Annotated in this window: 54 protein-coding genes, 1 tRNA gene and 1 CRISPR repeat array (1 of these 56 running past the window's edge); of the genes, 30 read left to right on the top strand and 25 right to left on the bottom strand. The window is 36.7% G+C overall.

Annotation, left to right across the window (positions count from 1 at the left end):
* From mutS to aroB, 11 genes are all read left to right on the top strand, one after another.
* A protein-coding gene (mutS, locus tag CIB29_RS03520) for a DNA mismatch repair protein MutS (RefSeq protein ID WP_094546830.1) crosses the window boundary here: on the top strand, nucleotides 1-745 show its 3' portion. 1,889 nt of this gene lie to the left of the window's left edge; the window shows 745 of its 2,634 coding nt (coding positions 1,890-2,634); its start codon lies beyond the left edge, outside the window; the stop codon is at nucleotides 743-745.
* A gap of 21 nt (nucleotides 746-766) precedes the next feature.
* A complete protein-coding gene (mutL, locus tag CIB29_RS03515) occupies nucleotides 767-2,635 on the top strand; it encodes a DNA mismatch repair endonuclease MutL (RefSeq protein WP_094546828.1) in 1,869 nt (622 codons plus the stop codon).
* Between the two features lie 11 nt (nucleotides 2,636-2,646).
* Nucleotides 2,647-3,591 carry a tRNA (adenosine(37)-N6)-dimethylallyltransferase MiaA gene (gene miaA / locus CIB29_RS03510; RefSeq protein WP_094546826.1) on the top strand — a complete coding sequence of 315 codons (945 nt, stop codon included), beginning with the start codon at nucleotides 2,647-2,649 and terminating at the stop codon, nucleotides 3,589-3,591.
* Between the two features lie 147 nt (nucleotides 3,592-3,738).
* Nucleotides 3,739-3,984 (top strand): RNA chaperone Hfq, encoded by a 246-nt coding sequence (gene hfq, locus CIB29_RS03505; RefSeq protein WP_094546824.1) that lies wholly within the window; start codon nucleotides 3,739-3,741, stop codon nucleotides 3,982-3,984.
* Between the two features lie 288 nt (nucleotides 3,985-4,272).
* Nucleotides 4,273-5,487 carry a biotin/lipoyl attachment domain-containing protein gene (locus CIB29_RS03500; protein ID WP_094546822.1) on the top strand — a complete coding sequence of 405 codons (1,215 nt, stop codon included), beginning with the start codon at nucleotides 4,273-4,275 and terminating at the stop codon, nucleotides 5,485-5,487.
* Between the two features lie 10 nt (nucleotides 5,488-5,497).
* Nucleotides 5,498-6,199 carry a YggS family pyridoxal phosphate-dependent enzyme gene (locus CIB29_RS03495; protein ID WP_094546820.1) on the top strand — a complete coding sequence of 234 codons (702 nt, stop codon included), beginning with the start codon at nucleotides 5,498-5,500 and terminating at the stop codon, nucleotides 6,197-6,199.
* Between the two features lie 33 nt (nucleotides 6,200-6,232).
* Complete coding sequence (locus tag CIB29_RS03490; RefSeq protein ID WP_094546818.1) at nucleotides 6,233-6,670, top strand: cell division protein SepF; 438 nt, start codon at nucleotides 6,233-6,235, stop codon at nucleotides 6,668-6,670.
* A gap of 12 nt (nucleotides 6,671-6,682) precedes the next feature.
* The gene (locus CIB29_RS03485) at nucleotides 6,683-6,955 is read left to right on the top strand and encodes a YggT family protein (protein WP_094546816.1); all 273 of its coding nucleotides are present in this window, start codon (nucleotides 6,683-6,685) and stop codon (nucleotides 6,953-6,955) included.
* 9 nt (nucleotides 6,956-6,964) lie between these two features.
* Nucleotides 6,965-7,750: a YlmH family RNA-binding protein gene (locus CIB29_RS03480; protein ID WP_094546814.1), complete on the top strand. Its 786-nt coding sequence runs from the start codon at nucleotides 6,965-6,967 to the stop codon at nucleotides 7,748-7,750.
* A 13-nt stretch (nucleotides 7,751-7,763) separates the two neighbouring features.
* Nucleotides 7,764-8,219, top strand: coding sequence for a DivIVA domain-containing protein (locus tag CIB29_RS03475; RefSeq protein ID WP_094546812.1), 456 nt, complete (start codon nucleotides 7,764-7,766; stop codon nucleotides 8,217-8,219).
* Nucleotides 8,220-8,246: 27 nt separating this feature from the next.
* Nucleotides 8,247-9,392, top strand: a complete 1,146-nt coding sequence (gene aroB, locus CIB29_RS03470; RefSeq protein ID WP_242965044.1) for a 3-dehydroquinate synthase — start codon at nucleotides 8,247-8,249, stop codon at nucleotides 9,390-9,392.
* Nucleotides 9,393-9,420: 28 nt separating this feature from the next.
* Here the strand turns inward: aroB and mtnA are convergent, their stop codons facing one another.
* Nucleotides 9,421-10,470: an S-methyl-5-thioribose-1-phosphate isomerase gene (gene mtnA, locus CIB29_RS03465; protein WP_094546810.1), complete on the bottom strand. Its 1,050-nt coding sequence runs from the start codon at nucleotides 10,468-10,470 to the stop codon at nucleotides 9,421-9,423.
* 3 nt (nucleotides 10,471-10,473) lie between these two features.
* Nucleotides 10,474-11,229 carry an S-methyl-5'-thioadenosine phosphorylase gene (locus CIB29_RS03460; RefSeq protein WP_094546808.1) on the bottom strand — a complete coding sequence of 252 codons (756 nt, stop codon included), beginning with the start codon at nucleotides 11,227-11,229 and terminating at the stop codon, nucleotides 10,474-10,476.
* Between the two features lie 232 nt (nucleotides 11,230-11,461).
* On the opposite strand from CIB29_RS03460, the gene CIB29_RS03455 reads away from it, so the two are divergent.
* From CIB29_RS03455 to CIB29_RS03375, 16 genes are all read left to right on the top strand, one after another.
* Nucleotides 11,462-12,103, top strand: coding sequence for a TraR/DksA C4-type zinc finger protein (locus CIB29_RS03455; protein WP_094546806.1), 642 nt, complete (start codon nucleotides 11,462-11,464; stop codon nucleotides 12,101-12,103).
* 316 nt (nucleotides 12,104-12,419) lie between these two features.
* Nucleotides 12,420-12,878 (top strand): signal peptidase II, encoded by a 459-nt coding sequence (gene lspA / locus CIB29_RS03445; RefSeq protein ID WP_094546802.1) that lies wholly within the window; start codon nucleotides 12,420-12,422, stop codon nucleotides 12,876-12,878.
* Nucleotides 12,879-13,805 (top strand): RluA family pseudouridine synthase, encoded by a 927-nt coding sequence (locus tag CIB29_RS03440; RefSeq protein ID WP_094546800.1) that lies wholly within the window; start codon nucleotides 12,879-12,881, stop codon nucleotides 13,803-13,805. It begins immediately after the preceding gene.
* A 193-nt stretch (nucleotides 13,806-13,998) separates the two neighbouring features.
* Complete coding sequence (pyrR, locus tag CIB29_RS03435; protein ID WP_463208963.1) at nucleotides 13,999-14,589, top strand: bifunctional pyr operon transcriptional regulator/uracil phosphoribosyltransferase PyrR; 591 nt, start codon at nucleotides 13,999-14,001, stop codon at nucleotides 14,587-14,589.
* Nucleotides 14,590-14,695: 106 nt separating this feature from the next.
* Nucleotides 14,696-15,916, top strand: coding sequence for a uracil-xanthine permease family protein (locus tag CIB29_RS03430; RefSeq protein WP_094546798.1), 1,221 nt, complete (start codon nucleotides 14,696-14,698; stop codon nucleotides 15,914-15,916).
* A 79-nt stretch (nucleotides 15,917-15,995) separates the two neighbouring features.
* Nucleotides 15,996-16,937, top strand: coding sequence for an aspartate carbamoyltransferase catalytic subunit (locus CIB29_RS03425; RefSeq protein ID WP_094546796.1), 942 nt, complete (start codon nucleotides 15,996-15,998; stop codon nucleotides 16,935-16,937).
* Entirely contained in the window at nucleotides 16,921-18,213 is a 1,293-nt protein-coding gene (locus CIB29_RS03420) for a dihydroorotase (RefSeq protein ID WP_094546795.1), read from the top strand. Before CIB29_RS03425 ends, CIB29_RS03420 begins: the two co-directional genes overlap by 17 nt.
* Before the next feature lie 88 nt (nucleotides 18,214-18,301).
* On the top strand, nucleotides 18,302-19,222 hold the full coding sequence (pyrF, locus tag CIB29_RS03415) for an orotidine-5'-phosphate decarboxylase (RefSeq protein ID WP_094546793.1): 921 nt from the start codon (nucleotides 18,302-18,304) through the stop codon (nucleotides 19,220-19,222).
* Between the two features lie 34 nt (nucleotides 19,223-19,256).
* The gene (locus tag CIB29_RS03410; protein WP_094546791.1) at nucleotides 19,257-20,342 is read left to right on the top strand and encodes a carbamoyl phosphate synthase small subunit; all 1,086 of its coding nucleotides are present in this window, start codon (nucleotides 19,257-19,259) and stop codon (nucleotides 20,340-20,342) included.
* Nucleotides 20,342-23,548 (top strand): carbamoyl-phosphate synthase large subunit, encoded by a 3,207-nt coding sequence (gene carB, locus CIB29_RS03405; RefSeq protein ID WP_094546789.1) that lies wholly within the window; start codon nucleotides 20,342-20,344, stop codon nucleotides 23,546-23,548. Before CIB29_RS03410 ends, carB begins: the two co-directional genes overlap by 1 nt.
* Before the next feature lie 42 nt (nucleotides 23,549-23,590).
* Entirely contained in the window at nucleotides 23,591-24,379 is a 789-nt protein-coding gene (locus tag CIB29_RS03400; protein ID WP_094546787.1) for a dihydroorotate dehydrogenase electron transfer subunit, read from the top strand.
* A 79-nt stretch (nucleotides 24,380-24,458) separates the two neighbouring features.
* Nucleotides 24,459-25,361 carry a dihydroorotate dehydrogenase gene (locus CIB29_RS03395; RefSeq protein WP_242965043.1) on the top strand — a complete coding sequence of 301 codons (903 nt, stop codon included), beginning with the start codon at nucleotides 24,459-24,461 and terminating at the stop codon, nucleotides 25,359-25,361.
* Nucleotides 25,362-25,374: 13 nt separating this feature from the next.
* A complete protein-coding gene (locus tag CIB29_RS03390) occupies nucleotides 25,375-26,031 on the top strand; it encodes a histidine phosphatase family protein (protein WP_242965042.1) in 657 nt (218 codons plus the stop codon).
* A gap of 36 nt (nucleotides 26,032-26,067) precedes the next feature.
* Complete coding sequence (gene pyrE, locus CIB29_RS03385) at nucleotides 26,068-26,646, top strand: orotate phosphoribosyltransferase (protein ID WP_094546781.1); 579 nt, start codon at nucleotides 26,068-26,070, stop codon at nucleotides 26,644-26,646.
* A 63-nt stretch (nucleotides 26,647-26,709) separates the two neighbouring features.
* Nucleotides 26,710-26,785: transfer RNA gene (locus CIB29_RS03380), tRNA-Glu, on the top strand.
* A 247-nt stretch (nucleotides 26,786-27,032) separates the two neighbouring features.
* Nucleotides 27,033-28,004: a tyrosine recombinase XerC gene (locus CIB29_RS03375; RefSeq protein ID WP_094546779.1), complete on the top strand. Its 972-nt coding sequence runs from the start codon at nucleotides 27,033-27,035 to the stop codon at nucleotides 28,002-28,004.
* A gap of 44 nt (nucleotides 28,005-28,048) precedes the next feature.
* Here the strand turns inward: CIB29_RS03375 and CIB29_RS18830 are convergent, their stop codons facing one another.
* Together CIB29_RS18830 and yneA are read right to left on the bottom strand one after the other, a co-directional pair.
* The gene (locus CIB29_RS18830; protein ID WP_198543733.1) at nucleotides 28,049-28,225 is read right to left on the bottom strand and encodes a hypothetical protein; all 177 of its coding nucleotides are present in this window, start codon (nucleotides 28,223-28,225) and stop codon (nucleotides 28,049-28,051) included.
* A 92-nt stretch (nucleotides 28,226-28,317) separates the two neighbouring features.
* A complete protein-coding gene (gene yneA, locus CIB29_RS03370) occupies nucleotides 28,318-28,629 on the bottom strand; it encodes a cell division suppressor protein YneA (RefSeq protein WP_094546777.1) in 312 nt (103 codons plus the stop codon).
* 167 nt (nucleotides 28,630-28,796) lie between these two features.
* Between yneA and lexA the strand changes: the two genes are divergently transcribed.
* Nucleotides 28,797-29,432 (top strand): transcriptional repressor LexA, encoded by a 636-nt coding sequence (gene lexA, locus CIB29_RS03365; RefSeq protein WP_094546775.1) that lies wholly within the window; start codon nucleotides 28,797-28,799, stop codon nucleotides 29,430-29,432.
* Nucleotides 29,433-29,496: 64 nt separating this feature from the next.
* Here lexA and CIB29_RS03360 read toward each other — a convergent pair whose 3' ends face one another.
* Nucleotides 29,497-30,789 carry a methionine gamma-lyase family protein gene (locus CIB29_RS03360; protein WP_094546773.1) on the bottom strand — a complete coding sequence of 431 codons (1,293 nt, stop codon included), beginning with the start codon at nucleotides 30,787-30,789 and terminating at the stop codon, nucleotides 29,497-29,499.
* Between the two features lie 165 nt (nucleotides 30,790-30,954).
* Between CIB29_RS03360 and CIB29_RS03355 the strand changes: the two genes are divergently transcribed.
* Both CIB29_RS03355 and CIB29_RS03350 read left to right on the top strand, forming a co-directional pair.
* Nucleotides 30,955-31,413 (top strand): DUF3189 family protein, encoded by a 459-nt coding sequence (locus tag CIB29_RS03355; RefSeq protein ID WP_094546771.1) that lies wholly within the window; start codon nucleotides 30,955-30,957, stop codon nucleotides 31,411-31,413.
* Nucleotides 31,414-31,628: 215 nt separating this feature from the next.
* Nucleotides 31,629-32,321 (top strand): DUF1638 domain-containing protein, encoded by a 693-nt coding sequence (locus tag CIB29_RS03350; RefSeq protein WP_094547615.1) that lies wholly within the window; start codon nucleotides 31,629-31,631, stop codon nucleotides 32,319-32,321.
* A 544-nt stretch (nucleotides 32,322-32,865) separates the two neighbouring features.
* On the opposite strand, the gene CIB29_RS19425 is transcribed toward CIB29_RS03350, so the two are convergent.
* The 20 genes from CIB29_RS19425 to CIB29_RS03255 form a co-directional block, all read right to left on the bottom strand.
* Complete coding sequence (locus CIB29_RS19425) at nucleotides 32,866-33,102, bottom strand: ATP-binding protein (protein ID WP_278335831.1); 237 nt, start codon at nucleotides 33,100-33,102, stop codon at nucleotides 32,866-32,868.
* A gap of 17 nt (nucleotides 33,103-33,119) precedes the next feature.
* The gene (locus CIB29_RS19420) at nucleotides 33,120-33,371 is read right to left on the bottom strand and encodes an ATP-binding protein (protein ID WP_278335820.1); all 252 of its coding nucleotides are present in this window, start codon (nucleotides 33,369-33,371) and stop codon (nucleotides 33,120-33,122) included.
* 3 nt (nucleotides 33,372-33,374) lie between these two features.
* Nucleotides 33,375-36,496: direct repeats of the CRISPR family, unit length 30 nt; unit sequence ATTTCAATACATCGTATGTTTCGGTTCTAC.
* 189 nt (nucleotides 36,497-36,685) lie between these two features.
* Nucleotides 36,686-36,973 carry a CRISPR-associated endonuclease Cas2 gene (gene cas2 / locus CIB29_RS03340; RefSeq protein ID WP_094546769.1) on the bottom strand — a complete coding sequence of 96 codons (288 nt, stop codon included), beginning with the start codon at nucleotides 36,971-36,973 and terminating at the stop codon, nucleotides 36,686-36,688.
* Nucleotides 36,970-37,971, bottom strand: a complete 1,002-nt coding sequence (cas1b, locus tag CIB29_RS03335; protein WP_094546767.1) for a type I-B CRISPR-associated endonuclease Cas1b — start codon at nucleotides 37,969-37,971, stop codon at nucleotides 36,970-36,972. Before cas1b ends, cas2 begins: the two co-directional genes overlap by 4 nt.
* 12 nt (nucleotides 37,972-37,983) lie before the next feature.
* Nucleotides 37,984-38,469: a CRISPR-associated protein Cas4 gene (locus tag CIB29_RS03330; protein WP_094546765.1), complete on the bottom strand. Its 486-nt coding sequence runs from the start codon at nucleotides 38,467-38,469 to the stop codon at nucleotides 37,984-37,986.
* Nucleotides 38,469-40,859 carry a CRISPR-associated helicase Cas3' gene (cas3, locus tag CIB29_RS03325; protein WP_198543732.1) on the bottom strand — a complete coding sequence of 797 codons (2,391 nt, stop codon included), beginning with the start codon at nucleotides 40,857-40,859 and terminating at the stop codon, nucleotides 38,469-38,471. Before cas3 ends, CIB29_RS03330 begins: the two co-directional genes overlap by 1 nt.
* A gap of 115 nt (nucleotides 40,860-40,974) precedes the next feature.
* Nucleotides 40,975-41,706, bottom strand: a complete 732-nt coding sequence (gene cas5b, locus CIB29_RS03320) for a type I-B CRISPR-associated protein Cas5b (RefSeq protein WP_094546761.1) — start codon at nucleotides 41,704-41,706, stop codon at nucleotides 40,975-40,977.
* 17 nt (nucleotides 41,707-41,723) lie between these two features.
* Entirely contained in the window at nucleotides 41,724-42,641 is a 918-nt protein-coding gene (locus CIB29_RS03315; protein ID WP_094546759.1) for a type I CRISPR-associated protein Cas7, read from the bottom strand.
* Nucleotides 42,625-44,361: a hypothetical protein gene (locus tag CIB29_RS03310; protein WP_094546757.1), complete on the bottom strand. Its 1,737-nt coding sequence runs from the start codon at nucleotides 44,359-44,361 to the stop codon at nucleotides 42,625-42,627. Before CIB29_RS03310 ends, CIB29_RS03315 begins: the two co-directional genes overlap by 17 nt.
* 13 nt (nucleotides 44,362-44,374) lie before the next feature.
* Nucleotides 44,375-45,061 (bottom strand): hypothetical protein, encoded by a 687-nt coding sequence (locus tag CIB29_RS03305; protein WP_094546755.1) that lies wholly within the window; start codon nucleotides 45,059-45,061, stop codon nucleotides 44,375-44,377.
* Nucleotides 45,062-45,613: 552 nt separating this feature from the next.
* On the bottom strand, nucleotides 45,614-46,045 hold the full coding sequence (locus CIB29_RS03300; protein WP_094546753.1) for an ACT domain-containing protein: 432 nt from the start codon (nucleotides 46,043-46,045) through the stop codon (nucleotides 45,614-45,616).
* Nucleotides 46,046-46,199: 154 nt separating this feature from the next.
* On the bottom strand, nucleotides 46,200-47,504 hold the full coding sequence (locus tag CIB29_RS03295) for a phenylacetate--CoA ligase family protein (protein ID WP_094546752.1): 1,305 nt from the start codon (nucleotides 47,502-47,504) through the stop codon (nucleotides 46,200-46,202).
* 13 nt (nucleotides 47,505-47,517) lie between these two features.
* A complete protein-coding gene (locus CIB29_RS03290; protein ID WP_094546750.1) occupies nucleotides 47,518-48,096 on the bottom strand; it encodes an indolepyruvate oxidoreductase subunit beta in 579 nt (192 codons plus the stop codon).
* Nucleotides 48,089-49,834: an indolepyruvate ferredoxin oxidoreductase subunit alpha gene (gene iorA, locus CIB29_RS03285; RefSeq protein WP_094546748.1), complete on the bottom strand. Its 1,746-nt coding sequence runs from the start codon at nucleotides 49,832-49,834 to the stop codon at nucleotides 48,089-48,091. The genes CIB29_RS03290 and iorA overlap by 8 nt, the downstream gene beginning before the upstream one ends.
* Nucleotides 49,835-49,991: 157 nt before the next feature.
* Complete coding sequence (locus CIB29_RS03280) at nucleotides 49,992-51,290, bottom strand: phenylacetate--CoA ligase family protein (protein WP_094546746.1); 1,299 nt, start codon at nucleotides 51,288-51,290, stop codon at nucleotides 49,992-49,994.
* 196 nt (nucleotides 51,291-51,486) lie between these two features.
* Complete coding sequence (locus CIB29_RS03275) at nucleotides 51,487-53,010, bottom strand: sodium/proline symporter (protein WP_094546744.1); 1,524 nt, start codon at nucleotides 53,008-53,010, stop codon at nucleotides 51,487-51,489.
* Between the two features lie 176 nt (nucleotides 53,011-53,186).
* Entirely contained in the window at nucleotides 53,187-54,818 is a 1,632-nt protein-coding gene (locus CIB29_RS03270) for an MBL fold metallo-hydrolase RNA specificity domain-containing protein (protein WP_094546742.1), read from the bottom strand.
* A gap of 197 nt (nucleotides 54,819-55,015) precedes the next feature.
* Complete coding sequence (locus tag CIB29_RS03265) at nucleotides 55,016-56,002, bottom strand: M42 family metallopeptidase (protein WP_094546740.1); 987 nt, start codon at nucleotides 56,000-56,002, stop codon at nucleotides 55,016-55,018.
* Entirely contained in the window at nucleotides 55,999-57,042 is a 1,044-nt protein-coding gene (locus CIB29_RS03260; RefSeq protein WP_094546738.1) for a M42 family metallopeptidase, read from the bottom strand. Before CIB29_RS03260 ends, CIB29_RS03265 begins: the two co-directional genes overlap by 4 nt.
* A gap of 173 nt (nucleotides 57,043-57,215) precedes the next feature.
* Nucleotides 57,216-57,671, bottom strand: a 456-nt coding sequence (locus tag CIB29_RS03255; protein ID WP_157910193.1) for an RNA-guided endonuclease InsQ/TnpB family protein, incomplete at its 5' end; no start/stop codon positions are given.

Here is a 57,671-nt window from a genome sequence, read left to right as displayed (position 1 = left end):
TACTTATATGAGGCAGGTTGCATTAATTGTGCTAATGTCCCAGATAGGCAGCTTTGTTCCTGCCTCATCAGCCAAAATAGGTATCGTCGATAAGATTTTTACACGGGTAGGAGCATCGGATGACCTTGCATCGGGACAGAGTACTTTTATGGTTGAAATGAGTGAGGTTGCAAATATTCTCAATAATGCTTCACAAAAAAGTTTATTAATACTGGATGAGATAGGCAGAGGTACAAGTACCTACGATGGATTAAGTATTGCATGGGCTGTGATTGAATATGTATGCGATGTAAAAAAAGTTGGGGCGAAGACTTTATTCGCTACCCATTATCATGAGCTTACCGAACTGGAAGATAAACTGCAGGGAATAAAGAATTATTGTATTGCAGTAAAAAAACGGGGTGATGATATTACTTTCCTGCGCAAAATAATCCGCGGAGGAGCAGATGACAGCTACGGAATAGAAGTTGCAAAGCTGGCCGGTGTACCAATTGAAGTAATAAATAGGGCCAAGCAGATATTAAAGACATTAGAGGACGCTGATGTAAACAGAAGTTCCCTGGTAAAAGTCAAGCAAAAATTGCATAAAAAAAATGAGAGTACATCAGAAGACCAGATGGGAATATTTGGCCTAGGCAGCAATGAAATCATCGATGCATTGAAAAGAATCGAAATTACTACCATGACACCCATTGAGGCGATGAATGTGTTGTACGAGTTGCAGCAAAAGGCAAGAAGACTGTAAAAGAAAGTTACGGAGGTCGCTATGAAGAAAATTAATATACTGGACCCGAAGGTAGCAAATATGATTGCAGCCGGGGAAGTGGTTGAACGTCCTGCATCAGTGGTAAAGGAATTAATAGAAAATTCAATAGATGCTGCAGCTCAAGCCATTACCATTGAAATTAAAAATGGCGGTATCACATATATAAGGGTTTCGGATAATGGAAATGGCATTGATAAAGATGATGCAGCGATAGCTTTTGAACGCCATGCTACAAGTAAAATACAATTTGCAGAAGATTTGGACCACATTGAAACCTTAGGGTTTAGAGGAGAAGCGTTAGCCAGTATTGGAGCTGTTTCCCAGGTAGAATTAATAACAAAAACCTCATATTCTGATGAAGGAATCCATGTAGTCGTAAAAGCAGGAAAACTTTTAAAACAGGAAGATATAGGATGCCCGCAGGGCACGACGATTATAGTTAAGAATCTCTTTTATAATACCCCTGCAAGGATGAAATTCTTAAAAAAAGATTCTACCGAAGCAGGATATATAAGTGATATTGTAAACAAAATGATATTGGGACATCCGGAAATTTCTTTTAGATATATCAATAACGGGAAAGAAATAATTTTTACCCCGGGAGATAATAATTTGATGAGCTGTGTATATAGCTTGTTTGGGAAAGACTATGTAAAATCAATGATTCCTCTTGATCATTGTGATGGTGGAATAGAGGTTGCAGGATTGGTTGGTAAAGCTGACATTGCAAGAGCAAACCGGGGATTACAAAGCTTTTTTATAAATGGAAGGTATATAAAAAGCAAAATACTAACTTATGCAGTTGAAGAGGCTTATAAAAATATATTGCTGGTCAACAGGTTTCCGGTAGTTATTCTCCATTTGAACATTAACCCGGCATTCATTGACGTAAATGTACACCCGACAAAAATGGAAGTAAAATTTTCCGATGAAAAGCAGGTTTATCAGGCAGTATACTGGGCTGTAAAAAATGCCTTATATGCCCAGAAGCACATTCCTGAAGTTACTATACCTAAAAAGAATATATTTGAATATGTCCCTGCTGCTAATGAAAAAAGCAATATTTATATCAAAGAAGATATAATACAACAGGAAATAAAGATTCCTAAAAGTACAATATCACACAATAATTATCAATACCATAGTAAACATGATGCTGCAACTGATACAAAAACAGAACAAAGTATGCCTGCTATAAATTCTGATGATTTATACCAAATGAAGAATAGCACTACTATTGAAACAAAGTCAGTAACTGCTGTCCCTCGTTCCGGACTCCAAACTCCGAGCTTATATGATTTTAAAATTATCGGACAAATTTTCAATACTTATATCATCGTACAAAAAGACGAAGAAATATTATTAATAGACCAGCATGCAGCTCACGAAAGGTTAAAATATGAACAACTGCTGGTAGAGCATAGAAATCATGTGGTTTGCGCACAGACTTTGCTTATACCTGTAGTAATTCCTCTTTCAAACATTGAAATTGAAATTATAAAAGAGAATATTGAATTTTTTAAGAATATAGGGTTTGAAGTAGAAGATTTTGGGAATAATTCAATTGTAATTAGACAGACTCCGGTTTCTATTGAAGAGCAGGAGCTAAAAGACCTTTTTATAGAAATCGTTGAATTACTTCAGCATTCTAAAAAAGAAATTATCACTGATATTGAATCTCGTGCCTTATATAGCATAGCTTGCAAGTCAGCAATAAAAGCGAATAAAACCATGCATAGCAAGGAAATAGAACGGCTGGTATCAGATATATTAAGGTTGGATAATATCAACACATGCCCGCACGGGAGGCCGATTATAATATCTATGTCTAAACATTATATAGAAAAGCAGTTTAAGCGTATAATATGAGGTTGATAACTATGAGCCAAAAGCCTTTAATTGTCATAGTAGGTCCGACAGCTGTCGGAAAAACAGGACTATCAGTTGAATTAGCATTAAAAATTAATGGTGAGATTATATCCGCTGATTCAATGCAAATATATAAATATATGGATATAGGCACAGCAAAAGCTACACCAAAAGAGCGAAAAGGTGTAAAACATTATTTGCTGGATGAGATTACTCCCGATGAAGAATTTAGCGTTGCAAGATACAAAGAATTAGCTGACCGTTATATAGATGAAATTATTTCAAAAGGTAAGCTTCCAATAATGGTTGGAGGAACAGGATTATATGTCAATGCTGTAACAGACAATATTAAATTTTCTGAAACCATATGTGATTGGGACTATAGAAATCAACTGCAAATTCTCGCAGAAACCAATGGAAATGAATATCTTCATAAGATGTTAGAAGAAGTAGACCCTGTTACAGCGCAAAGACTTCATACGAATGATACACGAAGAATTATCCGGGCCCTTGAGGTGTATAAGTACACTGGAATTCCAATTTCCAGGCACCAGGAAGAGTCGAGAAAAGAACCTTCACCCTATAAACTGGCTATGATCGGTCTTACAATGGACCGGGAATGGCTTTATCAAAGGATTAATGAAAGAGTAGAGATAATGATTGAACAAGGGCTGGTAAATGAGGTGCAGAAATTGCTGGATATGGGCTACAACAAAGAAATGACTTCAATGAAAGGATTGGGCTATAAAGAAATTATAGACTATCTCAACGGTGAGACTACGTTTGAACAGGCTATTGACATATTAAAAAGGGATACCCGCAGATATGCCAAAAGACAGCTTACGTGGTTTCGAAGAGATAAGCGGATACACTGGATACATATTCATAAAGAAGATAGTAAAAAAGAACTAATAGAAAAATGTCTAAAATATATAGCAGAAATTGGTATAATGTAGTATAATGATTGTTGAGTAATGGAACCACTGCAATAAATAAGTTTTCCATTTACTATATTTCTGAAAGTGAAACTAATGTCTTGCATTAGCATCATTTTCGGGACAATATATAAATATATAATTATACATATTTAGGGGAGGATTTTGATGAACAAAACTACAATCAACCTGCAGGACGTATTTTTAAATCAAGTGAGAAAGGAGCATATTCCTGTAACCATCTACTTAACAAATGGCTTTCAATTAAAAGGGATGGTTAAAGGATTTGATAATTTTACTGTAGTGCTGGATACGGATGGTAAGCAGCAGTTAGTATACAAACATGCTATCTCTACTATCATTCCGGCTAAACAGGTCAATTTATTGCTAAACAGCAATGAAAAAGATGAATAAGTAAAGGAAAAAATAAAAAGGTCTTTGACTTATATTTTCAAGGACCTTTTTAATTTTATATAGTTCACAGTTCACGGTTCACAGCTTTCAGTTTACAGTAATAAACGATTTAATAACTTTTGCTGTGAACCGTGAACCGTGAACTTACGATTTGACTTTATCTGCCATGTAAATCATTAGCAGTAAATATGTAAATAAAATAAATATAAAAATAATTTTTTTAAGATAAAGCAGGATTTTTAGCCTTTATGTAGAAATATACAATGTATATTTCCAGGAGGAGTATTAATGAGCAAATTTACAAAAATAGTTTTAGCTGGCGTTATCTTACTATATCTATGGTCGCTATATGTTTATTTAAATACCCCAATTAGAACTGATATTGTTAAATTTGGAATACTAGAAGATTGTGAAAGTACGACAGGATATATCATTAGAGAAGAAAAACTTTTATATTCAAATATTGCAGGAAGTTTTGATGAAATTGCTAAAGAAGGAGAAAGAATTGCAAAAGGGTCAAAAGTAGCTACAGTATATAAAAACCATGTAGACCCCAAAATTCAAGAAGCAATTAAAAGAATAAACGAAAGGATAGCTGATATTAACAATAATCAAGCAAAAAATGATATTTTTTCAGAGGATTTACAAAAGCTGGAAAAACAAATTAGTAATAAAATCAATGAAGTTATAAATATTTCCTATGATCATAAATCAGCTAAACTCTTTCAGATAAAAGAAGATATCAATAAAATACTGGATAAGAAGCTAATTATTAGCGGTGAGAAAGGTGCAAGCGGACAGAATTTAGAAGCTTTGAAAAAAGAGAAGGAAAATTATGAAAATCAGCTAAGGTCCAGCAAAGTGGACTTGATTACCGAGGTATCTGGTATATTGTCTTATAATATTGACGGAATGGAACAGATTTTAGTTCCGGAAAAAATTAATGAATTTAAACCGTCGGATTTTCAAAGTCTGGACAATATTAATTTTAACAGCAAGACAGAAGGAAAAGTTGGACAACCAGTTGCCAAGATCATTGATAATTTTGAATGGTATATTGGATTTTTAATGGACGCAAAAAAAATTTATCCGTTGAAAGTCGGAGATAAGGTAAATGTGCGATTTAAGGATATAAAAAATACAGTTGTTGATGCATCTGTTTACTATATATCTTCTGAGGAAAAAGGAAAAGCAGTAGTAGTTTTATCTTCAAATAAGTATATAGACTCAATGCATGAAATAAGAAAAGTAAATATTGATATAATAAAACAAGCGTATTCAGGTTTTAAGATTCCTGTGTCGGCGGTACGAGTGCAAAACGGGAAAACAGGCGTTTACATTATTAAGGATAGAGTTGCCAGGTTCCGTGAGATTGAAATACTTTTTAAAAATAATGATTTTGCTATTGTAAAAGAAAATAATTTAAATGATAATGGTTTGTTATTATATGATGAAGTTATTACTAAATCCAATAATATTGAAGAAGGAAAATTAATTCGATAAGGATGATAGCATGACTCAATTAAAAGATAATATTAGTAATATTAGAACCAGGATAGATCAGGCTGCTGAAAGAGCAGGTAGAAATGCTGAGGAAATAACCCTTGTTGCTGTTACTAAGACTGTAGATGCCGGTATTATAAACGAAGCCATCAAATTAGGCATAAATCATATAGGTGAGAATAAAGTTCAGGAAATTATTCAAAAATATGATTTAATTGACAGGACTCAAGGGGTAAAATGGCATCTTATAGGTCATCTTCAAACAAACAAGGTAAAATATATTGTTGATAAAGTAGACCTTATTCATTCTATCGATAGTGTTAAATTGGCTATGGAAGTCAACAAAAGGGCTGAAAAAATAAACAAGATTATGGAAGTACTTATTCAGGTAAATGTTGCTGGAGAAGAGAGCAAGTTTGGAATCAGTGTGGAACAGTGTGATGAGTTTGTAAAAGAAATTTCCAGATTACCCAATATTAGGGTAAAAGGACTGATGACCATTGCACCTTACACACAGGATCCTGAAGAAGTCAGGCCTTATTTTAGAAAATTAAAGGATTTGTCCATTGACATAAAACAAAAAAAGTATGATAATGTTGATATGGAATATTTATCTATGGGAATGACAGGAGATTTTGAAGTTGCTATAGAAGAAGGCGCAAATATTGTCAGAGTAGGTACAGCAATATTTGGACAACGCCAGTATAAGTAGTAATGTTATAATTGGCTAGGGGGGTATCATATTATGAGTAATTTAATTAATAAAGTGTTAAATTTTGTAGGCCTTGAAAACCAGGAGGAATTAGAAGAAGAAGCAGTACATAAAGAAGAAGTGGCAGAACCTGATTTTACACATCATTCAAGCAAAAAAAGTAAAATTGTGAATATTCATACCACGACCCAATTAAAAGTGGTTGTAATGCAGCCCGAGAGTTTTGATGAAGCCAAAGACATTGCTGACCACCTTAAAAGCAAAAAGCCTGTAGTCATTAATCTTGAAGAAGTAGAAAAAGATGTTGCACGAAGAATTGTAGATTTTTTGAGTGGTTCAGTTTATGCTTTAGACGGAAATATACAAAAGGTATCAAATGGAATATTTTTAATTGCGCCATATAATGTAGATATTATGGGTGACTTTAAAGATGAATTGAGAAATAAAGGGGTATTTCCCTGGAATTTGTAATTGGAGGAGCACATGTTGATAAGAAATTCTTTAATGACTCTTTTGGAGATTGTAGGCTATTTAATTTTTGCCCGTGTAATTGTTTCATGGTTGCCAATCAATAGAGATAATCCTATTCTACAGTTTATATACCAGGTAACCGAGCCTATTCTTGCCCCAATCAGGAATCTTATCAGCCGGTCATCAATAGGTGGAGGCATGATGATTGATTTTTCACCTATTGTTGCCTGGTTATTGATTCAATATTTGATTATACCATTAATAGATTCTTTAATAACATTTTAGGAGACGATAGTGTTTAATAAGCAGGAAATATTGGAAACTCTCAAAACAAGTGAGGACAAGCTGTTTGTATCAAAAGTACTGGATCAAGCAGTTATGTCTTTAAAATATCATGAAGAAAGGTTTACAAGTTTTTTAGACCCATATCAGCAAAATCTACTGATTCAGAAGCTAAAGAATATAAACGGCCTTGATATACATTGCTGGGGAGGATATGAAGAGGCTGAAAGAAAAATAATTTCAATTTTCCCTGATTATATGAGCCCTGCTGAAATATGTTATCCCATATCTATACTGGAAGCAGCGGGGAGCAATTTTAACAAGCTGAGTCACAGAGATTTTTTGGGTGCTGTTCTGGCCTTGGGTATAAAAAGGGAAAAAATTGGTGATATTTTAATCAATGATACGTTAAGTTATATTTTTACTGTATCTGATATAAGTCAATATATTTTAATGAATTTAAATAAAGTTGCAAACAGTAATGTTGTTTTAAAAGAAGTGGATATCCAAAAAGTTGCAATTCCACAGAAAAAATACAAAGAAATACATGGTACAGTTGCAACATTAAGGTTGGATTCGGTGCTTAGTGTTGCGCTGGGGGAATCCAGGAGTAAGGTTCTACCTTATATCCATTCTGAAAAAGTAAATGTTAATTGGGAATTATCCAATTCACCTTCCCAAGTTTTAAGAGAAGGGGATGTTATTTCGGTTAGAGGGCATGGAAGAATGCTTCTGGACACTGTAGGAGGTATAACCCGGAAAGGAAGAATAAATATTACGATTAAGAGATTCATTTAGGGGGCTGGTATTGGTGTTGACACCATTGGATATCGAAAATAAAAAGTTTAGAAAAAAACCTTTTGGTTATAGTGAATTGGAAGTAGAGGAGTTTCTTACAAAAATAGTTGAAGACTATGAAAAGTTATATAAGGAAAATATTGAATTAAAAGATAAAATTGCAGTGTTAAATGAGGGTATCCAACACTATAAAGCGATTGAAGAAACATTGCAAAATACTTTACTTGTTGCCCAGAGCACAGGAGAAGATATTAAGAAAAATGCTTATGCCAAAGCGGAAAATATATTAAAAGAGGCTGAAATGAAGGCAAGTCAGATGATTGCTGATGCAAATCAAGAAGTTTCAAAAATTAATTATAGATATGAAGACCTCAAACGCAGCTTTGGCGTATTTAAAGCTAAAATTGAGTCCTTGATCTATGCACAGTTGGATATGATGAAAGACATTGCTTCCAAGATAGAGGATTGAGTGGAATGTTGAAGCCGACGGCAAAACATGAAATACATGATGTTGCTCAACCAGGACAATGGATTTATTGAAATAATGATGCAGGACGGTGATACGGTGGAAAAGATAGTACTGGATTTTAAAGAAAGAAGCTATCCTATTTATTTCGAAGAAGATTTTTTTAAACTTCCCGGGATACTAAAGGAAAAAAATTTCTCCTCTAAAGTCTTGATTATTACTGATACGAATGTAGATAATCATTACGGTGAGCAGCTTCAACATTTGTTATCCGGTCAAGGATTTATATGCAATAAATTTGTTTTTCAAGCAGGAGAACAAAATAAAAACCTCGACACTATTTCTCTCATTTATGACGAATGTTTAAAACATAGATTGGATAGAAAGTCTGTAATAATTGCCTTAGGTGGAGGGGTGACGGGGGATATCGCAGGATTTGCCGCCTCTACTTTCATGCGTGGGATTAAGTTTGTGCAGGTACCTACCAGCCTGTTGGCCCAGGTGGATAGCAGTGTGGGAGGAAAAGTGGGGGTAGATTATCAAGGAAGCAAAAATATAATCGGTTCTTTTTATCAACCCTCGCTGGTATATATGAATTTAAAAGTTTTGCAGACGCTGCCTAAAAGAGAATTTATATCCGGGATGGCTGAAGTAATAAAACATGCCGTCATCTACGATTATGACTTTTTTGAATACCTGGAGCAAAACATTGACAGTATCCTTAAGCTGGATACAAATACTTTAAAGTATGTAGTATGGAAAAATTGTATCATAAAATCGCAGGTAGTGCAGCAGGACGAGACGGAACAGGAATTGAGAGCTATATTAAACTTTGGTCATACGATTGGCCATGCGCTCGAGAGCGTATTGGATTTTTCGTTGCTGCACGGAGAGTGTGTATCCGTAGGTATGGCTGCTGCAGCGTTTATTGCTTATAGCAACAATCTGTTAGCTTATAATGACTATGAACGAATATTGTCATTGTTGCAGCGATTTGGATTACCTGTAAAAGTGAAAGATATCGACTGCAATAAAGTTTATGAGGAAATGCTGCGGGATAAAAAACAAGAAAAAAATAAACTAAAGTTCATATTACCGGTTAGGATTGGTAGAGTGATTCAAACTACAGAAGTTACAAAAGAGAATATATTCAGTGCATTGGAACATGTAACATAAAGTAAAGCAGGACAATGTCCTGCTTTTTCTATTTTTCATTTTTCAATTTGAGAATATTTTCGTTGTAAGGCGGGTAAATGACACCTTTTTCAGTAATAATTGCTGTTACATATTTATTAGGTGTTACATCAAAGGCCGGGTTAGCTACTTTTATCCCTTCCGGTGCAATTTGTACTCCGGCTATATGAGTAACTTCCTGCGGATTCCTTTCCTCAATAGGAATTTGTTCACCATCTTCTAAAGAGAAATCAATTGTCGAAATAGGTGCAGCGACATAAAAAGGTATGTTATTTTCTTTAGCCAGCACTGCAACACTATATGTACCAATTTTATTTGCCACATCACCATTGGTTGTTATTCTATCGGCACCTACTATGACACAATTAATTTTCTTCTGTTTCATGAAGTGACCTGCCATATTATCAGTAATTAACGTTACAGGGATACCTTCATGCTGAAGTTCAAATGCTGTCAATCTGGCTCCTTGAAGAAACGGTCTGGTCTCATCGGCAAAAACTGAAATATTTTTTCCGGCTTCATGGGCTGCTCTAATTACTCCCAACGCTGTACCAAAATCAGCAGTTGCCAATGCGCCGGCATTACAATGGGTAAGAATTATATCTCCGGGATGAATAAGGCTGTTTCCAAACTGGCCAATGGCTCTATTAATTTCTACGTCTTCGTTATAAATGGCATTTGCCTCTTTTTCCAGGATATTGATTATGTCTGCAACTTCTTTGTTTTCATTATTTTGAAGAACAGCATACATTCTATCTATTGCCCAAAAAAGATTTACTGCTGTCGGCCTTGTATTACGCAATACATCACATACTTCATTCATTTTTTGCATAAAAACTTCTTTGCTGTTATCTCGGAATTCCCTGGCGCCCAATACAATCCCATAAGCTGCCGTAACCCCGATAGCAGGAGCTCCTCTTACAATCATATCTTTGATAGCTTTGGCTGCGCCAATATAGTCAGTGTATTCATTGATAATAAACTCGGTGGGCAGCCTTGTCTGGTCAATCAGTTTTAATACACCATTTTCCCATTGGATCGGTTTTAATTTGTTACTCATTTTTTACAACTCCATTTTTTCTATCATCGTATAAATTAATTTTTTTACATTTTCCACGTTCTCGTTAAAAACTTTCAGGACAGCTTCATGGGTAACCGGCTTTATATCGTCACGGCCTTCCAGACCCGCATCATAATCGGTAATAAGAGAAATATTTACATAAGGTATTTCCATTTCCAATGCAAGGTAGCATTCCGGATATTGGGTCATATTGATAACTTCCCAGCCCATTTTGCTGAACCATCGGCTTTCTGCCCTTGTAGAGAACCTGGGGCCCTGGATAACAACAACTGTACCGGTTTCATGGACGGGAATATTAAGTTCCCTGGCTGTTTCGATTGCCAGTTTTCTCAATTCCGGATCATACGGGTCAGCCGGGCTGACATGTTTTACCTCCGGGCCTTCAAAGAACGTATCGGCTCTGCCTGTGGTCCGGTCAACAAACTGGTCGCATATTACAAATTCTCCCGGCTTGACATGCGGTTGAAGGCTGCCGCAGGCATTTGGAGCAATAATTTTTTTAACTCCAAGCATTTTCATAGCGTAGATATTGGCCCTGTAAGGGACTAAATGAGGTGGGTATTGGTGTTTTTTCCCGTGACGGGGAAGAAATGCCACTTTTTTATTTCCAATTGTAGCAAGAGCTATTTTGTCACTTGGTTTTCCATACGGAGTATCCACTTCTATTTCTTCGACATTTTCTAAAAAGGAATAAAAGCCAGAACCTCCAAATACTCCGATATCTGCACGTTTATCCATTATGATTCCTCCTCAGGTAGTAATTATATTTTGCTCATTTTAAATTATATAGCATTATGATTATTTTTCAATCATTTTAAGGAAATTTATACTTAATTATTTAATAATAACGCATATGTTTTTAGGGAAAATTAATTTTGAGTACAAATAAGTTTGCTCATATCTGTTCACAGAAACATATCAGATAAAAGGTCTGTGGACTTGTGAATTTTATTCATTGGAGGATAAACAGATGGATAGTAAGAAATTAGATAAATTTAGAAAATTGCTTTTACAGGAAAAGCAACAACATGACCATGTACTGAACGATATGAAGAAATTTGATATGGGGGAAAGTGATAAATACTCAGCAGGTGAACTTTCAAATTACGATAATCATCCCGCAGATTTAGGCTCAGAAATGTTTGAATTAGAACATAATATGGGGCTGCAGGTAAGCGAGGAGCATCAAATTAAAGAAATACATGATGCACTCCAGAGAATTAAGAATGGTACTTATGGAAAATGTGAGTTATGCGGTAAAGAAATTGGTGAAGAGCGATTGGAAATATTACCATCCGCACGTTTATGCATTGATTGTGAAAAGAAAAAAGAAATTGATATGGAGTATTTAATGAACAACCGTCCTGTTGAGGAAAAAGTAATAGATGCACCCTTTGGAAGAAAGTATTTAAATAAACAGGAAGATGATGAATATGAAGGAATGGATCAGTTGTACGATGTTATGAAATATGGTTCTGCCGATACACCCCAGGATATGGGAGGATACCATGATTATGAAGAATATTATACAAATGAAACTGATAAGCAGGGAATGGTTGACGACATGGATCAGATAAGCAATAAGGAGTATAAAGACCAGCTGCCCGATTAATATGAAAATAGTGGGGAGTGAACAGTGGGGAGTGGGGAGTAAAATCGAAACCACAGAAAAAGTCCGGTTTAGCAGGAAGAAGGGATGCGACATGGGGACGGTTCGTCTGTCGAATGCGCTTTTCATGCGACTGAGGAACCGTCCCCATGTCGAAGCCCCATGCGACTGTGGACAGTGGGGAGTAAAAACTGCCCACCGATTCGGGTGGGTACCATCATATATGGAATGCTGAGGCCGGAAAATCGCCTCAACCATTTACAATGCCCCTGAGTAATGCTATAATTTATTAGAAAATAACCATAAGGGGTTGAGATATTTGATTTGGTTTATCATTATAGCAGTGATCATAGGATTAGACCAATACACAAAGTATTTGGCAGCTACAAAGCTCATCAATTATGAGACTATTCCCTTGATAGAAAATGTATTCCATCTTACATTTGTTAAAAATAAGGGTGCAGCTTTTGGAATACTTCAAAATCAAAAGTGGTTTTTTGTCATAGTTACTATCATTATTATGCTTGCAATCATCTACTATATAATCAAGAAAAAACCGGGAAACAAATTACTGATGGTAAGTTTGTCCATGATATTAGGTGGGGCTGTAGGCAACCTTATTGATAGGATCAGATACAGTTATGTCATAGATTTTTTTGATTTTAACCTGATTAACTGGCCTGTATTTAATGTTGCAGATTCATTTGTAGTGGTAGGAACCGTTTTGCTGTCATATTATCTTCTTTTTAAATACGAAGAAAAAAAGGATGAAGCGTAAATGACCACGCAGCAGTTGATAGTAGCAAAAGAGGACAATAATATAAGAATTGACAAATACTTAAGTGATAAAATAAAGGACCTGTCCCGTTCTTATGCACAGAAAATTATAAACGACGGACTTGTTCAAGTGAATAATAAAGCTGTGAAACAAAATTACAAGGTTAAGGCCAATGATATGGTTCATGTTGAAATACCTGAACCGGAAAAGCTTGAAATAAAAGCCGAGGACATTGAACTGGATATTGTTTACGAGGACGCAGACCTGCTTGTGGTTAATAAGCCCCAGGGGATGGTTGTTCATCCTGCTGCAGGAAATTATACCGGTACGCTGGTGAATGCACTTATGAAACACTGTGGGGATAATCTTTCTGCAATTAACGGTATTATCCGTCCTGGTATTGTCCATAGAATTGACAAAGATACCTCCGGCTTGCTGTTGGTTGCAAAAAATAATAGGGCTCACATCAAGCTGGCCAAACAGATTAAAGATCATTCTCTCAGCAGAAGATATGTAGCCATCGTATATGGTGCTTTAAAAAATGATAGCGGAATCATCGATGCACCCATAGGAAGGCATCCTGTAGATAGAAAAAAAATGAGTGTTACTACTAAAAATGGTAGAAACGCTGTAACACATTTTAAAGTACTTGAAAGATTAGGCAACTATTCATATATAGAGTGTAAGCTGGAGACAGGCAGAACTCATCAAATAAGGGTGCACATGAGTTATATCGGTCACCCTATCATTGGAGACCCTGTCTACGGGCCAAAAAAAGATAGGTTTAATTTAAACGGACAGGCTTTACATGCCAAAATAATTGGATTTATCCATCCAACAACCAATGAATATCTGGAATTTGAAGTGTCTCCGCCCCCTTATTTCGACAAATTATTAAATCTATTGCGTAAAAATTTAATAAAATAGTAGACAAAATATAATACTTGGTATATAATTAAATAAACTTGATAAAAAGTGGTTAACCTTTAAATTAGTCCTGTGAGGCTGGTAAGGTTGAGAGGGAGATGCTTGCGATAGGCTAAGCATATATTTTTGTGGAGTTTTTGTGACGTTTCAACTTCTTACCGGCCGGTAAGAAGTTTTTTATTTTGTCAAATTTATGATAAACCATGAAGGAAGGAGATGTAATTTGGAAATGGTTGAAAAAGCAGAAATTATGGATGAGCAGGCAATGCAAAGAGCCATAACAAGGATATCTCATGAGATTATTGAAAAGAATAAGGGAGTTGAAGAACTGGTTTTAATTGGAATTCAAAGACGCGGTGTGCCGTTAGCTCAAAGAATAGCTTCAAAAATAAAAGAAGTGGAAGGTACGGAAATTTCTGTTGGGATTCTTGATATTACACTCTATAGGGATGATTTAAGTTTACTTTCCGAACATCCGGTAATTAATGGTACTGAAATTGGTTTTTCAATCACAGGTAAAAAAATTGTTCTTGTAGATGATGTACTATATACAGGACGTACGGTAAGGGCTGCAATTGATGCAATCATGGATTTGGGAAGGCCTAAAATGATTCAACTGGCAATCTTGATTGACAGGGGACATAGAGAACTTCCCATTAGAGCAGATTATGTAGGAAAAAATGTACCTACGTCCAAAAATGAAGTAGTACATGTGAAAGTTAAAGAAATAGATGGAGTTAATAAAGTGGTCATTAGTAATCAAGACCAGAGCAATGTAGAATAAGATCTCAATGGCGTGGGGCTGGATTTATTACTATCCATGCAGTGATAAGTGATACTACATGGGGGTTAGTAAATATATAACAAGAAAAGTGAAAGGGGAATTTAAAATGTCCAATGGCGTAAAATCTTATATTTTAGGTTTGCAGCACTTATTTGCGATGTTTGGAGCGACTGTTTTAGTTCCAGCATTAACAGGCCTGCATCCTGCTGTTGCACTGTTCACTGCAGGTGTTGGAACGTTAGTATTTCATTATATTACCGGTAAGAAAGTACCGGTGTTTCTCGGTTCCAGTTTTGCTTTTATAGGTGCAATACAATTAGTAGTAAAAAATTATGGTATTCCAGCTGCACAGGGCGGGATTATGGCAGCCGGTTTGGTGTACGTTATCCTATCAGAGTTGGTAGCACTAATAGGTGTAGAAAAGATTAGAAGCTTTTTCCCTCCTGTCGTTACCGGTCCAATTATTATGGTAATCGGTTTAACCTTAAGTCCTGTTGCAGTAGATATGGCATCAGGTAACTGGTACATTGCGGTATTTGTCTTACTGGTAGTAATCGTTGTTACAGTCTTTGATAAAGGTTTCTTTAAATTAGTACCCATACTTATTGGTATAGCTTCTGGATATATTTTAACCCTAATCCTGGATTATCTTAAGCTCACCGGTGAAAAACCTCTTATAAATACACAGGCCATTGTTGATGCTGATTGGTTTAACTTTATTTCTATATTAAGAGGAGAATTTTTTACCCTTCCCGCGTTTAATTTGACTGCCATCTCTCTAATAGCTCCGATAGCAATTGTAACTTTCATGGAACATATCGGTGATATTACTACAAATGGTGCAGTTGTCGGGAAGGATTTCTTTAAAGACCCCGGATTGCACAGAACTCTACTGGGGGATGGGTTAGCTACCTTTGTCGCCGGCTGCTTTGGAGGTCCGGCAAACACCACGTACAGTGAGAATACCGGTGTTTTGGCAGTAACAAAGGTATATGATCCTAAAATTCTCAGAATTGCAGCAGTTTATGCAATTATTCTTAGCCTTGTTGGTAAGCTGGGGGCAATTTTACAAACCATTCCTGTTCCTGTTATGGGAGGAGTAAGCCTCATATTGTTTGGTATGATTGCAAGTATTGGGATGAGAACCATATCGGAAGCTGAATTAGATTTCACCCATAGTAGAAATTTGATTATAGTCTCTCTCATACTTGTAGTGGGACTGGGAGTGGGAGATATTGCAATTACTGAAACTTTTAAAGTGTCCGGGTTATTTTTAGCTGCGTTGGTAGGAATCATTGCGAATAAATTACTTCCTCAAAATGTTTAGGAATTAAAAAGAGTAGTAAGGCATGTCCTACTACTCTTTTTGAAAACATATGATTTATTTAATATGAGGTGATTGAAATATGCTGGGTAAAAGAAAAGATCTTCTTGGGCTTAAGGATTTATCGGCTGAAGAAATTAAATACATTTTGAACAATGCTGAAACCATGAAATATGTACTTTCACAAAAAAATAAAAAGACCCCTCATTTACAGGGGAAATCGATCATTACCCTTTTTTACGAAAATAGCACCAGAACGCGTTTATCTTTTGAACTGGCTGCAAAATATATGAGTGCCAGTGCAGCAAATATCAGCGCCTCCGGAAGCAGCGTTGCAAAAGGTGAAACTTTAATAGATACAGGAAAAACCATTGATATGATGGGAACCGACATTATCATTATCCGCCACCCTATGTCAGGGGCTCCACACCTTTTAGCAAAAAACGTAAAGGCTTCTGTCATTAATGCAGGGGATGGCATGAATGAACACCCTACACAGGCACTTCTGGATATGATGACAATAAAGGAGAAAAAAGGAAAAATAAAGGGATTAAAGGTTGCTATTATCGGCGATATTGCACATAGCAGAGTGGCACGCAGTAATATTTGGGGCTTAACAAAGCTAGGTGCAGAAGTCTGTGTAGCCGGGCCGGCAACGCTCATTCCACCGGAAATTGAAAAGACGGGGGTAAAAGTCTTTAATAGCGTCCAGGAAGCTTTACTGGATGCTGATGTTGTTATGGGGCTCCGAATACAGCTGGAGCGGCAAAAAAGAGGCCTTTTCCCAACCACGCGGGAATATGCGAGGTTTTTTGGAATTGACGATAAAAGACTTATGTTTGCCAAGGAAGATGCACTTCTTCTTCATCCTGGTCCTGTGAACCGTGGTGTAGAGCTATCATCGGATGTAATAGATGGCGAGAAATCTCTCATCAATGAGCAGGTTACGAACGGTGTTGCTGTAAGGATGGCTGTACTTTATCTATTTGCTAGAAAGGGTGGTAGCAATGAGAATATTAATTAAAAATGGACATGTAATTGATCCGAAAAATAGAAGAGATGATAAATTGGATATATATATTGAAAACGGCTTAATTGTAGAAATTGATAAAGAACTTGATTACAGTGGAGGGGATATTGAGGTTATTGACGCAGAAGGAAAACTTGTTGTACCCGGGCTGATAGACATGCATTGCCACCTCCGGGAACCTGGTTATGAATATAAAGAGGACATTGAAAGCGGGACGAGGAGTGCAGCAGTTGGAGGTTTTACTTCCATTGCATGCATGCCAAATACAAATCCTGTCATAGATAACCAAGCGATAGTAGAATACGTAAAGACAAAGGCTAAAAATGTAGGAGTGGTAAATGTATATCCCATCGGGGCTATCACGAAAGGATTGAAAGGTGAAGAGTTAGCTGAGATAGGGGAATTGAAGTTTGCAGGTGTTGTGGCTGTTTCCGATGATGGAAAACCTGTCATGAATTCTTCTCTCATGAGAAGAGCATTGCAGTATGCAAACATGTTTGATACTCCTGTAATATCCCACTGTGAAGATCTGACACTTGTAGGCGACGGTGTAATGAACGAGGGATACATGTCTACCTATCTAGGATTGAAAGGCATCACCCGAGCCGCAGAAGATGTAATGGTTGCAAGGGACATTGTCCTGTCAGAAGTAACCGGAACGCCCATACACATTGCCCATGTAAGTACAGCGGGAGCGGTTGAAATCATCCGTCATGCCAAGGCCAGAGGCGTAAAAGTGACCTGTGAAACATGTCCTCACTATTTTACATTAACGGATAAAGCTGTGGAAGGCTACAACACTGCTGCCAAAATGAACCCGCCTTTAAGGACGGAAGAAGATGTAGAAGCAGTTAAGGAGGGCTTAAAAGATGGAACCATTGACGTTATTGCAACTGACCATGCTCCGCACCATATAGATGAAAAAAATGTTGAATTTGATAAAGCAGCAAATGGAATTGTAGGTTTCGAAACAGCCCTTGCTTTAGGAATAACCTACCTGGTAGATACCGGTATCTTAACCATGAGCCAGTTACTGCAAAAAATGTGTGTAAATCCTGCTAATATCCTGGGATTGAATAAAGGATCCCTGGGGATTAACAGGCCTGCAGATGTCATAGTGATTGATAAAAATGAAGAATATATAGTGGACATCAATAAGTTCCAATCAAAAAGCAGAAATTCACCCTACCATGGTTATACGTTAAAAGGAACAGTGCACTACACCATTGTAGGGGGAAAAGTAATTGTAAGACAAAAAGTATTGTTATAGTGGGCAGTGGGCAGCGGGTAGCGGGGAGTAATTTTGCCCTCTAACCGCTAGCTTCTAGCCTCTAAATTTTCATTTGGAGGTATGGAGAATGTCTATAGATATATTAATTGATAAAATCAGGCAAAAGAATAATCCTTCGGTGGTTGGGCTGGACCCGAGGATTGAATATGTACCGGAGTTTATCAGGGAAGAGTGTTATACCCGGTGCGGAAGGAATCTCAAAGGGGTGGCGCAGGCCATTCTGGAGTTTAACAAAAAGTTAATAGATGAGCTTTGCGATATTATTCCGGCTGTCAAGCCCCAGTCAGCCTATTACGAAATGTATGGTGTTGAAGGAATCAAGACGCTTTACGAAACAATAGAGTATGCCAGAAATAAAGGGTTATATGTTATTACCGATGTCAAAAGAAATGATATTGGGTCTACTGCAGAAGCCTATTCTACCGCATACCTGGGTAAAACTCAAATCGAAGGGGATATTTACGTTGATGCCTTTGCGTCCGATAGCATTACAGTAAACCCTTACCTGGGAACAGATGGTATTCAACCTTTTATTAATGACTGCAGCAAATATAATAAAAGCATATTTATCCTGGTTAAGACATCCAATAGGTCATCGGGTGAAGTACAGGATCTGATGACAGCAGGTGAAACAGTCTATGAAAAAATTGCAGCACTGGTAAATCAATGGGGAAGTCAATGCATGGGACAAAAGGGATACAGCAATATCGGTGCAGTAGTAGGCGCGACTTACCCGGAACAGGCTGCAAAATTACGAAAAATAATGCCCAACACTTACTTCCTGGTTCCTGGATATGGGGCACAGGGTGGAACAGCGAAGGATGTTGCCAACTGTTTTAACAAGGACGGACTAGGTGCAATTGTAAATTCTTCCCGTGGAATCATGTGTGCATATATAAACAAAAAATATGAAGAAAAAGAATTTGCTGCAGCAGCAAGAGAAGAAGCCATAAGGATGAGAGATGAGATACTGAATTGTATAATATAAAAATAGTTCATTATACTGAAAGGTGGGATAAAACATGAAGGCAATATTGGCTTTAGAAGATGGCTCAATCTTTAAAGGCAATAGTTTTGGCGCAGAAGGGGAAGTAATCGGAGAAATCGTATTCAATACCGGTATGACAGGATATCAGGAAATACTTACTGACCCTTCTTATTGCGGTCAAATTGTGACAATGACATATCCGTTAATAGGTAACTATGGCGTTAATATAGATGACTTTGAATCAATAAAACCCCAGGTAAAAGGGTTTATCGTAAGAGAATTATGTAAAACACCTAGCAACTGGCGTTCTACCGAAACTTTAAATGAGTATCTTAAAAGATATAATATTATAGGAATTGAGGGAATTGATACTCGGGCACTAACCAGAATTTTAAGGGATAAGGGTACAATGAACGGTATTATTTCCACAGATCCCAATTTTGATATTCGTCAAAGGTTGGATGAAATAAAAAATTTCCGAATTAATAATCCTGTAGATGAGGTTACATGCAAGGAAATACAGAAATATCCCGGAGAAGGCTATAAGGTTGCAGTAATTGATTTAGGCGCTAAAGCAAATATCATACGTTCTCTGGTCAATAGAGGCTGCGACGTTATAGTATTCCCTGCGAGAAGTAGTGCAGATGAAATTTTAAGGCATAACCCTGATGGAATTATGCTATCCAATGGACCAGGGGACCCAAAGGATTGTTCGGAGGTTATAAAAAATATTAAAAAACTGATGGACTCGGGAAAGCCCATATTTGGCATATGTCTCGGCCATCAATTAACTGCTTTGGCCAATGGTGCGGATACTCAACGGTTAAAATACGGACATAGAGGCTGCAACCATCCAGTAAAAGATATCAAAAAGGATCTTACTTATATCACATCCCAAAATCATGGCTATACCATTGTAGAAGCTTCTTTAGATAAAACAAAAGCAGAAATCAGCCATATTAACATGAACGATGGGACTATCGAAGGTGTCCGTTATAAAGACAGGCCTGTCTTTACCGTGCAGTTTCACCCGGAAGCGTCACCCGGGCCCAAAGATACAGCATATTTATTCGATGAATTTTTAGAACTAATGAAAATATACGGAAAGGGGAAAAATTAATGCCTTTAAGAAAAGATGTAAAGAGGGTATTGGTCATCGGGTCAGGCCCAATCATCATCGGGCAGGCGGCAGAATTTGATTATGCAGGAACACAAGCCTGCCGGGCACTAAGAGAAGAAAACATCGAAGTCATACTCGTCAACAGCAATCCGGCAACCATCATGACAGACAAGAATATTGCCAACAAGGTTTATATAGAACCATTAACTCCTGAGATCATTAAAAAAATCATCATTAAAGAAAAACCTGACAGTATACTCCCTACACTTGGGGGACAAACAGGTCTTAACCTTGCAATGGAATTGGCTGAAGAGGGCTTTTTGCAGCAGCAAGGCGTAAAGCTTCTGGGAACAGCAGTAGAAGCTATTAAGATGGCAGAAGACCGTCAGGAATTTAAAGATACCATGGAGAGAATTGGTGAGCCTGTCATTGCCAGCAAAGTGGTAAGTACCTATGAGGATGCTCTTGCTTTTGCTAAGGAGATAGGATTTCCTGTTATCGTACGCCCTGCCTATACCCTGGGCGGCACAGGAGGGGGAATTGCAAATAATGAACAGGAATTGTCCGAAATTGCACCTAATGGTTTAAGACTCAGCAGGGTTCATCAGGTCCTTATTGAAAAATGTATTGCAGGCTGGAAAGAAATTGAATATGAAGTAATGAGGGACAGCAAAGGAAATTGCATCACCGTATGTAATATGGAGAATATTGACCCGGTTGGAGTGCATACCGGGGACAGTATCGTGGTAGCGCCGTCCCAAACGCTTACCGATAAAGAGTATCAAATGCTAAGAAGCGCGGCTTTGAATATTATCTCCGCTCTGGGGATAGAAGGTGGGTGTAATGTCCAGTTTGCTTTAAATCCGTATAGTTTTGAGTATGCGGTAATCGAAGTAAATCCAAGGGTAAGCCGTTCCAGTGCCCTGGCGTCAAAAGCTACCGGATATCCGATTGCAAAGGTTGCAACCAAAATTGCAATAGGATATGGTTTGGACGAAATACAAAATGCGGTTACAGGTAAAACCTATGCCTGCTTTGAACCTACCCTTGACTATGTAGTCGTAAAAATTCCAAAGTGGCCCTTTGATAAATTTGTAAAGGCAAAAAGGACGTTAGGCACACAGATGAAGGCGACAGGAGAAGTAATGGCAATAAGCTCTTCCTTTGAGGGCGGCTTGATGAAAGCTATCCGCTCCCTTGAGCTTGGATTATTTAACATAGAGCTGCCGCATCTAAAAAAATTATCAACCCAGGAAATTTATTCGAGGATTAAAAATATTGATGATGAGAGGATTTTTGTTATAGCAGAAGCTTTAAGACGTGGAATTACCGTTAAAGAAATCAATAGCATTACAAAAATAGACCTGTTTTTCCTGGAAAAAATCAATCAGCTTATACAGTTGGAAAACACATTAAAATCTAAAACCATTAAACAACTGGATAAAGAGACATTACTAAAAGCCAAAAAAATGGGGTATACCGATGCAGTAATTGCCTCATTTATCGGCAGCACCAGAGAACAGGTTAGAGATTTGAGAAAATCGCATAACATCCATCCATCGTATAAAATGGTTGATACCTGTGCTGCAGAATTTGAAGCTGTAACGCCCTACTATTATTCCACATTTGATGAACATTCAGAAGTAAAACAATCGGCTAATAAAAAGGTTCTGGTGATAGGTTCGGGACCTATCAGAATCGGACAGGGAATAGAGTTTGACTACTGTTCTGTCCATTCGGTATGGGCTTTAAAAGAGGCGGGATATGAGACCATTATAGCCAATAATAACCCCGAAACGGTTAGTACCGACTTTGATACGTCCGACCGTCTGTATTTTGAGCCTTTAACTCCGGAAGACATTGAATATGTTGTCGAAACTGAGAAGCCGTATGGTGCCATTGTGCAATTCGGAGGCCAAACAGCTATAAAGCTGACCAAAACATTAAAAGAATTAGGTGTAAAAATATTAGGAACCTCGGCTGAAAATATCGATGCTGCCGAAGATAGGGAGAAATTTGATAAAATACTGGAGAAGTGCGGCATCCCAAGACCGGCTGGCAGGACTGTCTTTACACTGGAAGAAGCTTTGGATGCAGCACAGCAGTTAGGGTATCCCGTCCTTGTAAGGCCATCCTATGTACTTGGCGGACAGGGAATGGAAATCGCTTATAATGAAAATGATATCACTGAGTTTATGGAAATTATCAATCGGGTAAAACAGGAGCACCCGATATTGATTGATAAATATATGATGGGAAAAGAAATAGAAGTAGATGCTATCTGTGATGGTGAAGACATCCTCATTCCAGGAATTATGGAACACCTGGAAAGGGCAGGAGTACATTCGGGAGATAGTATATCTGTTTACCCAACCCAAACCATTGACCGGAAATATAAAGATATAATTGTAGACTATACCTGTAAGCTGGCAAAAGCCCTGGACGTTAAAGGGCTCATCAACATACAGTTTGTCTTGTACGACAGCCAGGTATACGTGATAGAGGTTAACCCCCGTTCCAGCAGAACGGTGCCTTATATCAGCAAGGTTACCAATGTACCAATGGTGAATTTGGCGACAAAGATAGTCCTGGGTGAAAAATTAAAAGATTTAGGATATGGTACGGGCTTACATCCGGAAGGAAAATATGTAGCCGTTAAGGTGCCTGTATTCTCCTTTGAAAAACTGCATGATGTAGACATAAGCCTGGGACCGGAAATGAAGTCGACGGGAGAAGTCCTGGGAATTTCTGAGAATTTTGCGGAAGCTCTGTATAAAGGCTTGATCGGTGCAGGACTTAAGATTCCTAAAAAAGGCAATATATTAATGACTGTCAGAGATACGGATAAACAAGAACTGATTGCGATAGCACAGGATTTTGAAAAATTAGGGTTTAAATTATATGCGACAGGAAATACAGCACATAAACTTAACAGCAATTATATTGCTGCCAATGTTGTTAAAAAAATCGGTGAAGGCTCGCCGGATATACTGGAACTCATACAGGCAGGAAAATTTAGCCTGGTAATTAATACTCCTACGCGAGGAAGGCAGCCGGAAAGAGACGGTTTTAAAATCAGGAGAAAGTCTGTCGAACAATCCATCCCCTGCTTGACTTCCCTAGACACTGCAAAAGCTGTTATAGCCAGCCTTAAGTTAAATAAAGAAGAAAAGGATCTGGAGGTAATAGACATTACAAAAATATAAATATAAAAATAATATATATTTTTATAGTAGAGAGGAGAAAAAATGTTCAAACAAAACCATCTTTGCAAAATAAGTAATAAAAAAGAAATTGCTCCTGGAATTATTGATATGAGGATAATAAGTCAAGAGATTGCCCAACAGGCCAAGCCGGGACAATTTTTGAATATTAAATGTGATAACGGTTTAAATGCAATTTTAAGAAGACCTATCAGTATATGTGATGTTGATGTTGAAAAGAATGAAGTACGATTTGTTTTTCAGATAAAAGGCGAGGGTACAAAATTACTGGCAAGCAAAACGATAGGTGATTGTATAGATATCTTAGGTCCTCTTGGAACTTCATATACTTTAGAAACTAAATATGCTAAACCACTGCTTATTGGAGGAGGAATAGGCGTATTTCCGCTTCTAATGCTTGCCAAGTCAATTTCAGCTCAAAACATAACAGCATATTTGGGATTCAGAAATAAAGACATGGTAGTTCTTGAAGAAGATTTTAATAAGGTATGTTCAGAAATGCAAATAGCTACCGATGACGGAAGCTATGGATATAAAGGATATGTAACGCAATTGATGGAAGAAAAATTAAAACAGGGCAAGACTGATATTGTTTATGCCTGCGGACCACAACCAATGCTTAAGATGGTTAACAGTATCTGTAAAACATATGCCGTTCCCTGTCAAATCTCTTTGGAGCAAAGAATGGGATGTGGGATTGGTGCGTGTCTGGTGTGCGCTTGCAAGATAAAATCTGATAGTGCTTGGGAATACAAGCATGTTTGTAAGGATGGTCCTGTATTCTGGGGGAATGAGGTGATGTTTGATGAGTAATTATAAAGTTCGGAGTTCGGAGTTCGGAGCTCGGAGTTATAATTGTGAAAATGATGGTGCATCTCAACGCTCATTCAATATGAAAATTAACATTGCAGGAATCCAACTTAATAATCCCGTCATCACTGCCTCGGGAACTTTTGGCTTTGGCAGGGAATATGGAGAGTATTTTGACCTGAACCGGCTGGGGGGAATATGTGTAAAGGGATTAACCCTTACACCGCGACAGGGAAATAAACCGCCGCGGATTGCCGAAACGCCTGCAGGAATTCTCAATAGCGTTGGATTGCAAAACCCAGGTGTAAGATATTTTGTAGAACACGAAGTTCCATTTTTAAGACAATTTACTGCAAAAATTATTGCAAACATTTCCGGCAATACCGTGGAAGAATATTGCACCATGGCGGAAATTCTAAGTGATAGCGACATAGATTTGATAGAAATGAATATTTCCTGTCCAAATGTAAAGGAAGGTGGAGTAGCTTTTGGAACAAATGCCGGTACCGTGAATAACATTACACAACAGGTAAAAAAATATTGCAAAAAACCGCTCATTGTAAAACTCTCACCCAACGTTACAGATATCAAGGAGATTGCAAAGGCTGCAGAGGACGGAGGAGCAGACGCGATATCATTAATTAACACATTATTAGGCATGGCAATAGATATTAATACCCGCAAACCAATCCTGGCTAATAATGTGGGTGGTTTATCGGGACCGGCTGTAAAGCCTATAGCTGTTAGAATGGTATGGCAGGTGGCATCAGTCGTAAAAGTGCCAATTATCGGAATGGGGGGAATAATGACCGGAGAAGACGCCGTAGAATTTATGTTGGCAGGTGCTTCTGCAGTGGCTGTAGGAATTGCAAATTTTGTTGACCCTTTAGCGTGTATAAAAGTTTTGGAAGGATTAGAAAGTTATCTCCATAAGAATAACATTTATGATGTAAAGGAAATAATAGGGAAAGTGGAACCGAATTAAGGAGGTAATCCTTGTGACACGTTTGATTTTAGTTAGACATGGTGAAGCTGAAGGGAATATTATCCGCAGATTTCATGGACATACCGATTCTCATTTAACTCCAAACGGGCATTTGCAGGCACAAAAGCTAGCTGAAAGACTATCAAAAGAACATATAGATGTTTTATATTCCAGCGACCTTTCGAGGGCTTTTCAAACTGCAAAATACATTAGTGAACAAAAAGGGTTGATTATCCGTGTTGTTAAAGGTTTAAGAGAAATTAATGGCGGTGAATGGGAGGATGTACCCTGGGCCGATTTACCTCACAGGTGGCCGGAAGCTTACCATCACTGGGAAAACAAACCCTATTTGCTTCAAATGCCAAACGGAGAATCCATGGTCGAATTTCAAAACAGGGTGGTAAAAGAAATTATAAAGATTATAAAAGATAATAAAAAGAAAGATATCTGTGTAGTTACCCATGGTACGGTTATTAAAGCATTGCTCTGCTATTTTTACGGCAAGCCGCTTGAGGAATTTACAGATATTCAATGGCATGATAATGCATCCATAACAATTGTTAATATTAAAGATGATAATTACACGGTGGTAATTGAGGGAGATAATGCTCACTTGGGTGAGTTGAGCACCCTTGCCAAACAGGATTGGTGGAGGAAAAAGGACGTATAAAGTTATATAAAAAAGATATAGAAGGGGAGAATTTTTATGATTACAAGGGAAAGAGTATTAGAGATTTTAAAAGAAGCAGGTGTACTGTTAGAGGGACATTTTCTTTTGACATCGGGCCGTCATAGTAATAAATATTTACAGTGTGCAAAGATATTTCAGTATACCAAGTATAGTGAAGAGCTATGCAAGGCATTGGCTGACAAATTCAAAGATGCAGGTGTTGATGTGGTAATAGGACCGGCGATAGGTGCAATTCAGATGTCTTATGAAGTAAGCCGCTGGCTGGGGGTGAAAAACATATTTGCTGAAAGGGAAAACGGAATTATGACCCTTAGAAGAGGTTTTACTATTGAAAAAGGACAAAAAGTACTGGTAGTAGAAGATGTTGTGACTACAGGGGGCTCGGTAAGAGAAGTTATAAAAATTGTTCAGGAATCCGGTGGAGAAGTTGCAGGAGTAGGAGCAGTAGTAGACAGGACCGGAGGTAAAATTGACTTTGGAACAAGGTTTGAGGCAGTAATATCTATGGAGGTTGAATCCTATGAACCTGAAAATTGTCCTCTCTGTAAGCAAGGGATACCTTTCATCAAGCCGGGCAGCAGAAATTTAAAATAAAACTTTGGTATTTACAAGTGACAAAATGTGGTGTATAATATTACCTGCACCACATTAGAACTTGGCCCTATCGTCTAGTGGCCTAGGACGCCGCCCTCTCACGGCGGTAACAGGGGTTCGAATCCCCTTAGGGTCACCATTATATAAAATTTTTAAATGAAATAATCACCCGCAGTAGCGAGGCAGGGTGATTATTTTTTATCTCCAATATTGCTTTTATGATCGCAACAAAATAGCCTAGTCTTATTATCATAAAAACATCACCCAAATTATTTTTCCCAAATTAGAATTAAAATAGAAATCAAAATAGAAAAGTCTGGACACTGGTAAAAATTTGTGATATGATTATACAAAATAAAAATTTTGTATAATCAGGAGTGGAAGTTATGATTGATTTTAGTGAAGCGCCGCAAGTTATTCGAGACTATCTAAGTTATATGGAAACAATTAAAGGCAAATCAAAAAATACAACAAAAGAATACTTTTTTGATTTAAGGACATTTTTCAGATTTATGAAGATACATAAAGGTTATGTTGATAAAGATGCTGATTTTGAAAAAATACCAATTGATGATATAAATGTTGAGTTAATTAAAACAATAACTTTAAGCGATTTATACGAATATATGGCTTATGTTAATCGTAAACGTGGCAATAATGCAAACTCACGGGCCAGAAAGGTTGCCAGTATAAAATCATTTTTTAGTTACCTTAATACAAAAGCAAAGCTCATAGATATTAATCCTGCTAAAGAACTAGAATCTCCAAAAATTCAAAAGCGCATGCCCAGATATTTGAACCTTGAAGAAAGTAAACAATTACTATATGCAATAAATGGTGAATATAAAGAAAGAGATTACGCGATACTGACGTTATTTTTAAATTGTGGCTTACGGCTTTCTGAACTTGTAAGTATAAACTTAAATAAAATTAAAAATGATACTTTAACAGTTGTTGGCAAAGGCAATAAGGAAAGAACAATATACCTTAATAAGGCTTGTATTAATGCTATCAATAACTATTTGCGTGTACGTCCTGTCAATGGCGTTAAAGATAAAAATGCCCTTTTTCTAAGTGAGAGAAAACAAAGAATTAGCAATAAAACTGTTCAATATATTGTAAAGAAGTATATAAAACAAGCCGGGCTGGATCCTGAAAAATATTCAACTCATAAGTTGCGTCATACTGCCGCCACACTAATGTATAAACACGGTGGAGTTGACATAAGAGCATTACAGGAAATTTTGGGCCATGAAAACTTATCCACCACCGAAATTTATACGCATGTAGATAATGAACAATTGCGAAATGCCGTAGACCAAAATCCGTTGGCAAACATAATAAAGGAAGGGGAATAATAACTCCCTTTCCCCTTCCGGATACATTGTCGCTCTTCCCTTCCCTATTTATTTACTTCCAATTCTAATATGTCATCAATTCCGATAGCTCTGTAATCCGCATCATCATCAATACATTTTCCGCAGCTGGTACAAATTTTACTGCTATCTATATCACACATATTACAATCTCCGCAGTTGGTACACAATCTATCTTCTAATATACATTCCTTACGTGGCATTGCTTTCCTCCAACTCTAATCATAACATCAATAGTATTATTTTAACCATATATTTCTTTTAGTATATCATACAATCATAAAAAAGTAACTAGTTATTTAACAGGAACTCTAAGTATTTGCCCTTGAGTGAGCATTGCAGTTTCCATATTATTTTCCAGCATGATTTCATTAATAAAATTTCTAATATCCTTATGGTTTTGATTATAACGTAATGCTATATCCCATAATGTATCTCCAGTAGCAATATGTACATAAATATAATTACTTTCAGCTTGACCTCGAACGGATGTTTGGGCAAAAAACATAACAGTTAGAATGACTGAAAGGATTAAAATTGAAGTAATAAATGTTACAAAGCGCTTTTTATTAATAATCTTCAGCTTGAGCTGCGTTTTAGTTCTCATATTTCTTCCTCCCCACCAAAACGAACAGATGTTCTATGTGGTTAATTGTACCAGAACATTTGTTCTAAGTCAATAAATTTTTAAAATTTTTACGAACATTCGTTTGATATATTGTGTAACATATGTTATAATGACATTAAAATTTAATGGGAAAGGTGTCCTGATTTATGCAAAAAAAATTGACTGAAAAGCAGCAGATGATATTGGATTTTATAAATGAACAAATTGAGGAAAAAGGATATCCCCCTTCTGTCAGGGAAATATGCAGTGCTGTCGGATTGAAATCTACATCTACAGTACATGGTTATTTGGAAAGATTAGAAAAAAAGGGCTTGTTGCATAAAGATGCTTCTAAACCCAGAGCTTTGAGAATTATAGAAAACAAAGCTCGTAAAAATCCTTCATTGAGCAATATTATGCCTGCCAGGGAACTAATTCAGGTTCCGATATTAGGAAAAGTTACTGCCGGGCAACCTATTTTAGCCGTGGAAAATATTGAAGATACTTTTCCTTTACCTGTTGAATTAGCCCAGAACAGTGATGTGTTTATGCTTCGTGTAAGCGGAGAAAGCATGGTTGATGCCGGAATATTAGATGGTGATTTAGTGATTATAAGAAAACAAAATACTGCCAATAATGGTGATATTGTTGTAGCACTAATTGAAGACGAGGCAACAGTAAAAAGGTTCTATAAAGAAAACGGATATTTTAGATTGCAACCTGAAAATCAATTTATGGATCCTATCATTGTTAAGGAAGTTTCAATACTTGGAAAAGTTATTGGTGTTTTTAGAAAACTTTAGTTCAATTGCATTATATAAAGAAGGTACTGTCCGTGCAGTACCTTCTTGCAGTTATTAAGTATATTTATATTTTTAATAAACCTTTGTCCATCATATCTTGAAGTGCAATGATAATTCCCAATTTAGCATGGTTCCAGATTAGCCCTCCTTGCATATAGGCAATATAAGGAGGTTTGATTGGAGCATCTGCACTTAATTCAATTGAAGATCCCTGGATAAATGCTCCCGCAGCCATAATAACCTGAGAGTCGTAACCCGGCATATCCCATGGTTGAGGTCTTACAAAGGAATCGATGGGAGCACCCTTTTGTATTCCCTGGCAAAAGCTTATCAGCAGTTCCGGGTTATTAAATTTTATTGCCTGGATAATATCTGTCCTGATTTCATCAGATTTAGGACATACCTCAAAGCCAAGCCTTTCAAACAGCGCCGCACAGAATATGGCTGCTTTCAAACTTTGTGAAACAATATGCGGAGCCATAAAAAATCCTTGAAAGAGGTGTCGATTCATCCCCAGGGATGCCCCACACTTCTTCCCTATTCCTGGTGATGTCAGACGGTAAGCAGCTAATTTTATATACTCTTTCTTCCCCGCAATATATCCACCTGTAGGAGCCAAACCGCCACCAGGGTTTTTTATCAGCGATCCGGCAACCAGGTCAGCTCCTACTTCTGTAGGTTCAATGGTTTCAACAAATTCACCATAACAGTTGTCTACCAAACATATTGTATCAGGATTAATAGTTTTTATGGTATGAATTAACCTCTCTATTTCTTTTACCGTTAAAGAAGGTCTCCAATCATATCCCTTAGATCTCTGAATCATTGCTACTTTTGTATTTTTATCAATAGAAGCACTTATTTCATCATAGTTTATTGTTCCCATGGGTGTAAGGTCTACCTGTTGGTATTTTATACCCAGTTCTCTCAAAGATCCATTATTTTTCCCCCTTATACCTATTACTTCTTCCAAGGTGTCATAGGGTTTTCCTGTAACTGAAATCAATGTGTCTCCCGGCCTTAAAACCCCATATAAGCATAGTGCAAGAGCGTGGGTGCCGGAAACAATATGATGCCTGACTAATGCATCTTCACTTCTAAAAGTTTCTGCATAAACAGCATCTAAAGCATCTCTGCCTAAATCGTCATAACCATATCCTGTTGTTTCTACAAAATGACTGTCACTAATATGATTGTTTTGAAAAGCTTTTAATACTTTATACTGGTTGAACCGGCTTATGTAATCTATTTCGCTGAATTTATCCGCAACTTGCTCTTCTACTTCTTTTGATAAAATATAAGTCTTTTTGCTTATATTAAATTCTTGAAATAACAAATCAGCTATATCTCTTTGCATATAAATAGATCATCCTTTCTAGTGATGCGTATATTTTAACATAAGTATGCATGTTAAGCAACGTGTAAATATCTTAGGAAAAAAGCCTGAATAAATGAATATAAATCAGCAAACAATAAAGACTACTATTTTTAATAATTAAAAATCGCACTATGGAGGATTAGAATGATTATCATATATCATTGTTCAGGAGGATCGCATTCCTCTGTTCTGGCTGCCCATATTCATTTAGGAATATTGCCTTCTGACAGAATTCCCAACCCAAAAGAAATTATAGAAAAAACAAATTTTGATACCTCTTGTAAAAAAGAATGGGGTTTAATCAAGGTTGTGGGAATTGATGATCATGGAACAGTCATTTGCACTATGGGAAGGCGCTTTAGTGCAAATATCGTCATCCAGGCATTAAACAGCTTAAATGACATTTTAGGAAATAAAGGAAATTTACAATTAATTAATATTCATACTAATGTGAACCTTTTAATGAAAATTGGAGGTTTTCTATCCAGAGGGTGTGGCATGGTTGCTATTGGAAGACCAATTGTAATAAAAGGTTCATTGGATGCATATTACAATATTGTAGAAGTGGTTAAAAATGTAAAATATCGTCTTTACAAAGAATAGATGAGAAATTTTATGATTTTTTGTAAAATAATATTTTCTTTTACTATTATAAAAGGATTCTTTCAAATTATATAGAATATATTATCCAATATCTTAATCTTAATGCAGCAAAGCGAAGTGATAATGTGAGGTTAAAGGTTATTGCTTGTAAAGTATTATTTCGAGAGCTAAGTTTGATTGCAGCAAAGTCGAAGAACTTTATCGATATTACTTATATGAGGCAAGGTTTTCACGATGAGCCTAATTTATTACGGGAAAGGGTACAACATGAAATCGATAAAATAGATCGGGGTGATGATTGGTATACTTATAAATCCTGTATGAATGAAGATTTTGACGCTATTTTATTGGGCTACGCACTGTGCAGCAATGGAATTATCGGTCTTTCCTCTAAAAAATATAAAATTGTAGTCCCCAAAGCTCATGACTGTATTACACTCCTATTAGGATCTAAAGAAAGATATAAAGAATATTTCGACTCTCATAAAGGGGTGTACTGGTATTCTGCAGGCTGGCTTGAGAATACTCCTATGCCAGGAAAAGAAAGATATGATTTTATCCGAAACCAATATATTGAAAAATACGGGGAAGAAAATGCAGATTACCTCATGGAGATGGAGCAAAACTGGTTTAATGAATACCAATGGTGTACATTTATTGACTGGCCTGAATTTAACAATACCGGTCATAAAGAATATACTAAACAATGTGCCGAATTTTTAAAATGGAATTATGATGAAGTGACGGGAGATAAATCACTACTGGTTGACTTTTTAAATGGGAATTGGGATGAGTCCAGATTTTTAATTGTTCCTCCCGGAAAAACAATCCAGCCTTCTTATGATGAACAGATTATTACTGTGGCAGAATGTGTAAAACAGCCATTTAATCTATCCATGCGGAAATGATCACATTTTTTTGCTTTGTAGATAGATTAGAGCGCTTCTTCTCTATTAAAGTATCAAGGTGCAGATTATTTAATCCGCTGCAATATGCTTTATTTTCCATTCCTGCTTTAGTCCGCTTGAAAGCGGATTCGGTCAAAAACCGTGGACTTCCAGTCTAAATACGCTTTCAGCCGACTTTAGTCGGAATAGAACAACCCACCCTTTTTATAATTAAATTTTACCCCTCTTAAAGATGACATTAGTGTAAATAATTAACATTAGAATTTTCCTTTCACATAGGGAAAAAACTTTTTCAAGAATCCGGTTGACAACGAGCCTCCCCTCTATGATTAGCCAGCCGATGGGGCCAGCCCCCACCCCCTCGAAGTATGGCTATGAAGTTCGAGCATAGAGGGAGATGGGCGGCTGGCGCCTTAACAGGCTATCATACAGGAACATCTCATTGTAAACCGCACTTAAAAAACTTTTTTCTCCCGAGTTGCAGGTAGCCTTAAATAAACTTCTTAAACTATTCGCCCCCCTTCTTATGACATGGTTGTTAAAATTATTGTTTCTGCATCCATTCTCTGGTCTCTTTGAGCCTGAATGAGTTACCGTTCATATTCACTATGTAAGCTTTGTGAGTTAGTCTGTCAATCATTGCAGCTGTCATGACAGGATCCTTAAATATCTCTCCCCACCTTTCAAATGATAAATTAGTAGTTATAATTGTTGATTTTCTCCCGGCCCTTAATGATAGATTGGTAAACAGCAGTTCAGATCCTTCCTTATCAAAGGAAATGTAACCTAGTTCATCTGCTATAACCAGATCATATTTCTCAAACCTATTTTCAAAAGCCGTAAGTTCTTCTCTGAACGGCTCTCTTTAAGCTGGTTTATTAGTATAGGCACTGTCGTAAAAAGCACCTTATAGCCTTTAAGGCAAGCTTTTATGCCCAATCCTATCGCAAGATGGGTTTTACCTGTACCGGGATTCCCTGCGAGTATCACGTTTTGACCGGTAGATATAAATTCAAGAGAACTTAGCGTTTTAAGCTTCTTATTGTACATTATATTTCAATACATCGTATGTTTCGGTTCTACTAATAAATGGCAGAAAATAACCTTTTTCCTGTCTTATTTCAATACATCGTATGTTTCGGTTCTACTTATCCATTTCTTTATATATTTGCGTACTTTTCAAATTTCAATACATCGTATGTTTCGGTTCTACTTATAGCATCAGTTATAGGTGCCAACATATCAGACGATTTCAATACATCGTATGTTTCGGTTCTACAAAGTAGGGTCGAATGGTAAACCTGTTTTAAAAGTATTTCAATACATCGTATGTTTCGGTTCTACTTGAAACCAACCAAAATGCTCAAAGAGAGAAAAAAAATTTCAATACATCGTATGTTTCGGTTCTACTTTCGGTTTTATATAATTCTATTTTTTTAGCAAGAATTTCAATACATCGTATGTTTCGGTTCTACCTTTTAGCCATTCGCTGTAACCTTTTACTCCTGCAATATTTCAATACATCGTATGTTTCGGTTCTACTACCATTAGTCAATACTTCCACTTCTCCCTGTGTCGCATTTCAATACATCGTATGTTTCGGTTCTACTAATCCGCTGCAACATATTTCCATCTGTTTTCTGTTATATTTCAATACATCGTATGTTTCGGTTCTACATAAGAAGAAAACATATAGGAAAATGGCTTGCATAATTTCAATACATCGTATGTTTCGGTTCTACCTAAGCATTGCTGTGGTAAAAGCATCAAATCCGGAATTTCAATACATCGTATGTTTCGGTTCTACAAACTGCTTATAAGGATATGGATCAGGCGTCACAGAATTTCAATACATCGTATGTTTCGGTTCTACAGCCATGCTCGCAGCAGACCTTACTCTTAAATTCGAATTTCAATACATCGTATGTTTCGGTTCTACGTTTTTTAAAGAATCTGCCTTCACTGTTTGATTTTATTTCAATACATCGTATGTTTCGGTTCTACTAGGCTTGATTAATTTAAGAATGGAGGTTTTTTTTGATTTCAATACATCGTATGTTTCGGTTCTACGATTTAACAGGTGTTGATTTATCTGTGGTACTTAAATTTCAATACATCGTATGTTTCGGTTCTACCAGCACGCTATAGTTTTTATAACGTGCTGGAGCAAATTTCAATACATCGTATGTTTCGGTTCTACTGTTCACTAGGTAAATAATAAACCTTAGGGAGTTCAATTTCAATACATCGTATGTTTCGGTTCTACCAATAACAGAGGAAACGGAGTTAAAAGCAATGAAGCCATTTCAATACATCGTATGTTTCGGTTCTACTATATATTATTTCCATTTATTTACAATGTAATACAAATTTCAATACATCGTATGTTTCGGTTCTACTAATATAATTTAGGGAGGTTAAACAATGGTTAAAACATTTCAATACATCGTATGTTTCGGTTCTACTAAATTCTGCAATGATTATACAGCCAATGCAATTTTATTTCAATACATCGTATGTTTCGGTTCTACTTGTAGACTCCAATTTGTCAGTTAGTTTTGTGTTTAAATTTCAATACATCGTATGTTTCGGTTCTACTGCGCTTCCTGTTCTGATTTGCATTCTTCCATTAACATTTCAATACATCGTATGTTTCGGTTCTACAGGTAGTTAAGATCAAAGTTATATTTGATAAAAAAATTTCAATACATCGTATGTTTCGGTTCTACTAAAGTAGGGTCGAATGGTAAACCTGTTTTAAAGATATTTCAATACATCGTATGTTTCGGTTCTACAGGGGCTATAATTTACTTCAAAATACGGTAAAAAATTTCAATACATCGTATGTTTCGGTTCTACTAAGCACACCTTTGTAGTACGCCCAACGTGTTGCGGATTTCAATACATCGTATGTTTCGGTTCTACAGCTTCAATCTTTTGCAACTTCTCATGTTCAGATATATTTCAATACATCGTATGTTTCGGTTCTACGGAATCAGGTTCTAAAATTGAGATACATTTTATTTTATATTTCAATACATCGTATGTTTCGGTTCTACGCTTTTTATAATGTGGAATTGCTTTGGAGCGTGGTATTTCAATACATCGTATGTTTCGGTTCTACTCCTGATGGGCAGAAAATTGAGAGAGTATGTTTTTCATTTCAATACATCGTATGTTTCGGTTCTACAACGGATCCAGCGGCGCTTCCCGCAGTGCCGGGCGTATTTCAATACATCGTATGTTTCGGTTCTACAGGAAAATGCTTGTTGCAGCAGTCAAAAGACTCTAATTTCAATACATCGTATGTTTCGGTTCTACACGTATTATATTATCAATCAGTACTGGTCTACACTTATTTCAATACATCGTATGTTTCGGTTCTACAAAGGCAACATGCCCAGGGAACGACATACTGCTGGAATTTCAATACATCGTATGTTTCGGTTCTACCTTTATTCCTATGTCTTTAATATTTTTAGTCTTATATTTCAATACATCGTATGTTTCGGTTCTACGCGCAGCCCTTGAAATTCCGTATGAATTGCTTGTAAATTTCAATACATCGTATGTTTCGGTTCTACAATAATGGAACCATTCAAACTTAAAGAAAAGATTTAATTTCAATACATCGTATGTTTCGGTTCTACCCCCGTTCAGGAAGTCACAGCCGCGAAATTGAGGGTATTTCAATACATCGTATGTTTCGGTTCTACGTGTTAATCAACTGAACTTCCGTAACCCTTACTGTATTTCAATACATCGTATGTTTCGGTTCTACGTGATTAAGCATGATCGAGATAACAGAAAAACAGATATTTCAATACATCGTATGTTTCGGTTCTACTTACGCCCTATTTTATGAAGGCGAAAACCTTATTATATTTCAATACATCGTATGTTTCGGTTCTACCAACGGAAGTCGTCTGTTCGGAAACTTTAACTCCAATTTCAATACATCGTATGTTTCGGTTCTACTTCGACACGGCTTATTTGACCGCGTTATTCAGCTAAATTTCAATACATCGTATGTTTCGGTTCTACTATTGCTTGTTTGCTTCGATAAGCTTATTCATGTAATTTCAATACATCGTATGTTTCGGTTCTACACTGTATTACTGCATTGAATACATCTTTGATATTATATTTCAATACATCGTATGTTTCGGTTCTACCAAAATAAAATGCAGGTTTTGTACTGCAACTATAGTATATGATACCGCATGATTTCTAATTTTGCTACTATTTTTTCCAAGTGCACTTAATAAAATGCCTCTTACTTTTGTATAAACCATCTAACCTGTTTATAGTAATGGTTACACCAATATATTATATGTCAATTTTACACTTGTGGTTGGAAAAAGTCAAATGAATAACGACTCTGATTGCTTGATACATATCCCCAGTGTTTCTTCTTCAAAATCTGACGTGCTGACCAACTTGATAATGCTGATATAATCTTCATCTTTACGGATGATTTTATTTAACTCTCCTTTTAGCTTTATTAGATTTGCAGGAGTAATATGTCCACGAAACACAGACTTTTGATGATGTTTAAAGTATTTTTTGCATATTTTGAACACTTTCTGAACTCGTTTTTCACCAACATCATAGAATAAAAAAGCATAATTATAATTTTTCTGGGTACTCATAAATTTTCCTCCGCGTTAAAAGGTTTAAATGGTTTTCCTTCCATAATGAATTTTATTAGCTTATACGCATCCAGTCTTATAGCCTGTTTGTATGTAATCCTTCTTTTCAACACCGGATGTTCAAATGTTTGATTTATCCGCGTCTCAAAAGCATCAATAAATATCTTCTTCCCTGCTTCATTAAGCATTGCATAGTTGAGTTTTTTATCAAAATGTTTGGCAGCAGATATTTTTCTGTTATTGATACATTCAAATATAGTTTTAAATACAATAATTGGTTTAAAAGCCTCGCACAGGTCCAAACTTAACGAAAAACGTCTTTCTGTAGGCTCATGTAGGAAAGAAATTGTTTGATTCAAATGTGTGTGATAGATTTGTGATACCGTTTTACTATATAATAGGGAATTTCCAAACGACACCAGCGCATTTATCGGATTGTCCGGCGGACGTTTTACTCTCTTATTCATAATAAACTCTTCAGGTAAAATAAATTTGAAACTAGCATAAAATCTTGCCCAAATCTCACCTTCAATAGAAAGCAACTGCTTAATATTATTTGCTGATGATCCCAACCTGCCAACATCATGTTTAAGCCAATCTAGAAATGGCTTTAAATCTTTTTTTCCATGCCTGTAATAATGATATAAAACAAAATGAATATTATTTGCAATGCCGCAGATAATTGCATTTGCAATCTCCATCCTTTTTTCTGCATAAACCTGTGCCTGTGCAACGGTTAACCGCCCGCTCAAAAGATAGTCCTTAGGATAAAATGTACCAATATAATTTTCGTAGTACCCAAAAAAATGTACAATAATGCCCGCTTTCGATAGCAATTCCAGTAATTTTGTGCTAAGTGTAATCTCATTAAAACAGTATAGTTCTTTTGTGTCCTTTATGGGTAAATACATATTTCCTTTTTCATTTTTAAATTGTATTGAAAAATCCTTTCGGCTTAAATCACCCTTGGAAAAAATATATCTTGCTTCTTCTTTCAACAACGTTCCCTCCTAAACAAAGCAGTATTCATAATAGGCACATTTCTTACATTTGTTTTCTTTTATTGCAGCAGGAGGAGTGGGAGAAGTTAAGAAGTTCTCAATCTCTCTGCAAAGCAACTCAAACTTCTGTCTATTTTCATCAGTCAGCTCAACAATATGCACTTTCTTATCTTGCTTATTCTTTTCGATACACTCAAGCCGTCCTTTTCGCATAATTCCTTTGCTCTCCAATTTTAATAAATAAAACATAAGCTGTGCTTTTGCAGCTTCTAAATCTGCATCGGATTTTTTCATCTCAATCACATATTCAGGAGTGATTTTATCAAGTTTGACATTCTCAATAGCTGCATCCGGGGAATCTCCCAATTTTAATTCGTGCAATACCCGTCCGATATGTACATCTTCTGAATTATCTTCCATATTCAGCTTATTGTAAAACAGCCAGCACTGTCTTTTACAGTGAAAATAGTAATTTACAATAGTACCGGTAAGCATTACAAAAACATCCCTCCAAATTCCGCTGAAAAAGCCTTTCGATCAAACTTACCATCGGTAATAAACCTTTCGCCGTTTTCAATATAATAATAACCTGCAAATTCGTCATCGCATCCGAAGTTTTTATTCTCAATGTTGTATACGTTATATGTAAAATACGACATCTTTTCAGCTAGCCTTGAAAGCTCCACCTTTTTTTGAGCATATCCTTTTTCTTTATCTAAGCATAATTGCTTAAACTTACGCCAAATTTCTCGACCATCTATGATTTCCTCACCTGTATTCATCTGATATGCAAGATATAATTGTGCATTTCTTTCGATCAAGCGAAACTGTTTTGCTATTTTCTCAAAATCTGACATAAGTGCCGCTCTTAATAAAAAAGAAATGTTTTGATTATTCAATAGTTCTGTTTTATTAAAAACATCCTTTAAGACCAAATTATATATTTCTCCGAATTTCTTTTGTTTCAACATTTCAGAAATCTTTTTGTCTGTAATAGGATAATTGGTTCGAGCATCATTTCTATATACCACCTGTGGATTATCGTAGTTAAAAAAGAAAGCAATGCATCCCGTTTTTCTACAAGAACGGTTTATCCTCCCAAGAAACTGTTCCTCACTGTCCGGAATGGAAGAATCCTTAAACCCTATATCCATGTCTATATCAATTCCTGCTTCAATTACCTGGGTAGCAACGACAATAATACTCTTTTGATTCTTAATTTTTTCAATTACTTCATGGCGTTTCAGCTTATTATCATCTCCGGTTAGCTCTTCTACAGATTCGCACCTATCTTTTAAGATATTATAAAATTCCCGTGCAGTTCCCTTAGTTATAAATTCAACTAATACCTTTTTGTCTTTAAATTCCAGTACTTTGTTCGCAAGCGCATTCAAATCTATCTTCTTATCTGACAACATGGAAAAATCAAGCTTTACACGATCCTTAAACAATGGATTTTGATAATATTTATCCACATCCTTTACTAACTCTATGAAGCCTTTACTTTCTTCTCCCAAAAGCCTATCCATTTTAGGCAATGTCGCCGACATAATGATGATCTTAATATTTAATAAATGTGCATACTTATCCAGCATCATAATCACTTGCCGCCATATGCTGTTTTTATAACTTTGTATTTCATCAAGAATCACAACGCTGTTGCATAGTTTGGTAAGTGCAAAACCATTTTCCCGGTCACAGCCGAACAAGGCACCGAATAAATTAACATGAGAAGTAACTACAATAGGATAATTAAAAAACTGCCTGTTTATATAAGCCTTTTCGTAGGAGGTGCTTGTTTCATCATCCTCTTCCATAATTACTGGAGTAATGGAGTTGATTACTGCTGTTTCTTCAGGAAAGTATTGATTTAAAACACCCGCTGTCTGCTCTACAAGGGTATTAAAAGGGAAAACATAAAAAATATTGTTGATTTCTTTATTCATCTCAATCAGCTTAAGTGCCAGATTAATGGACATATTTGTCTTTCCGCTTCCGGTAGGAGCTTCAAGATAGAATATCTTCTCCGAAGCATTTTCCTCTAACCGTTTTTCTGTTTCCAAAAATATTTCACTACGAAGCGCGTTGATAGGACAATCCGCAAAAAAATCTGAATCCTGCTTATATGCTTGTATCCCTTTGTAAATCTCACCTTCTTGATATGTATTCCGCATCATATCAATATGTTCAATCACATTTATATCCATTGCTTGTCCATTAATATATTCATGGGTGGCACAGTAATCACAGGCGGTAATCATAGCAAAAAGCAGCTTATTTAATATATAGAATGGTATTTCGTTCAGCTTAAGCATTTTCTTGATTTGGCTGTAGCCCTCTTCCGTGCTTATGATATCTTCAATCCATTCTTCCGCTTGGTGCGAATAATAATTCAACCCTTCAAGGTCACTCAATTGCTGCAAAAATTCATCAGCACTTTTCAGCGAACCATGGTGCCTTGAAATGACATATGCAAAGGTAAACAAGACATATGAAAGTGTTTTGTTATATTTAATTTTAGGGTATAAAATATCAATATAAATGAAAGCAGATGCCATTGAATGTCTTGTATCACCATCATAGCTTTTCTTGAAATAAAAGTTTCCCAAAACATCTCTTTGAAACTTTGGGTTTATCTTGCCGATATCATGCATATAGATTGCGTTAACAAACATGTCATATGCAGTCTGTATTTCACTGATACCACAAGCCTTAATGGTATTTCTAATTATTTTATCCAAATCCTTTTTCCGGCAGTAAAGATCAAAATAATCCATACATTTTTGCATGTGTTCAGCAAGAAGTTCATTTGTTTTTTTCTCATGCGTATGGGCCCAATAGGGAGCCTTATCTAAAATACTGTCCATGCAACAAAGCGTGTACATTTTCATCGCTCCTTTAAGCTGAAGGGTATTTCAAAACACTCTTTTGAAATACCCCTTCCTTAATTATGTTTAAACATTAATCTTCTCTTGGCAGTCATACTTGCATATTATTAGCTTAGTAAAAAGCCAATACAAGTTCATTGTAGCGAAAAGTATCCGGAATGGTTTGTTTAATCAGACAATTTGTATATATAAAACGCTTTAACAGATAGAAATTATATTTGTCTTCCAATGCATAAGGCGCATACTCGGTAAAAATATAGGGTCTTCCATGATATGCTTGTGTATCATCCAGGAGATCCAAACTTCCGGGAAACAGTGAATCCACATGATTTTCTTGTACCGGTTCTAGTTTTATCATTTCAGCATCGGTGATTACAGCAGGATGATCATTCTTTCCAAGATAAGGAATATATACGCACTTATTATTCTGAATATAATCACAAAGCTTGTTCCACAAGTCTTGAGAAATCCCTCCGTTATATATATAAATGGTCCAGCAAGGATTTTCCAACCACTGTTCAAAGACCTGCAGATTTCCTCCTTCTTCATCGGAAGCATAGCCTGTACTGTTGTTAAAATACTGAATCTTTTTAGTAAAATATCCTCTATAGGCATTGGGAACCACTGATACTTTCAAATTGCATAAGCTTGAATAAAATTCCGGCTTTCCTTTTTTGTCGGTTGCTTCATCTTTATAATACCCGCTCAATCCTGTTACTGCACCTAACAAGCCCAGCAATGCCACCTTGTGGATATTATTATAGGTAAAATAAATTTTAGTGTTGACATCGGGCTTTTTAAAAAAAGCACTCTTTCCTGCAAGCGTAAATTTTAGAGCTTCCATTTGCATTACCACCACCATCAATACAATGGATAGGTCTTACACGTAAGTCCTGCAAGTCCTACTTCGGTATCTATGGAATTATAATATATTTCTATATCTTCAATCTCTGCCATTTTGCTTGACAAGAGCTGCGCCAGCTTTGTAAGGTCGATATAATTCTTACCATCTTTTTTACTAAATTCAATATAGGTATCAAGATTAGCCAAATACAGCAAACTGTTCTCTTTAACCTTAATAAAAATAGCAAACTCATTTTCGCAGCCACATTTGCTGTTGGTGTTATAAGCCGTTGCCGCAATCAGGCAGCCCTTTTTGAATTTTTCATAGGCTTCTACCGTATATCCTTCAAAACCTTCTATTCCCAAATTCAAGAAATCATCATAATTGTGAGGGTTCACTGAAAATGGATAAAAATAATGTGCTTCATCCGCAATGATTTTTGTACCCAAACTGGAAGCGTCCGCATCTTCCTTGGACGGATTCCTAAAAGGAGACAAAATATCCTGGGTTTCAACATTGGTTTCCTCATACTTGTTCATTCCCTGTCCCACCTGTACTGCACCGGTAATGCTGATATTCTGTCCTTGCTCAGCAAACGTCGCGCCAAAATTCATCACATCCACTGCAGAAAATAAATTTTTTAACACTTCAAGAGATGGTGTGTTTTTATCCAGCTTAGTGCCAAATACTTTAGTATATTGTTCATTTAAATCGTTGGGCTGAAGCTTATTCTTTTCTATTTTATAGCTTTTGATATATACTACTTTTTCACCCTGTGCCTGCCACATGCGTTTAATGGGATATTTGAACGCCTTGTCACTGCCGAAGATATCGCCGTTGGATATCGTCTTAGGCCTTCCCGTAAAATCAGCATTCCAATTGGACATCACGCTCTTAATTCCTACTACGCCGTACACTCTATTTTTCATTTTCATGATCATTCTCCTCCTTCACCATATACATTACATTTTTTGCAGCCAGACCTGCTAAAAACATATCATAGTCGATTTGTGCATGGTCTTCAATGTCATATCCCATCACCATACTGAGAAGATGATTGAACCGCCTACTCCGCAATTTAAGTGCATGATTATATTTTTGATAAATGCCTTTTAATTCATATTTAAACCTTTTTACCTTTGCAGCATTGAGAAAAGCATCTACCATATCATGATTCAGCTCCTTTGCTTCGCTTTGTAGCAAAATATACCGTACAAGCTGTCCCGCTGCAAAATAAAATTCACTGTCATTCTCACAGGCTGCAACATCATCACTGTCAACTTTGCCTGCAAGCCGCTCAAACATTTGCCGTACTCTATCACCCATATCCTTTTTACCTCCTATGTCAAAATATTTCAGCAATGCCAACCGGATATTGATCGCACAACCGGTATTATGAAAAAATACCGTTTCCTTTTCATTGATTTTCTCTTTTACCAGTCCTAACGTAATCCGGTCTACACAATGACTTATTGCCCGGTCATCCCCTTTGATGAAAAAATCCTCCATCGCCTTGCGCGAAAGCAGCAACAGGTTCATCAGTTTATGAGAAAGCCCTTTTATATCCTTGGGATTGGTTTTATAATACCTTTTTAGTTTGAAACCATAAAGATACTTGTCCACCATCTGCTCCATTTTTTGTCTGGATGAAGTAGCAGGAGCATCATAATACTCCAGCATAAGATAGTTAATGGGTTCGAATTTTTTAATCTCATCAGTGATTCCGGGTAAAAAATCGTAATCATCAATAACGGTATCTGTTCCTTTTTCCACATGTACATAATGCATATTCCGTTTGTTGGTAATTTTATCTTCCAGCGTAATAAGTGCTTTGTCCGTCAAAGGAATATACCCTTCATTAATAGGTTTACCGTCTTCATTCTTTTGGTTTGATAACCATTCAAACAGCTTTTTTGCTTCCATTGCATCTTCAAGGCTGATACGAAACGGAACCTTAAAATTGGTTGTTTTGTGTTCCAAAAAAGGTTTCTTTGTATTGAGCCCCATGTTTGCTGCCGATAACCCATATATGGTGCCGCCATGCGCAATATTAAAATCATTTTTATTAAAGATATAAGGATAGTAGTAACGTATGTATTCCCGCTGGTAAGCTTCCATATCCTCTTCAAAAAACAGCTTCACATAGTCATCATCTTTTAATTCAAGTTCCACTGCTTTTCTCGCGATTTCCGGCAGCTTTTCAAGAATGATATCCCTGTTATGGATAATTGCCTCCTCATTCACCGGAACTAATCCAGCCTTTTGAGAAAAATCCAACACATCTTTACTATCCAGCTTTCGTATCAGTTTATCGTAAAAAACAGGAACATGATCTATAAAATCATCTTTCAGCTTTCCTTGTTCCAGTAAGGATTTTGTTTTAAAAAACAGGGTAAAATAATTATTATTGTGCATGACTTTTTTAGGAGCATCAAATGCTTTGTTGGTATCGGTAATACAACTAAAATAATCAGCCTTTTTAAACCAGTCGTACAGCTCTCCCTGGGGTATTTCCCGTTTTTTCACTACCAGCATACTTTCGGTATCGTCTTTGTTCAGACGGATATACAGACCACTCTTAAGTGTGTATTGGTCAATCACTAGCTGGTTGCTGCGCGGATTATCTTTAAAGTATTCCAACAAATCATAAATCAATCGTTTCACCTCCTTATTTGGCACGGCAATAGCCACAGCATATGGTATTTTTTTCCAACAATCCACTACCCATTACGGTAAACGCAAGACGCTGGGAGAGTTCATCTTGTTTCACTATCAGATTTAATTTGCATCCAAGCAAGGATGTATTTTTGTAGCGGATTCTGATGGGTTTATCGTTTGTCTGTTCAATCACTTCAATAAAATTTTCTGCAGGTTCCTGCAAATCACCATAGAAACTTCTATGCTTCTTGATAGCATTTATGTGAATTCTCTCCATCAATAACCCTATGCCGTCTTCTCTTGTCCAGCTTTTACCGTTTATGGTAGCAACCGCCGGTGTTAGCGTATAAATCTCCCTAATAGGACGATAATGCTGCTGTCGAATTTCTGCAGTAATAGCCTTCATTGGACCCTCTTGAACCGTCATAATTAGACGCTTCATCTTTAGGATAAAATTGACATCAAGCCCTCTAAGGTTGAATGCGTACATTCTCCCTTTTCGATAAATCTTATCTGATTCTAACGGATATAGGCTGCATAAAACATAGTGCTTATATCCTTTTTGTTCATGCAACTCCTTAAGCAGATGATCTCCCAGCATAGCTCTCGATATAAATCTGGATATTATTTCATAGCTTTTCTCCATTGGTATGTTTTCATTGAGTAGAACAGTAATAATAATTTCATGATAAGTCATTCCTCCACCTCCTTTTTCATTTATTATAGTTAGTACTATATCATAAACATATTATATTTATATAATACTATCGTAAGAAAAATTTGTCAATCTATAAAATTGATTTTTTTTACCATATAATCAAAATAATACAATTTGATTTTATGATTATGATATTATATAATCTAATCATTAACCGATAACGCATGGCGTATTGAAATTTTATAATAGTTTAGTACTATATGCATTGGAGCAACCTATACATTTAATGTAAAAAAGCAAAAATTATAATCATTGCAGTGAATAAATTATAATCTATGTTATAGATAACCTATTCTCTGGAAATGCTATAAAGTCCTTCAAAAAATAACAAAAATTTATCGCAAAACTCGACATAACAAGTCGTAAATTGTCGAAATGCAAACTACCGTATCTACATAAAATCTTTTACACCAGAAATGTCTTTTCTATACTTGTATTTCAAATTCGCATGCCTATCAAAGATCATTAATACAAAAAAATGATACATGGAGACACATCTCCATGTATCATTTTTTTCTTTATATGCTCAATTTATAACTCATATACTCTTTCAGACGGTAGTACTCTGATATTGTTTTTATCCAATTCAACAACTGCTTTTTCAGGCTCCTCGACACGCAAAATCACTAAAGCTTCATTAGTGGTTTTGCCTACAAATGCATACATATATTCTATTCCGATAGCAGCTTTATCTAATACTTTTAATGCAGCTGCCAATCCACCCGGTTCATCTACAACTGCAATTGCAATAACGTTGGTACAGCTTACGGTAAAACCATTTTCTTTTAAAACTTTTTCCGCTTCTTCGGGTTTATTGACAATCAACCTGAGGATGCCAAAGTCTGTAGTATCTGCAATAGATAAGGCACTGATATCAATGTTGTTGTTTCCTAAAATGCTGGTAACTTCAGCCAATCTTCCCGACTTGTTTTCCAGGAATACGGAAATTTGTTTTACTAACATAAAAATATGCCCTCCTTTAAAGAGATTATAATATAACGCATTGTGCCAGTTCACCTATACTCCAAGAATTAAGGAGTTCCAAGGCTAAGAGCCTGTAAATAGGTGAACTATATAGTTTAGGCTTACTTGCAACCATCTAATTACCATTTCCTCGCTATTTCAAATTTCTCTTATCAATAACCCTCTTAGCCTTTCCTTCACTTCGTTCAATGGTTTTAGGCTCTACCAGACGAACCTTGGTTGTAACACCTAATGTGCTTTCAATGGCATTTTTTATTTTCTTTTCAAGTTCTTCCAAGCGTTTTACTTCGTCTGAGAATAACTTATCCGACATTTCCACTAATACTTCCAAAGTATCTAATGTTCCTACACGGTCCACAATTAATAAATAATGTGGCGCAGTTTCACCTATTTCTAAAAGAACGCTTTCAATCTGAGATGGAAATACGTTTACACCCCTAATAATTAACATATCATCGGTACGTCCGGATACTCTGGCCATTTTTACCAATGTCCTGCCGCAATCACATTTCTCATAGGTAAGAGAGGAAATATCCCTTGTTCTATATCTGATAAGCGGCAACCCTTCTTTTGTAACCGTTGTAAATACCAGCTCACCTTTTTCGCCTTCCGGCAGCACTTCTCCCGTTTCAGGGTTTATAATTTCAGGGATAAAATGGTCTTCTGATATATGCAGTCCATTCTGACATGCACATTCATAGGCAACGCCCGGGCCTATGACTTCACTGAGGCCGTAAATATCAATTGCTATGATTCCCAATTTGCTTTCAATTTCTTTTCTCATGTTATTGGTCCACGGTTCAGCACCAAAAACTCCGGCTTTAAGTTTAAGTTCTTCTTTGCTGATCCCCATTTCTTCCAGGGTTTCAGCCAAAAAAAGGGCATAAGAAGGTGTACAGGCCAGAATAGTTGTACCGAAGTCCTTCATTATTTGAACCTGCCGTTTTGTATTTCCACCGGATATGGGAATAACAGAGGCTCCAATCCTTTCGGCGCCATAGTGGACGCCCAGCCCCCCCGTAAATAGTCCATAACCATAGGCAACCTGAATAAAGGATTCTTTATTAGCTCCAGCAGCGGTAAGAGTCCTTGCCATTACTTCCGACCATGTGGCAATATCATTCCTGGTGTAGCCTACTACCGTTTGTTTTCCTGTAGTACCTGAAGAAGCGTGGATTCTTACAATCTCACTTAATGGAGTTGCAAACAAGCCATAGGGATAAGTATCCCTTAGGTCCTGTTTATAAGTAAAAGGCAATTTACGTAGATCTTCAACAGATCTTATGTCTTCAGGGACCAAACCTGCTTGCTGCATCTTATTCCGGTAAAAAGGCACATTGTGATATATTCTTCTAACGGTGTTGATTAACCTCTCAGATTGTAATTTTCTCATCTCATCCCGTGACATGCATTCACATGTCGGGTTCCAACAATTCATTGAAGCTCCTCCTCTACTCTTCTAAATTATAACCTAAATCAAAAGCCGCCATATTTATATCAAGGAACTTACCGGGAACCGTTCCCTTAATTGCTTTAATCCATGATTCTTTGCTAATATCAGTATATTTGGCCAACAATCCCAGTAGAACAACATTTACTGCTTTAACATTTCCGGCTTTTAAAGCAAGTTTTAATGCATCTGCCGGTATAACATTAACGCCCAAACGATTTATTTTTTCTATGATTTGTTCAGGATATTTTGCATTACCCACTATTACCGGCATAGGATCAATTTTCTGAGTATTAATGATTAATTTTCCTTCTTTTTTCAGATAAGGCAGCCACCTGTATGCCTCAAGTTTCTCGAATGCCAGTATGATATCTGCTTCTCCTTCTGAAATAACAGGAGAATATACCTTATCACCATATTTAACATATGTTACAACGCTTCCACCTCTTTGGGCCATGCCATGCACTTCGGAAACCTTTACATCACACCCTTGATCTATAGCTACATTTCCGAGAATCCTGCTGGCCAACAAAGTACCCTGGCCACCTACCCCTACAATCATAACGGATGTATTAGCCATTGATATCACCCGCCTTTTCTATTGCTGAAAATTTACAAACTTTAACACATAAACCGCAACCGTTGCAGAGAGTTATGTCGATCCTAATTTTTCCATCCTGATTTGAAATGGCCGGACAGCCCAGGCGCATACACATTTTACAGCTTGTACACTTGTCTTGATTGATTGAAAGCGGTCCATCGAATTTAACATGTTTCAACAGTGCACAGGGACGTTGTGAGATAATTACCGAAGGTTCTTCGGCTGCAACCTCTTCTTTAACTACTTTTTCAAAGGTATCCAAATCAAAAGGATCAACCACTCTGACTCTTTCTACTCCAATTGCATTAGCAAGCTTAACCAGATCAACCTGCTTTGTAGGTTCTCCTTTGATTGTAAATCCTGTCGTTGGGTTGTGCTGGTGTCCTGTCATACCTGTAATGGAATTATCTAATATAATGACTGTAGAAACTCCTTTATTATATACGATATCAATTAAACCTGTAATACCGGAATGTATAAATGTCGAATCGCCAATAACGGCAACAAGCTTTTTGCTAAATTCTTTTCCTCTGGCTTTTTCCATACCTAATGCAGCGCTCACACTGGCACCCATACAAATGCAAGTATCCATGGATTCCAGCGGTGGTAATGCACCGAGGGTATAACAACCTATATCTCCGCTTACTACAAGTTTCAACTTTTTAAGAATATAAAACATTCCTCTATGAGGACATCCAGGACACATTACAGGCGGTCTGACCGGAATTTCTTCATTAGGTTTGATTTTATTCTCTACTTTAATTCCCAATATTTTTTCCTTTATAATTTCGGTGCTTAATTCTCCGAGAATAGGTAATAGTTCTTTACCGATTACTTTACACCCTAATTTTTTGCAATGTTCTTCAAATATCGGGTCCAGCTCTTCGATGACATAAACCTGGTCTACCTGGCTTACAAAATCAGCAATAAGTTTTTCAGGGAGCGGATATACCATGCCAAGCTTTAAATAAGAAACATTACCAAGGGCTTCCCTGGCATACTGGTAAGCAATTCCACTGGTAATAACCCCAATTTTTTTGTCTCCCCATTCTATTTTATTAAGTTCACAATTTTCTGCATATTCTTTCAGAGCTTTTATTCTTTCTTCTACAAATACATGTCTTTTACGTGCCATTGCAGGCATCATAACGAATTTTTGAAAATCTTTTTTATATTCTTTTAAAGGGATGTTTTGTCTATCACTAATTTCAACCAAACTTTGTGAATGGGATACCCTGGTTGAAAGTCTTATGATAACCGGAGTGTCGTATTTTTCACTCAGCTCGTAAGCTTTTATGGTAAAATCCTTACATTCCTGGCTGTCGGATGGTTCCAGCATCACCACTTTTGATGCCTTGGCATAATGCCTGCTATCCTGTTCATTTTGAGAACTGTGCATTCCAGGGTCGTCAGCTACGACAAACACCAGACCTCCATTTACACCGGTATAAGAACAGGTAAATAATGGATCTGCGGCAACATTGAGACCTACGTGTTTCATTGCACTCATTGCCCGGGCACCACCAATAGAAGCACCAATTGCAACCTCCATTGCAACTTTCTCATTGGGTGCCCATTCGGAATATATCTCATCGTATTTGGAAATTGCTTCGGTAATTTCAGTACTTGGAGTACCAGGATATGAAGAGACGACGGTAACGCCGGCTTCATATGCCCCCCTGGCAATTGCCTCATTACCTAACATTAACTTTTTCATAAGAACCCCCCTAATCGTAGTTTCGAGTTCGAAGTTCTAAGTTCCGAGCTTTAAAAACCCAACCATGAACTGCGAACAGTATATTACGTATAATTAATAGTATTATAACATTTACTATATTGATAAGTCCATAATTTGCTGAATGCTGGGTGCATTACTAACTATTTCTCAAATCAATCACTCTCTTCGCTTTTCCCATGGAACGTTCTATGGTTTTAGGCTCAACCAGCCTTACTTTTGCATCCAGTCCCAGGATTGTGTGGAGCTTATGCCTGATTGTATGCTCCAATTTTTCAAGCTCGCTAAATTTTTCAAGCATACTGCCGTCAATGAGCTCAACCAAAACTTCCAGGGTATCTACAAATCCTTTTTTTCGTACAACAATTTGATAGTGAGGTCCGATATGCTCAAGTCCTATCAGCACACTTTCAATTTGAGAAGGAAATACATTAACACCTTTGATAATCAACATATCATCGGATCTGCCCTGGACTTTTGCCATCCTGGCGAGTGTTCTGCCACATTGGCAGGGTTCATCAGTTAACCATGTGATATCTTTTGTTCTATAACGTAATAATGGAAATCCTTCCTTGGTGATGGTAGTAATAACTAATTCACCTTTTTCACCCCAGTTTAAAACTTCTCCTGTATCCGGATTAATTATTTCAGGAATGAAATGGTCTTCTGCGATATGCATACCTTGCTTATAAATGCATTCCCCCGAAACTCCCGGACCGATAATTTCACTCAATCCATAATTTTCTGTAGCGACTATTCCCCAACGCTGTTCGAGTTCATTCCTCATCTCTTCAGTAGAACCCTCAGCGCCAAATAATCCTAAACGGAGCTTTAAATTTTCTCTTTTTATATTTAATTCCTGAGCCACTTCTGACATATATAAAGCATAGGATGGTGTACTGACAAGCAATGTGGTCCCAAAATCCTTCATCAGCATTATCTGTTTTTCGGTATTACCGCTCGAACAGGGTACTACAGCAGCCCCTATTTTTTCAAGGCCGTAGTGAAGGCCAAAAGCTCCGGTGAACAGCCCGTAACCAAAAGCTACCTGGGCCACGTCGTCTTCATTGCCACCGGCCTCCACAATGACTCTGGCCACCAATTCCGACCATGTGTTCAGGTCATTTTTGGTGTAGCCTACAACCGTTGGCTTGCCGGTAGTACCGGAAGAAGCATGTATCCTCACTATTTTTTTCATAGGCTCAGCAAACAGTCCGTAAGGATAATGCTCACGTATGTCATCCTTTGTAGTAAAAGGAATTTCTTTTAAATCATCCAGGGAAGAGATATTTTCAGGTGAAAGCCCTATGGAGTCTAACCGTTTTCTATAGAAAGGAACATTGTTGTAAACTCTTTTAATCGTTTCTTTCAGTCTAAATAATTGAAGTTTTTTTAACTCATCTCTGGAAATACATTCTTGTTCTTTTGACCAAAACATAATACAATTGACCCCTTTCTTCATTAAAGAACAATTGCGCACCTTTGTCCACTGTTTTGGGTGCAAACTATTTCCTTATATATCAATATATATAATATATAAAGGTTAGAAGGCGTTCTCTTCTAACCTTTACAGGATATACGTTGTGCCAGTTCATTTCAAAAGCGAAAACTCCAAGGCTAAGAGATTGGTTTAATCAATCTAAATCCAAACCAACCTTATTGTTTTCGTTAACTTTGGAATTAAAAATTTCTACTATATGGTTGTGTGACAGCTTAGGGGTAATGAAGCTTACTACAGGAACCGCTATGATGGAAACAAGCATTGCAATCATTCCGAACATTGGCGCCTGTGAAGCATTCAAATTACTAGATAATGCAAGAATAATGGAGGTTAAGAATCCTCCCAGCATACCTGCCCATGCACCCAATTTAGTAGTACCCTTCCAGTAAAGTCCGAACAAGAACGGTCCTATAAATGACCCTGCAACAGTTCCCCATGAAAACGACATGAGAACCAGGATTGCATTAGGCTTATATGCAACAATAAAGGAAAATACAATAAATACAAGGCATAATACTCTCATTAAAAGCATTACTGTTTCCTTTTTAATTTCTTTTTTCATCTTGGGGAATATATAACCCTGTACCAAATCAATTGCAATCGCCGAGCTTGATGTAAGGACGATGGAAGCGAGAGTAGACATTGATGCCGATAAAACTAAAAGCAATATGATGCTTAATACAGCTTCCGGGAGAGCAATTTTTAGCAGTTCAGGTATAATAATATCATAATTTGGTTTTCCACCTGTCAGAGGCACCTGATTGTCCAGGAACAGTCTTCCAAAAGCACCTACGAAATAAGCACCGCACGCAATTAATGCTGCAAAACCGGTTGATACGACTGTTGCTTTTGAAATAGATTTTTCATCTTTTATTGCATAAAACTTATGAATCATCTGGGGTAAGCCCCAGCTTCCAAAACTGGTTAATACGATAAGAGATAATAATCCAAGCCAGTTGGACCCACCAAACAAGCTGACCAATCGCGCACCATCTTTAGGAATTTGTGACAATCTGGCCATACCTTCCGTCAAACCACCAACAGCAGGATTTGTCAGTACATATCCAATCATTATAATAACACCGAAGATCATGATGATCCCTTGGATAAAGTCAGTCATCGCCGTGGCTACATATCCGCCTAATACAAGATAAATTGCAGTCAAGATAGCCATAAACAACATACAGTAAACATATGGGATACCAAATACTGATTCAAATAAATAGCTTAGTCCTGCATAGACCGAAGCAGAATAAGGGACGAGAAAGATAAAAATAATAAGAGCGGAAAAGACCTTGAGCGCTTTACTGTCATACCTTTTTTCAAAAAATTCGGGCATTGTAGAAGCGTCCAACCGGTGTGTCATATCCCTGGTTTTTTTGGCCAGGATAACCCAAGCCAACCAGCTTCCCAGCAGTGCATTACCTACACCAATCCATACTGAAGAGAGACCAAAACCCCATCCGATTTTACCGGCATAACCGATAAATAGAACTGCAGAAAAATATGTTGTTCCATAAGCGAAAGCGGAAATCCATGGTCCCATTTTTCTTCCGCCTAAAAAAAAGTCTTGTAAAGTAGATGCCTTCTTCATACTTACAAAACCTATTCCCAGCATAAGTACTACGTAAAGTACCACAAATATGAATTTTAACATATAACCATCCTCCCATACTACATTATTTTGTTTTTACTGTTATCGCTACCATACTCTCCGCTCTACAAAGGATGCGACAGGTGACGGTTCCTCAGTCGCATCCCTTCTTCTATTTATAGCACTCTCTAGGAAATCTTTATGAATATATTACAATATTTCGGTAAAAAAATAAAGTACTATTTAACCAATGTACGAAGATTTTTTTCTAAATCTTTAAGTTTATATAATAAACTTTCTACCATAATATCATCAGTTTCTTTAGTGATAGTATTTTTTATAAAGTCAGAAAGTTCCAGTACTTCTTCTTCAATTAACCGGGTATATTCTAACAATTGAAGACGTGAATATCTATATTTCCTATCCTGTTCATTAGCAGTTGCTGCAGTAATTACTCTATTTGGTGTAATGGAGAAGGTTTCACCTTTATCAGGTATGATACATTCTATATTAAACTGCTGCTGAATCTTTTCTGCAAATATTTTTTGGCTGTTCGCTTCCCCATGGATAATAAATATTTTCTTTGGTTTATCCTTGAAGGCATCTATCCAATCCAACAAGCCTTTTTGGTCTGCATGCCCGGAAAAACTGTCAATGGATTCAATTCGCGCATTAACAGAAATTTCTTCTCCAAAAATTCTCACTTTTTTTGCCCCATCCAGTATTTTTCTTCCCAGCGTTCCTTCAGCTTGGTAGCCGACAAATAATATTGTTGATTCAGGTCTCCAGAGGTTATGCTTTAGATGATGTTTGATTCTCCCTGCCTCACACATACCGCTGGCAGAAATAATAATCATTTTTTCATCTTTTTCATTTAATTCTTTGGATTCTTCTGCCGTTGTCGTAAATTTAAGAGTCGGAAAATCCAAAGGATTATCCCCATTTTTTACATATTCCCTGGCTTCTTCATCATAACAGTCCAAATTGTTTCTAAATACCTCCGTTGCTGAAATTGCCAATGGACTATCTACATATACGGGGATATTGAACAATTTTTTAATTTTTTCATCATATTTAGATAACTGTTTATGAAGGTCATAAATAATTTCCTGTGTACGTCCTACAGCAAAAGAAGGAATTACTACGTTGCCTCCTTTTTCGATTGTTTCAATAATAATATCTACAAACTTTTCTACCTTGTTTTCATTTTGATGGTGCAACCTGTCACCGTAAGTGGATTCGATAAATAAATAATCGGCACTATCTATAATGGTTGGGTCGCGCAGTATAGGCATATCTTTATTACCTAAATCCCCGGAAAACACGATTTTAGTTTCATGACCATTTTCATTCACCCACATTTCTAAAATGGACGAGCCTAAAATATGCCCTGCATCCCTAAACCGGATTGTAATATTTCCCTGAAGCTTTATAAATTCATCATAGGATACTTTTCTAAAAACAGATATACAATCAATGGCATCCTGATACGTATATAAAGGTTCTACAGGAGCTTTTCCTGCTCTTAACCTTTTTCTGTTAGTCCATTCAATTTCCATCTCCTGTATATGTCCACTGTCAGGAAGCATGATTTCACATAGTTCAACAGTGGCTTTTGTTGCAATAACTTCACCCCTGTAACCATCTTTATATAGCTTTGGAATTCTGCCGCTGTGGTCTATATGCGCATGAGTGAGCAGCACATAATCCAATTCATCCATACGAAACGGGAACGGCTCATAATTTAATTCCCTATCCCCTTCATGTCCCTGAAACAGGCCACAATCCACCAGTATTTTTTTATTATTAACCTCAAGATAGTAACATGAGCCTGTAACCGTTTTTGCCGCCCCTAAAAATGTAACATTCATGACCCCACCCCACTCTTTTGTTATAGTGTATTTATTACTATATGTATTGCATCAAAGAATTTACATTACATATATATTATACATTATATTCTACATAAACCTGCTAAAATCCTGCTTTATTTGTTTGTATATTTATCGCATTAAATATCTTACATGTACCATAGAGGTTGAGTAGTATCATGTGTGGAATACTGATTTTATATTTCTTTAGCTGCAATTGCAGTTAATAAAGCAATTCCATTTTTAACATCATCAAAGTCCACCATTTCTGCAGGAGAATGTATATATCTTGTAGCAATAGAGAGGACGCCTGAAGGTATTCCGCCTTTTGTAAGATGTATGGCCCCGGAATCGGTACCTCCGCGTTCTAAAACTTCCAGCTGATATGGAATACCCGTTTCTTTTGCTGTATCAATCATTAAAGTACGGACAAAGGGATGGGTGATAATTGAATTATCCTTAACTTTAATTGCAGGGCCTCTTCCAAGTTTTAATGCCATTGGCTTTGAACCGGGAGTATCGCCGGTGTCAGTTACATCTACCGCAATGGCATAATCAGGACTTACAGAAAAAGCGGATGTTTTGGCACCCCTTAGTCCGAGTTCTTCTTGGACGGTAAAGACAAAATAAAGGTCATTGGAATGATTTTTTAATGCTTTAATCACTTCAATCAACATATAACATCCCAGCCTGTCATCCAAAGCCTTGGAAGATACCTTATTTAAGTTATAGTGAAAATCACCTGCAAAACAGGCCACATCGCCGATATTCACAAGTTTTTCTGCTTCTTCTCTACTTTTTGCGCCAATATCAATATACATCTTCTCAATTTTTAAATCCTTCATTTCTTCAATCTTTTCTTCATATCCCAGGATTCCTATAATACCATTTTTGAATTTTACTCTCTGAAATAGGGAATAGTATTGGGAGACTCCCCCAACATTTGAAAATCTCAGAAAACCTTCTTTGTCAATATATGTGACAATCAGCCCTATTTCATCCATATGGGCTGCAAACATTAATTTTTTCCCATCCCCTTTTTTTCTGGCAATTAAATTACCTAAGGGATCTATATCTATTTCGTCAACATATTCTTTAATCTCATTCATAATAACTTCCCTTACCAGTTCTTCATTTCCAGAAGGGCCGTAGGTTTGTGTCAGTTTGTTTAGTAAATCAATCATTTTATTTCCTCCCATTTATTAATTTCTTTTTTCCCAATCTCATGTAAAAATAACCGGACAATTTTTTTACATCCTTCGTAGTCGTCCAAATTCATAACCGATACCGGTGAATGGATATATCTGCAAGGTACTGAAATAGCAGCAGTTGGAATACCTTCTCTTGTTAAATGGATTTTGCCTGCATCATTACCTCCAAAAGTAGTCCGCTTATACTGGACTTTGATATTATTGTCTTTTCCCAGATTATATAGAAGCTGGGATAAACCTTTGTTGGAATAGGATGCTCTATCCATGATAGATACGGCAGGACCATGCCCCAGAGTTGTTGCATGTTCATGTTCTTCTGCGCCTGGAACATCTGAACATGTGGTCCCTTCTACGACAAGTGCTAAATCAGGGCTGACTGTATATGCCGCCACGCCGGCACCTCTTAATCCCACTTCTTCCTGGACGGTAAAACAGGCATATAAATCAAATGTGTATCTTTCTTTTAGCATTTCAATGAGAATTGCACAACCTACGCGGTCATCCAGGGCCTTTGCCTTAACCAGGTTATTGCCAAACTCAACGCAGCTGCTATCAAAACCAATATAATCCCCTAAGTTTACTTTTTTCTCAGCATCTTCTTTGTTTTTGGCACCAATATCTATGTACAGGTTTTTAACTTTTACAGCCTGTTTTCTTTCACCGGGTTCCTGCAGGTGAATTGCTTTAAGACCAATTACCCCTGGAATTCTATTATCCCCTATAACAACTTTCTTGGAAACTAAAATTCTGGCATCGATACCTCCGACAGGCTTAAATTTAATAAACCCTGTATCAGTGATTCCTGTAACGATTAAGCCAACTTCATCCATGTGCGCTGCCAGCATCACTTTTTTTCCATTACCTTCTGTACCTTTTTTGAGAGCTATAAGATTTCCCATACGGTCGATGGCAATATTTTCACAATCATTACCAATTTCTTTTATAATAATGTCTCTAACAGCTTTTTCATTTCCGGAAACTCCAATTGCCTCAGTTAATTTTTTTAATAGCATAATAATTCCGTTATAAGAAACTTATAAAAAGTTATAAAATTTATAACTTTTATGTTCTTTTCCTTATTCATAGAGTCCGCTTTCGGAATCCTACTTGCGTTTGGTATGACTCTCCAAAGGCTTAAATTCCGATGTGACGACACCGTACATACCAACATAATTCGTTAAGTGAATTATACTGATTTTCCATATTTCATTAGATTTATAGCTGCATTTATATCTCTGTCATGCATTATTCCACATTCAGGACACACCCATTTTCTTGTTGATAAAGACATCTTATCTAAAATATATCCACATTCACTACATGTCTTGCTTGATGGATAATACCTGTCTGCTACTATAAACCTAATATGATTCCATTTACATTTATATTCCATTATTCTACGAAACTCGCTAAACATTTGTTCTTGTACGGATTTTGCTAATTTATGGTTTTTAACCATACCTTTAATATTTAAATTTTCCATACACACAAACTCTGGCTTGGCTTTCACCAGTTTAGCAGTTTCTTGATGTAAATAATTTGTACGAATGTCTTTTATTTTTTTATGGACTTTACGAATAAGGCACTCCAACTTAATAATGTTTTTAGTTTTCTTATAACGGTTTACACCTCTTCTTTTTGT

Origin of the sequence: Petroclostridium xylanilyticum, from assembly GCF_002252565.1 — a bacterium.
Taxonomy (GTDB): domain Bacteria; phylum Bacillota; class Clostridia; order SK-Y3; family SK-Y3; genus Petroclostridium; species Petroclostridium xylanilyticum.
Note: the sequence above shows the minus strand (reverse complement) of the source record. Positions and strands in the feature narration are given on the sequence as shown.

Excerpts from the sequence above, each read along its gene's own strand:
- mutL (WP_094546828.1), top strand. The coding sequence starts at position 767 with ATGAAGAAAATTAATATACTGGACCCGAAGGTAGCAAATATGATTGCA.
- miaA (WP_094546826.1), top strand. The coding sequence starts at position 2,647 with ATGAGCCAAAAGCCTTTAATTGTCATAGTAGGTCCGACAGCTGTCGGA.
- hfq (WP_094546824.1), top strand. The coding sequence starts at position 3,739 with ATGAACAAAACTACAATCAACCTGCAGGACGTATTTTTAAATCAAGTG.
- CIB29_RS03500 (WP_094546822.1), top strand. The coding sequence starts at position 4,273 with ATGAGCAAATTTACAAAAATAGTTTTAGCTGGCGTTATCTTACTATAT.
- CIB29_RS03495 (WP_094546820.1), top strand. The coding sequence starts at position 5,498 with ATGACTCAATTAAAAGATAATATTAGTAATATTAGAACCAGGATAGAT.
- CIB29_RS03490 (WP_094546818.1), top strand. The coding sequence starts at position 6,233 with ATGAGTAATTTAATTAATAAAGTGTTAAATTTTGTAGGCCTTGAAAAC.
- CIB29_RS03485 (WP_094546816.1), top strand. The coding sequence starts at position 6,683 with ATGTTGATAAGAAATTCTTTAATGACTCTTTTGGAGATTGTAGGCTAT.
- aroB (WP_242965044.1), top strand. The coding sequence starts at position 8,247 with ATGAAATACATGATGTTGCTCAACCAGGACAATGGATTTATTGAAATA.
- mtnA (WP_094546810.1), bottom strand. The coding sequence starts at position 10,470 with ATGAGTAACAAATTAAAACCGATCCAATGGGAAAATGGTGTATTAAAA.
- CIB29_RS03460 (WP_094546808.1), bottom strand. The coding sequence starts at position 11,229 with ATGGATAAACGTGCAGATATCGGAGTATTTGGAGGTTCTGGCTTTTAT.
- CIB29_RS03455 (WP_094546806.1), top strand. The coding sequence starts at position 11,462 with ATGGATAGTAAGAAATTAGATAAATTTAGAAAATTGCTTTTACAGGAA.
- CIB29_RS03440 (WP_094546800.1), top strand. The coding sequence starts at position 12,879 with ATGACCACGCAGCAGTTGATAGTAGCAAAAGAGGACAATAATATAAGA.
- pyrR (WP_463208963.1), top strand. The coding sequence starts at position 13,999 with ATGATAAACCATGAAGGAAGGAGATGTAATTTGGAAATGGTTGAAAAA.
- CIB29_RS03430 (WP_094546798.1), top strand. The coding sequence starts at position 14,696 with ATGTCCAATGGCGTAAAATCTTATATTTTAGGTTTGCAGCACTTATTT.
- CIB29_RS03425 (WP_094546796.1), top strand. The coding sequence starts at position 15,996 with ATGCTGGGTAAAAGAAAAGATCTTCTTGGGCTTAAGGATTTATCGGCT.
- CIB29_RS03420 (WP_094546795.1), top strand. The coding sequence starts at position 16,921 with ATGAGAATATTAATTAAAAATGGACATGTAATTGATCCGAAAAATAGA.
- pyrF (WP_094546793.1), top strand. The coding sequence starts at position 18,302 with ATGTCTATAGATATATTAATTGATAAAATCAGGCAAAAGAATAATCCT.
- CIB29_RS03410 (WP_094546791.1), top strand. The coding sequence starts at position 19,257 with ATGAAGGCAATATTGGCTTTAGAAGATGGCTCAATCTTTAAAGGCAAT.
- carB (WP_094546789.1), top strand. The coding sequence starts at position 20,342 with ATGCCTTTAAGAAAAGATGTAAAGAGGGTATTGGTCATCGGGTCAGGC.
- CIB29_RS03400 (WP_094546787.1), top strand. The coding sequence starts at position 23,591 with ATGTTCAAACAAAACCATCTTTGCAAAATAAGTAATAAAAAAGAAATT.
- CIB29_RS03395 (WP_242965043.1), top strand. The coding sequence starts at position 24,459 with ATGAAAATTAACATTGCAGGAATCCAACTTAATAATCCCGTCATCACT.
- pyrE (WP_094546781.1), top strand. The coding sequence starts at position 26,068 with ATGATTACAAGGGAAAGAGTATTAGAGATTTTAAAAGAAGCAGGTGTA.
- CIB29_RS03375 (WP_094546779.1), top strand. The coding sequence starts at position 27,033 with ATGATTGATTTTAGTGAAGCGCCGCAAGTTATTCGAGACTATCTAAGT.
- CIB29_RS18830 (WP_198543733.1), bottom strand. The coding sequence starts at position 28,225 with ATGCCACGTAAGGAATGTATATTAGAAGATAGATTGTGTACCAACTGC.
- yneA (WP_094546777.1), bottom strand. The coding sequence starts at position 28,629 with ATGAGAACTAAAACGCAGCTCAAGCTGAAGATTATTAATAAAAAGCGC.
- lexA (WP_094546775.1), top strand. The coding sequence starts at position 28,797 with ATGCAAAAAAAATTGACTGAAAAGCAGCAGATGATATTGGATTTTATA.
- CIB29_RS03360 (WP_094546773.1), bottom strand. The coding sequence starts at position 30,789 with ATGCAAAGAGATATAGCTGATTTGTTATTTCAAGAATTTAATATAAGC.
- CIB29_RS03355 (WP_094546771.1), top strand. The coding sequence starts at position 30,955 with ATGATTATCATATATCATTGTTCAGGAGGATCGCATTCCTCTGTTCTG.
- CIB29_RS03350 (WP_094547615.1), top strand. The coding sequence starts at position 31,629 with ATGAGGCAAGGTTTTCACGATGAGCCTAATTTATTACGGGAAAGGGTA.
- CIB29_RS19420 (WP_278335820.1), bottom strand. The coding sequence starts at position 33,371 with ATGTACAATAAGAAGCTTAAAACGCTAAGTTCTCTTGAATTTATATCT.
- cas2 (WP_094546769.1), bottom strand. The coding sequence starts at position 36,973 with ATGAGTACCCAGAAAAATTATAATTATGCTTTTTTATTCTATGATGTT.
- CIB29_RS03330 (WP_094546765.1), bottom strand. The coding sequence starts at position 38,469 with ATGCTTACCGGTACTATTGTAAATTACTATTTTCACTGTAAAAGACAG.
- cas3 (WP_198543732.1), bottom strand. The coding sequence starts at position 40,859 with ATGTACACGCTTTGTTGCATGGACAGTATTTTAGATAAGGCTCCCTAT.
- cas5b (WP_094546761.1), bottom strand. The coding sequence starts at position 41,706 with ATGGAAGCTCTAAAATTTACGCTTGCAGGAAAGAGTGCTTTTTTTAAA.
- CIB29_RS03315 (WP_094546759.1), bottom strand. The coding sequence starts at position 42,641 with ATGAAAATGAAAAATAGAGTGTACGGCGTAGTAGGAATTAAGAGCGTG.
- CIB29_RS03305 (WP_094546755.1), bottom strand. The coding sequence starts at position 45,061 with ATGACTTATCATGAAATTATTATTACTGTTCTACTCAATGAAAACATA.
- CIB29_RS03300 (WP_094546753.1), bottom strand. The coding sequence starts at position 46,045 with ATGTTAGTAAAACAAATTTCCGTATTCCTGGAAAACAAGTCGGGAAGA.
- CIB29_RS03295 (WP_094546752.1), bottom strand. The coding sequence starts at position 47,504 with ATGAATTGTTGGAACCCGACATGTGAATGCATGTCACGGGATGAGATG.
- CIB29_RS03290 (WP_094546750.1), bottom strand. The coding sequence starts at position 48,096 with ATGGCTAATACATCCGTTATGATTGTAGGGGTAGGTGGCCAGGGTACT.
- iorA (WP_094546748.1), bottom strand. The coding sequence starts at position 49,834 with ATGAAAAAGTTAATGTTAGGTAATGAGGCAATTGCCAGGGGGGCATAT.
- CIB29_RS03280 (WP_094546746.1), bottom strand. The coding sequence starts at position 51,290 with ATGTTTTGGTCAAAAGAACAAGAATGTATTTCCAGAGATGAGTTAAAA.
- CIB29_RS03275 (WP_094546744.1), bottom strand. The coding sequence starts at position 53,010 with ATGTTAAAATTCATATTTGTGGTACTTTACGTAGTACTTATGCTGGGA.
- CIB29_RS03270 (WP_094546742.1), bottom strand. The coding sequence starts at position 54,818 with ATGAATGTTACATTTTTAGGGGCGGCAAAAACGGTTACAGGCTCATGT.
- CIB29_RS03265 (WP_094546740.1), bottom strand. The coding sequence starts at position 56,002 with ATGATTGATTTACTAAACAAACTGACACAAACCTACGGCCCTTCTGGA.
- CIB29_RS03260 (WP_094546738.1), bottom strand. The coding sequence starts at position 57,042 with ATGCTATTAAAAAAATTAACTGAGGCAATTGGAGTTTCCGGAAATGAA.